The organism is Mucilaginibacter conchicola (assembly GCF_003432115.1).
GTDB classification, from domain to species: domain Bacteria; phylum Bacteroidota; class Bacteroidia; order Sphingobacteriales; family Sphingobacteriaceae; genus Mucilaginibacter; species Mucilaginibacter conchicola.
This window is the reverse complement of record NZ_QWDC01000003.1, coordinates 57,672-115,342: the sequence shown is the minus strand read 5'-3', so window position 1 is coordinate 115,342 and position 57,671 is coordinate 57,672. Positions and strand designations below refer to the sequence as shown.

Here is a 57,671-nt window from a genome sequence, read left to right as displayed (position 1 = left end):
ACCGGAAATCGCTGTTGATCATTTTCCAGGCGATGGATGCGGCGGGAAAGGATAGTGCCATTGCGCATACTATGTCGGGGTTAAACCCACAGGGTTGCCAGGTTTATAGCTTTAAACAGCCTACCAGTGAGGATTACGAGCACGATTTTCTGTGGCGGCATTACAAGGCCCTGCCTGAGCGTGGGCGAATAGGCATCCACAACCGGTCGCACTACGAGAATGTATTAGTAACCAGGATCCACCCGGAGTTTATCCTGAAGGAAAATATCCCCGGTATCACCAAAGTAAAAGATATCGACAAGAAATTCTGGAACCAACGCTTTGAGAGCATCCGCAATTTTGAGAAACACCAAAGTGCCAACGGAACGGTGATCGTTAAATTCTTTCTGCACCTGTCAAAAGACGAGCAGAAGAAACGTTTCCTGAAACGCATTGAAGACCCTGAAAAGAACTGGAAATTCTCTGCAGCCGACATTAAAGAACGCGCCCACTGGGACGATTATCAGAAAGCCTACGAGGCAGCGATAAAAGAAACCAGCACCAAAGACAGCCCATGGTATGTGCTGCCCGCCGATAAAAAATGGTTTACGCGGATAGCCATCTCCACCATTATCCTGCAAACTTTAAAAGATATGAAGCTGGAGTATCCGGTGCTGCCTAAGGATGAAAAGGAAAGGCTTGAGGAAGCGCGGAGATTACTGGAAGAAGAAAAATAAAAGGCAAATCAAAAACTATGTCATTGCGATCCGCCGACTGGCGGAGAAGCAATCTCATCGCTTGCATATAAACGCGATGAGATTGCCACGTCGCTACGCTCCTCGCAATGACATATTTGTTTTAATAACTTACCAGGGCGTTACGCCATAATCGCTAAAGTAGCCGCCGGTTGGGCCGTCTTTATCTATCAGGGCATATTTCACAATTGGTGCTGCGCCGTCTTCAACGGTTTTGTATCCCTGGTTATCATTGAAGTCAGTTTTGGTGTAGCCGGGGTTAACCGCATTTACTTTGAAGTTCTTTAGCTCGTAAGCCAAAGCCACGGTATAACCATTTAACGCACTTTTCAGCGGACCATAAGCAGCAGATTTAACGTCGTAATGTCTCCAGGTTGGATCGGTGTGCAAGCCAAGTGAACCCAAATCTGATGTTACGTTAACGATGCGTGGATTTGGAGCACCTTGCATCAACGGAACAAACACGCGCGTTACACGGGCAACACCTAAAAAGTTTACCTCAAATACGTTTCTGTACACTTCATCAGGCGTGTTGGTAGCCGGTTGGGGGAAGCCGCCGGGAATACCTGCATTGTTGATCAGCACATCCAGATAGCCTATTTTGCCGGATAATTCTTTGTAAGCCTGTTGTACCGAATCTTCGCTTACTACATCTATCAGCAATAATTCAACATTGGTTAAACCTTCGCTCTGCAGTTGTGCAACGGCTTCGTCGCCGCGGGCTTTATCGCGGCAGCCCAGGTAGATGTAGTAGCCAGCGGTAGCAAGCTGGCGGGCAGTTTCCAGGCCAATACCTTTATTGGCACCGGTTATTAAAACAGTTTGTTTTTCCATAATGCAAAGCTAATGCGGGCCGTTTAAACGGGCGCTGCACATTGCAGGGCATTAATTGTACATTTCGCGGATTTGGTGGCGGAACGCCATCGGTGTAAGATCGGTAAGGCGCTTAAAGAAGCGGTTAAAGTAAGCCGCATCCTCAAAACCTAACTCATCGGCAATTTGCTTAACGGATAGATCGGTATGGAGCATGCTGCGTTTGGCCTCAACAATCAACCTGTCATGGATATGGCTGATAGCTGTTTTGCCGCTGTGCTGTTTCACACTATCGTTGAGATGGCCGGGCGTGATGTTCAGCAGGTCGGCGTATGTAGCTACATCATGCGTGGTGGCATAGTGTTCGCCTATCAGTTCCTGAAATTTCTTGAACAGACACAGGCAGTAGTTCTGCGTTACTTTATGGTCGCCAAATTGCTCGTTATACAATCTGCTTAGGTAAATCAGCATTACCCGCAGCCACGAGGTCAGCATGTGGTTTTGCCAGTCGCCGCCTGCTGTGTACTCGGCAGCCATCTTGCTCATCACATCCTCAAGATATTTATAATCCTCGTCGGTTAAAGTTAACTCGTGTGTTGCAGATGGGTTACGAATGATGGGTAGGTTCCGTAATATGCGGTTCTCTTCCAGCATCAGAAATTCCGCAGTAAAACTGGCTACGTAACCTTTTATGGGTGTACTTTCTTCTTTAAGGTGCACCTGTTGCGGCACCGTAAAGTACATGTGTTTAGGCTTTACAGTATAGGGCAAAAAATCTATCCAGTGCCGGCTGCTCCCCTGCTCTACAAATGCGAAGAAATAATAATCCTTACGGTGAGGTTTCAGAAAAGCCGGATCGATCACAATATCAACACCATTGGCCTCATACACCACTATGGATGCAGGTTCGCCGGTTAAAGTAACCAGCGGGTAGCCAATAATTTTCTCAGGTGCTAATAAAGTGGGCATGCGGTAAAAGTAATTAACTCAGTTTAATCGCTTTGTCACAATTGGCTACATCAGCTCGCCGTCTTTTTTTACATGGTAGGTTTTATAAGCCATGTAATACAACAAAAGCGTTGGGATGATATAGAACAGCGCCCCGCCGTAACTTACCTCGGGGAACGTGCTGATGATGCTGTAGATCAATAAAGCCAGCGCAACCGTGCCACCTATCAGATACAGATAGAAGAATTTTCCGGGACCATCGCTCATTGCTTCTCTCCTATGCTTTTAGCAGGCTTGGCATCGCTGCGTTTAAATATCACGGCAGCCAGCGGCGGTATAGTAATGGTGATAGAATCCGGGCGACCGCTCCATTCCTCTTTTTCAGACGCGAGTGGTTCAAAGTTGCCAACGCCACCGCCCCAGTATTCTTTCTTATCAGAGTTAAATACCTCGCGCCAGGTACCTGCAGCAGGTACGCCTACACGGTAATTATGATGCGCGGCAGGGGTCATGTTCAATACCACAACCAGGTCATTAGCACGGTCTACACCTTTACGGGCGAAGATGAGGATTGATTGCTCGTAATTGCCGCCATCTATCCACTCAAAACCGGTCCAGTCGAAAGCTTTTTCGTACAGTGCAGGTTCTGTTTTATAAAGCTGATTAAGTGCTTTAACCGTTTCTTTTATACCGAAGTGGCTGTCGTGTTCCAGCAAATGCCAGTCTAACGAATGCTGGTAGTTCCACTCGCCGCTTTGGGCAAACTCGCCACCCATAAACAGCAGTTTGGTACCGGGGTGCGTAAACATAAAGCTGTACAGCACACGCAAGTTGGCAAAGCGCTGCCAGTCGTCGCCGGGCATTTTGCCGATCATAGAGCCTTTGCCGTAAACCACCTCATCATGCGAGAATGGCAGCATAAAGTTCTCGGTAAAGGCATACACCATGCTAAACGTAAGCTGATCCTGGTGATATTTGCGGTAGATAGGGTCGCGGGCAAAATACTTAAGCGTATCATGCATCCAGCCCATCATCCATTTCATACCAAAGCCCAGGCCACCGGTAAACACCGGGCGGCTCACCCCACTAAACGAGGTAGACTCTTCGGCGATGGTTTGTACATCAGGGAAGTTACTATAAACAGTTGAGTTAAATTCTTTCAGGAAGTCGATAGCCTCAAGGTTCTCGTTACCACCAAAAACGTTTGGTTCCCACTCGCCATGGTTGCGCGAGTAATCCAGGTAAAGCATAGATGCCACAGCATCCACACGCAAGCCGTCGATATGGTACCTGTCCAGCCAGAACAGCGCATTACTGATCAAAAATGCTTTAACCTCGTTACGGCCGTAGTTGAATATATATGATTTCCAGTCGGGATGGAAACCTTTGCGTACATCCTCATGCTCGTAAAGGTGTGTGCCATCAAAGCGGTAAAGGCCGTGTGCATCGCCCGGGAAATGCGAAGGCACCCAGTCGAATATCACACCGATGCCTGCTTTGTGCAGTTCCTCAACAAGATACATCAGATCCTGCGGCGTACCGTAGCGCGATGATGCGGCAAAGAAACCCGTGATCTGGTAACCCCAGCTTGGGTAATACGGATGTTCCATCAACGGCATAAACTCTACATGGGTAAAGCCCATCTCGGTAATGTAAGGCACCAGTTTATCTGCCACCTGGCGATAGTTCAGAAACTCATCGGGGCTCTCCGGACTGCGTGCCCATGAACCCAAATGCATCTCGTAGACAGAATATGGTTTATCAAGCGCGTTGTGCTTATAGCGATTAGCCATCCAGTCCTGATCTTTCCATTCGTAGAAAGTATCAGCAACAATAGAGGCCGTATGCGGCGGCACTTCCCAGCGCAGGGCAAACGGATCGCTTTTCTCCAAAGTTTCACCGCTTGATGATTTGATGAAGTATTTATAGGTTTCGCCAACGCCTACATTCGGGATAAAACCTTCCCAAATGCCTGATGCGTCCCAACGGGGGTTAAGTGAATGTGAGCCGGCGTTCCAGCCGTTAAAATTACCTATCACTGCAACATATTGCGCATTAGGTGCCCAAACAGCAAAGTAGGTACCTACTACACCATGGTGCTCCACCACGTGCGAACCAAACTTTTCGTAAAGCTTATAATGCTTACCGCCCTTAAACAGATCGATATCAAAATCGGTAAAGCGGCTGTATGGCTCAACAGCTTTTAATCCGCTGGTATTTTGTACCACCTCAAGCTTTTTTGCTTTAGCTTTTGCAGGCTTTTTCTCAGCAGATGGGGCTGCTTCGGCAGTTTTAGCTTTTGTTGCACGCTTAGCAGCCGGTTTTTTAACCGCTGCATCTTCGTTTGCAGAAGGCGTAGCTTCAACCGCTTTCGGGGCTGCCTTTTTGGTGGTTTTAACGGTTTTGCTTTCGGCTGGTTTGTCGGTTGCTTTTGTAGTTTGTTTTGCCATAGTGAGTACGGGCTATAAGCCCAAAGGTAAAATCGGTTACAGTAAATGTAACTAAATATATCACTATAGAACAGACTTTGGGTGGAGATGTTTATTTAAAAAGAAAAAGGCCTCTCACGAGGCCTTTCATATCTCATATTTTACTCACCCGGTCTTTGCTTCGCTCGCCCCCCCTCTCTTCGCTGCGCGAAAAGAGGGAAATTTATTCTCATCCTCTTTCCGCTTGCGGAGAGAGGGTCGCGCACGTAGTGCCGCGGGGTGAGTCTACCCAAATATCTCAATAAACTTAAAGTTCTTGGTAAACTTAAACTCGTAGGTTTTATCGGCGTTGGCGCTGATGCTGCCTATCTCTTTACCATCGGCTACAATTTTTGATGGCACAAAAGGCAAACCGTTTATCTTGAAATGGTAACCTTCATAGCGCGGGGTGTACAAGCCTTCCATACTTTGTTTAATGGTTAGTTTGTTGGCATCGCCGTTAACTACAAATTTTTTCTCCAGATAGATGTCCTGCTCGTAGGCAAAAGTTTCGCCGTAATCTTCAAACAGGAACGAGTTTACCTCGTAATTACTGTAGTAGATATTCAGTTTCACTTCCTCAATCTCCTTTTCGCCGGTGTATTGCATTACCGGATACTCTGGGATCACAGAGCCTGCTTTTACAAAGATAGGGATGATATCTAACGGAGTTGGCACGGTAACTTCTTTACCGCCTTCAACCTGTTCAAAAGTCCAGAAATTATACCAGGTGCCTTTTGGCAAGTAAACGGTACGGCTTTTCTGACCAGGCTCCAGTACCGGGCAGATCAGTATCTTATCGCCATAAGTAAACTCATCCTGGCGGAAGTGGTTTGATACTACTTCCTGCTCGTGCATAAGCACAGGCCTCAAAATAGGGAAACCATAACGGTGATGCTCCCAGAAAGTTGAGTACAGGTAAGGGATCAGTCGGTAACGTAACTCGATGAATTTACGGTTGATGGAAGTGAACGGCTCACCAAAGCTCCATGGTTCGCGTTCTTTGGTATCACCTGCAGAGTGCGCACGCATAAAGGGTGAGAAAGTTCCCATCTGGATCCAGCGGGTAAACAGTTCGCCATCAGGCTCGCCGCTAAAGCCGCCTATATCGGTACCGCAGAATGATATACCTGATACTGACAGGCGCTGCAACTGGATGTTACCCAGTTTCAGATGCTCCCATGATGCCACGTTATCACCCGTCCAAACAGATGAGTAGCGTTGCACGCCCGAGTAACCCGCGCGGGTAATGGTGAACGGGCGCTTGTTCTTCATTTGCTTGCGCAAACCTTCGTAAGTAGCGCGCACCATTTGCATACCGTAAACGTTGTGCGCCTTGCGGTGCGAACCACGGTAACCATCGTACTGGTGACGAACATCATCCGGGAAAGTACCCGAGCCGAACACCGCAGGTTCGTTCATATCGTTCCATACACCGGCTACGCCTGTTTCTACCAAACCTTCGAAAAGGTCGCCCCACCACGCACGAACCTCTGGGTGGGTAAAATCAGGGAACTGGCAACGGCCCGGCCATACGTGACCTTCCATAAAGTAATCATCGCAACGGCGACAGAAATATTTTTTCTCTTTACCTTCCTTAAACACCCAGTAGTTATCGTCCACACGGATGCCCGGGTCAATGATCACCACCGTTTTAAAGCCGCTTTCGGCCAGGTCGGCAATCATCTTTTTAGGGTTAGGGAAATATTTAGGGCTCCAGGTAAAGCAACGATAGCCATCCATATAATCGATATCCAGATAGATACCATCACAAGGGATGCGGTTTTGCCTGAAACCGTTTGCAATTACACGTACCTTATTTTCAGGATAGTAACTCCAGCGGCATTGGTGATAACCCAGCGCCCACAGCGGTGGCATTGGATGCGTGCCGGTAAGCAGATGGTAGTTTTTCACCACATCCATCATGTGCGGGCCGTGGATGTAATAGTATTGCATCTCGCCGCCATCAGCCCAGAAACTGGTTTTGGTGCGGTCTTCAGATCCAAAATCAAAGTGTGCCTTAAAAGTATTATCAAAGAAAATACCGTGAGCTATGCCATCATTTACGCTGATGTAGAACGGTATAGCGCGGTAAAGCGGGTCCTGGTTAAAACCGAACGAATAAGCATCGGTATTCCAGTTTTTTAAGCGCTTGCCGCGAAGGTTAAATTCCGTAGCCTTATCGCCTAAACCAAAGAAGCTTTCTTGTTCTTGTGTGGTTTTGGTGCAGAACACGTAGTAACCACCAAACTGGGTATTCTCTTCCCAGTGCATCGGCACTGCGTCGGCATCGGTAACGTGGTCGTTCTTGTCAGAGAATGAGATAAAGAAATCGGCCTTGCGGATGTGGCAGTTTATCTCGGGGGTTGATACGCGGTACTCCAGATCGTTCTCCAGCAGTGTAAACTCAACCGCGCGTTGCGGCAGCTTTTCAACTGCATAAGAAAACTCCTCCAGGAAAACGCTGTGAGGTGCTAAACGCACACGGATGATCTCGTTGGTAACCACCACGATCTCTACCTTGGCATCGCCGTCACTAAAAAATATTCTGTTACCCACTTGCTCGGCGTGGTTGGGCATGCCGAGATATTTTTTAACAATGGGTTTTATGCTATCTGCGGGGTTGTTGAGGTGGTGAAACTCTTCCTCATCAACAGCAATTTCTTCTACCTGTAGTAACTTGGCCGTTATCAATTCAGGATTTGGGTCAGGTACATTTTCTGCCATACTCTTTTCAAAAAAATCAATATGCCTGCGCTTAAACTTCTCACTGCGAGGCATGATATTACTATCAGTTTAGTTATTGGTAACAGCTAATATCTGTTTAATTATTGAAAATACGTGCCATAACTGAGCCAAAAACGTGGCTTTGTGCAAAGAATTATGATTTTATTAACAAACCGTTCATACCGCTTACATTAACCATAATACCGTTAGAGATATTATGTGTAAAAAAGACACTATCAGTTAACAAATCCGTAAAAGTAACGCTGCCTTCCATTCCCCATTTGTGAAGCAGATCTGCAGGGATATGCACATTGATGCTGCGTTCATCACGGTTAAAGTTTACTATTATCAGCACTTTCTCTGCATCCGTATATCGGGCGTATATATATAGTCTGGTATCAAATCCCGGTTGCTGCTCGTTGGCTATCATCAGTTCGTAAAACTCACCATTGCTCAACGCATCGCTCGCAGCCGTGACATTAAGCAGCTTGCCATAAAAATCGCGAAGTTGCTTTTGGGCGGATGATAAGCCCGCGCCGTCAAAAGCGCCTTGGTTTGTCCATTTCTGCAGTTCGGGCACGCCCCAATAATCAAATATGGTGGTGCGGCCATCATCGCCGCTAAATCCTTCGGGACCAAGAGCGGGTTCTCCTACTTCCTGCCCTGCGTAGATCATCACCGGGCCGGTGTTCAACGTAGCACTAACGATCATGCCCGGGATAGCCAATGCGGCGTCACCCGCAAAGAACCTGCTGGCAATCCTCTGCTCATCATGGTTTTCCATAAAGCGCAGCATGTGCTGGTGGATGCCTTCGGTGTGGTGGTTCCAAACGGAGTTGATCTCCCAGGTGCTGGCGTCGTAATCGTTACTTGTCAAACGTCGGATGGCATCGTACAGACCAACCTTATCGTACAGGTAATCGAACCTGCCGTTATGGATATAGTTGCCGTACTGGCCTTTATCGTACGCCTCGCCGATGAAGATGAGGCCGGGATAGGCCTGTTTCATTTGCGGGGTAAGCCATGCCCAAAACTCAACGGGCACCATCTCTATCATATCGCAGCGGAAGCCGTCAACACCCATATCGGCCCAGTAACTGAGAATATGGCGCATTTTATGCCACAGCGGCGGTATCTCGTTCAGGTTGTTCTTGTGGCCGTTTGGCTGATAAACGCCATAGTTAAGTTTGATGGTCTCGAACCAATCGTTTATAGACGGCGTAGCGCTAAAAACATCATTACCGGTTGCCTTAGCGGGATACTCATCAAATTTGCCATCCTTTAACGGCGAGGTAAATTCATCACCGCCCGGGTTGTAACCCTGCGGTACCTGGAAATGCTGACCGGGGATATAATAAAAATCGTTATTCTGGCTGTAGCCTGATGTGTCATCATCCGCACCAATATCGCGCACGCCATCGGGCTTTACATCAGAACCATAGGTGCGCGCCACATGATTAGGCACAAAATCGATGATCACCTTCATACCGGCCTTGTGCGTGCGACCAACCAGTTCTTTAAACTCTGAGATGCGAAACTCGGGGTCAACGGCCAGATCAGTAGCGATGTCGTAATAATCCTTAATGGCATACGGCGAACCTGCGCGGCCCTTCACCACATCAGGGTCATCGGGTGTAATGCCGATAGCCGAATGATCCGTCATGGTGGCGTGTTCTATAACGCCCGTGTACCAAACATGGGTAAAGCCCATGGTTTTGATCTCCGCAAGGGCCTTATCATTAATATCATTCAGCTTACCAACGCCGTTCTCCTCTACCGAACCGTAGAATTTGTTGGTGGTATTCTGGTTGCCGAACAGGCGCGGTAGCAGTTGGTATATGATGAGTTTGTTGGTTGACATTAGTGCTTGCATTTTTAATTTAATAATCGCTGCCTTTTACGTTTATGATGAGCCAGGATGCCCCCGCTAACGCCGGCTATTAATAGAAAGGGAAGCAGAAACGTCAATAAAAAAACCCAGATGGTAGAAACGAAAGCCCCCATCAACCACAGAAACAACACTGTTACAGTAGGAAATAAAACTGCCGTGAACGTGTTATATATCGTTTTCCGCTCGAGCCACCAAATGAGGTAAAACCCTGCAACAAAGGCCAGGCATATTAATACTATAGATAGGATTATCGCTATTATGTCCTTTTGCATTTAGAAGGCCTTATTCGGCGTTTGCCTTTATTAATACATCTTTTCCGTGCAGCTTTACCGTTATATCTTGCGACGATGCGTTTTTGATAGACACCCCCTCTCCAGTCACCTTAACGCTAAGCAGAGTACCCCTGAAACCTATCTGGAACTCCAAAGATTTCCATTCCACAGGCAGCAGCGGATCAAATGACAACATACCATCTTTCACCCTCATACCGCCGAAGCCCTGCACCACGCTCATCCAGGTGCCAGCCATTGATGTGATGTGGCAGCCGTCTTCGGTATCGTTATTGTAATCGTCAATATCCAATCGCGAGGTACGCAGATAGAACTGGTAGGCGCGCTCTATATCGCCCAGTTTGGCAGCGATTATCGAGTGCACACATGGCGATAATGACGACTCGTGCACCGTTCTTGGCTCGTAAAAGTCGTAATTCCTGCGGATGGTATCGGTATCATACTCATCCTCGAAGAAATACAATCCCTGTAACACATCCGCCTGTTTAATGAACGGTGAACGCAGTATCCTGTCCCAGCTCCATTTTTGCACCAGCGGGCGCTCGGTGGCGGGCAGGTCTTTTACCAGGGTTTGCTCTTTATCCAGGTAATTATCCTGCTGCAAATAGATCTGCAGGTTGGCATCATAAGGGAAATACATTTTGCTGATGATATCCTTAAAACGCGCGGTCTCAGTATCCTCGTTGAAATCTATACGATATTTTAATTCGCTGTATTTGGTGAGGTCTGAGGCTTTGACTTTTTCGATCACCTCGAGCGTATATTTCAAACACCAAACGGCAATGGTATTGGTGTACCAGTTGTTGTTAACGTTGTTCTCGTACTCGTTAGGGCCGGTTACGCCCAGCATCACATATTTCTCCCGCTCAGCCGACCAGTTAACCCGCTGCGACCAAAAACGCGAGATAGCAATAAGCACTTCCAAACCATAATCAGCAAGGTAATCCTCATCACCGGTGTACCGTATGTAGTTGAAAATGGCGTACGCAATGGCCCCGTTTCGGTGAATTTCCTCGAAGGTTATCTCCCACTCGTTATGGCATTCGGTGCCATCCATGGTCACCATAGGGTAAAGCGCTGCGCCATCTTTAAAGCCCAACAGTTTGGCATTCTCAATAGCCTTACCCAATTGCTTATAGCGGTACAGCAGCAAATTGCGCGATACTTTTTGTTCAGCCGTAGCCAGGTAAAAAGGCACACAGTAGGCCTCGGTATCCCAGTAGGTGGAGCCACCGTATTTTTCGCCGGTAAAACCTTTGGGGCCTATGTTCAGTCTATCATCCTCACCGGTATAGGTTTGGTTAAGTTGGAATATATTAAAGCGGATACCCTGTTGTGCGGCGGCATCGCCCTCTATGATAATATCGTTCTGTTTCCATTTCTCGGCCCAGGCAATTGCCTGCTCGGCCAGCATGGTGTCAAAACCTTTGTGGCAAACGCTATCTAACAGTGCCTGCGTTAAAGCCATCAATTCATCAGCAGGATGGTTCTGCGACGATAGGTTGGCGGCATATTTACAGATGGTAACACGTTGCCCCTGTTTTATCTCCATCCGTATCTCGGTACCGATATACTTTTCTCGAATGACAGGTTCGGCTTCTATGTGCTCAGGCTCGCCATCTATCGAGATATGGTATTTCATCCCCGTGGCTACCTCAAAACCAGTCTTTTTAGTGCGCATTTGCAGCACGCCGCCATCGCTCCAGGTATGCTTAGATACCTCATCCCAAAATTTTTCGTCGTAGTTGGCATCCTTGTTCACCACATCGCCATCGATAAATGGCGTTAGTTTGATGTAGCCGCCAAAGTTTATTGGCCTGATAGAGTAACTGATAGCACCGGTCTCATCATCAACCAAACTATTGAAACGGATACTCTCCACCTCAACCTCTTTACCCGATACGGTTACTGCCCTGAAGTTCCTTTTCAGGTAACCTTCTTTCATGTTCAGCTCGCGGCGAAAGTTGAGCACTTTGCATTTGGCCAGGTCAAGCTGTTCCCCGTTTAGAGAAATATCAATACCTATCCAGTTGGCAGCGTTAAGCACTTTGGCAAAATATTCGGGATAGCCGTTTTTCCACCAGCCAACGCGGGTTTTATCGGGATAATAAACACCGGCAACGTAGTTACCCTGCAAGGTTTCGCCACTGTAGGCTTCCTCAAAATTGGCGCGGCCACCCATGCGGCCATTGCCCAGGCTAAAAACGCTTTCGGCTACTTTATTAAAATGCGGATTGAAACCTTCTTCAATAATTCTCCACTCATCAACCTTAAAATACTGTTTCATTGGCGGCGGTAATGGTTTGGCCGCTAAATTAACAGAAATGGGGTATGGTTGGGTTAAGAAAGCGTTATTTTTAGGAAGCCTCTCCCCAACCCCTCTTCAAAGGAGAGGGGCTTTAGAAACCAATCATAGTGACGAAGTGAACTCACCCCGCGGCACTTCGTGCGCGACCCTCTCTGCTGCGCAAAGAGGGTGAGCTAAGCTTATATATCCTTTCTCTTACCCTCTTATCGCGCAGCGAAGAGAGGGTCGACCAGCGTAGCGTAGTCGGGGTGAGTCCACCTCTTGTATCTCCCAACTATTCGCTTTACCTTGCATTACCTATCTATGAAAAAAAACACAGTGCTTATCATCGGGGCCGGGGCTGCCGGTTTGATGGCCGCGCATTTATTGAGTAAAGCCGGCAAAAAAGTCACCGTTTTAGAGGCGCGCAACCGTACGGGCGGCCGCATCAATACCGTAAACAACGAATCGTTTTTTAAAGAGACCGAATTGGGTGCCGAGTTTATCCACGGCGACCTGCCCGTTACGCTCGACCTGTTAAAGGAAGCCCAGCTCCCCTACCGCAGCGCCAATGCCGAAATGTGGCGCTACAAGGATGGCCGGTTTGATGAGAACAGCATGGTGATAGATGATTGGGATATGCTGATGCAACGCCTTGACGAGTTGCAGGAAGATATCCCCGTATGGGATTTTATTGAGCGGTATTTCCCCGGAGAGCGGTACGAGGAACTGCACAATTCGGTATGGTCATACGTATCAGGTTATGACACTGCCGACCCGCGCAATGCCAGCACTTTTGCCCTGCGCAACGAGTGGGAACACGAGGAGATGGAAGCCCAGCATCGTGTGCAGGGTGGTTATTGTACCATGATCAACTATTTATCTAACTCATGCAAAAGCAACGGTGGCGAGGTATTCCTGAATGCGGTTGTAAAACAGGTAAATTGGCAACCCGGCCATGTTGTTGCTACGCTAACCGATAATACTACCTACGAAGCCGCGAAACTAATTATTGCCCTGCCTTTAGGTGTGCTGCAGGCTAAAGCCGGAGAAACAGGAGCTATTGATTTTGAGCCATCCATAGGGGCGCACACCACTGCTATACAGCAGATGGGATTTGGTGCGGTTATTAAGATACTTTTTGCTTTTGAAAATGCTTTTTGGCTGGATGCCCCCCACCCTAACATGGATAAAATGGGTTACCTGTTTAGCGAAGAAGAAATACCTACCTGGTGGACACAAGCACCCAACCACTCCAAAGTACTTACCGGCTGGGTTGGCGGCCCTGCAGCATGGGAAAAGGCCGGCAAAACAGATATTGAGCTTCGGGATGAGGGGCTGCAATCTCTTGCCAATATATTTAACGCAAATACTGAAGAACTAAAAGGCAAACTCATCGCGTACCGCATCATGAACTGGACGGCAGATCCGTTTACCCGTGGCTCGTACGCTTATGATAAGGTTGAAACACCGCAAGGCCGCGAAGTGCTTAGCAAACCGCTTGAGGACACCATTTATTTTGCCGGCGAATACCTGTACACCGGCACCGCCATGGGAACCGTTGAAGCAGCTTTAAGCAGCGGAAAAAAAACCGCAGAAATGATTCTCTAAATATCTATTGATGATCATACTTCTTTTTATTAAGGGTTAATTCACCCCTAAAACCGGGTTCAAAATAGGGTTATTTTAGCTTCAACAGTTAATTTACAGCTGGATATATTTGATTTGCTTATTAAATCCAAAACTAACACAACTACTCCTTATGCAACCATTTGTACAAAATGTACCAGATCATCATGCTCCTTCACCACCTGCAGGCTACAGACCCGGCTGGTTTTTAGGCCCCGAAACACTCGAATTGAGCAGAGAGGTGCCTGTTCTACATTGGGCTGACTGCACCTACTGGGCTTACAGCGACATACATAACGGCGACAGCCTGTGTATAGTAGCTTATGATCACGATCGTAATGTTGTAAAAAAGTGGGAAAAACATGGTGTCCGTTATGTTTGGGACACCGTATTAGACCTTGATAAAAAAATGGTGACCTTTTGGGGGCAGGCTAACGAACGAATTGAGGTAAGCCTTGATGAATTAAGTGTTAATCATTATCAGCGGAGAAGCATTTACCCGCCGCCCTATGTTACATCTTCGCCATTCTCACAAGCGCCGGAACCACCGGCGGGCTTTAAAAGCCAATGGAACAGATTTAATTCTGATGCTCATACGCCCGTACCGGTACTAAACTGGGAAGATCATACCTACCGCACCTATGACCATTTGGATAACCGTAATGCATTTTTAGTAGTAGCTTATGATAAAGCCGGTAAAATAATTGGCAATTGGGATGTAACGGGCGCGCGTTACATCAACCACATAAGTGTTGATGAGGATAATAAACAAGTTATTTTTCACGGACAGGCTGACGCTACGGGTTCACTATCATGGAACGACATCAAAATAGAAATGCCTGATCCTAAAAGCGCTTTGTTTGACAAATATATTCATCCGGTTCTAAAACAGGTATCGCAGAAAGCTATGCCTGCTGCGCCCGCCGGCTATTGTTATAAATGGCTGCAAGGGCCTGAATCAGGCAAACTTGCCAACGATGCCATCATGATACAATGGAAGGATTATTCATTTTACGCGTATGATAGCGCCAATAATGACATGTATATTGGCATTGTAGGGTATGACAAGGACGGTAAAATTGTTAAACAATTAACAAAGCACGGTACGCGTTACCTCTATTCAATTTTGTCTGATGCAGTAAGCAGGTCAATAATATTCAGGGGCCAGTCAGATACTAAAGCAGTAGTGAGTTGGGACGAGTTGTTTAAATTTTAATGTTAAATATACCTTAGTAAAGTCACAAAAAAACCAATCACAATATGGATCCAGTTGCATATTACAAGCCTGTTAAAGAAGCCCCGGTTGCGCCCGAAGGAATGAAAGTTGTAGAAAGGAGCAACTCATGGCGCACATTAGACGACAAGACTCCTGTTATTGTTTTCAGGGGCTTAACGTATTGGGTTTTCGCTTTTAAAGATAACCGCTTTTCTTACGGTGTTGGCGCCTATGACGACACCGGCCACCTGGTTTGCGAATGGCAAAGGCATGAAGATGTACGCTATGTAAGAGACATACTTATTGATCCGGCAAACCGTACTTTCACATTCGTAGGTAATAACGGCAAAGGTGATACTGTTACCTGGGACTTGTTTATATTAGATTGAGGGTAAATAAGGCTATTTATACCGCCTGCCCTGCCAGCAGGTAAAGCACCGCCATGCGGATGGCCACACCATTCTCTACCTGATCGAGGATGATGGATTGCTTGCTGTCGGCAACATCGCTGGTAATCTCTACACCGCGGTTTATCGGGCCGGGATGCATTACGGTGATCTCTTTATCAAGGCTGTCTAATATTTGTTTGTTGAGGCCAAACATCATGGTGTATTCGCGCAGGGATGGGAAGTATTTAATATCCTGGCGCTCTAACTGTATACGCAGCATGTTGGCCACATCGCACCAGTTAAGGGCTTTTCTAAGGTCGTGCTCAACTTTTACGCCAAGTGAGCCAATGTATTTTGGAATAAGCGTTGTAGGGCCGCAAACCATTACCTCGGCACCAAGCTGTTTCAAACAAAGAATGTTTGACAGCGCCACGCGCGAGTGCAGGATATCTCCTACTATTACTACTTTTTTACCTTCTACATCGCCATAACGTTCGCGGATAGAGAAAGCATCAAGCAGGGCCTGCGTAGGGTGCTCGTGCGCGCCGTCGCCCGCGTTTACTATCTGGGCGTTTACGTGTTTGGACAGGAAGATACCGGCACCTGCGTAAGGGTGGCGCATTACCACCATATCCACCTTCATGGCCAGGATGTTGTTAACAGTATCTATCAGGGTTTCGCCTTTGCTTACTGATGATGAGGATGCAGCAAAGTTCACCACATCGGCAGAAAGCCTTTTCTCGGCCAGTTCAAATGATAAACGGGTACGTGTCGAGTTCTCAAAGAAGATATTGGCAATGGTAACATCACGCAGCGAGGGCACCTTTTTTATCGGGCGGTTTAATACCGTTTTAAAATTATCAGCCGTTTCAAATATTTTCTCAATATCGTTACGGTTCAGATCCTTAATTCCTAAAAGGTGACGTGTGCTTAGTCCTGCCATGTTAATTTTTAAATATCGAACACTGAATGTTGAATTTTGAATGATGAAGTGCCACTTTTAGGCCTTTATCATCCTCAGCTTTTCAGGTTGTTCGCTTTAGCCGTTTCAATGCTTTTTACAAAAATTGCCACGAGTTGATTGCATTCATTTTTCGCGGCAGATACTTTTGCAAAATCGTACAAACTCTTTCGCTCTATTATTTTCAAAGAGATGAGCGATTCTCTTAATTCTTTCAGAATGACCTTCATTTTGTGAATGAAATCGTTTCTTGATTCTGCTGATTGAGCTTCCCCATAGTTCAACGCTGGAGAACATCCCGAACGAACCAATTGCCCTGCTAAGTAATTGCCAAGCCTTGTGGCAGGCAATCCTTCTACAACTTCTGATACGATAATTGCGAAGTCTATTAAGAGCTCCTCCAGATCGTATTTCGTTGTTGTCATTCTATTTTTTTAAAATTTCGACATTCTTAAATCGAAATTCGATGTTCGTTATTACTTATCAGCTTAGCTGCCACTCTCAGATACCAAAACAATCCGGTCTTCGCCGTCGGTTTCTTTCCAGCTAACTACCACTTTTTGCGATGCGATAGAATCAACCTCAATACCCACATAATCTGCAGAAACAGGGATGTGACGCGAGTAGCGGCGATCTACCAATGCAAGCAATTCAACCTTTTCGGGCCTGCCGAAAGCTTGCATAGCATCCATGGCGGCGCGCACGGTGCGGCCTGTCCACAGTACATCATCCATCATGATCACTTTTTTGCCCTCGATGATAAAATCTATTCGTGTTTGGTTGGGCACCAGCGGTGCGCCCTGCCTGCGGAAATCATCGCGGTAGAAAGTAATATCCAGGTCGCCCTGTTCAATAGTACTATCGGGTAAAATTTTGCGTAATTCTTCGGCAACACGTTTAGCCAGGTAAATACCACGTGGCTGTACGCCAATTAAAACTGAGTTTGAGAAATCGTTATGATTTTCAATTAACTGACGACATAAACGCTGAATAGTGATCTGAAATTTTTGTCCGTCGAGCAGCGTCAGGTTTTGCATCGTTTGGTTGGATTTGGGCAAAGTTAAAAAATTTGTTGATTGATTAGTGTAAAAATAGCGCGGTATGCTGTCTAAACCTGAAATAGCATAAACCTCAGCTTCCTTAAAATGCGCCAGCTGCGCGGCAGATCTGGCGGGTAATAAAACCTAAACGGTGTTAGTTTCAGGTATTTGTAATACAGTTGCCGTTCAGGATGCGTGTTTTTATAGAACCATGGCTTACACACTCCGCCGCCGGTATAATGCACAATTACAGGATGTTCAATAGCTGCCTTTAGCGCAGGCTCTTCTGCAGGCCTCTCGTAAAAACCGCTTTGCACGTTGTATTTATAATCTAAACGATAAAAATTTCCTTTAATGGTAGCATTAATAGCATCCTGATCCCAAAACTCGCACAGCCCGGGGTGTTCGGTAATAAACTGGGCTATTGTTTCGGTAAGGTGATGTTCTCTAAAGTATTGCAGGTTTATCAGCAGGATGCCTGCATTTATATAAAGTTTATCGCCGGTAATGCCCAGGCCTTGCTTCTTGGCATCAGACATACCAAGGTCTGGTATAGCTGCCACGGGGTAATCAGTAATATCCAGGTTTAGCATTTCGCTGATATCTCCATTGATCACAATATCGGTATCCATAAACAGTATCTGTTTAAGATCTTTAAACAGGTGCGGCAACCATATCCTGAAAAATGTGGCCGATGTAACATGATCATTCGCTTTTATAGGTAACTGCGGCAGCACACTGGTATCAAACCGTACAAAATGTAGTTTAACATGGCTATTGTTAAATACTTTCTTTAACAGGACTATGTTTTTATCGTTCAGGTCTTCAAAAACACAGTGAACATCTACAGGCTGTTTAACATTAGCTTCCAGCGACTTTAGCATTACGCAGGCGTGCTGTATGTAATTATTATCAATGGTAATAGCTATCGGATTTAGAAACATAGGGAGATCAAAAATATCTGCGCAGCAAACTTATGATTATATGGCCGTGGTAGAAAGTATTATGCAGCATTATTTGGTTTATACTACACCTGCTATTTTTCTGCCTTTACAAAGTCGGCAGGGATAGCATCGCAGAGCCAAACATTCTCGCTGGTATTGTAAAACTTGTGGCCGCCGTGGTGCAGTTGTTTAGCATCTATCAAAAACACAATGACCTTGCCGTGCCGCTGCCCTACTTCAACGGCCATATCGCGCGTGGCAGACAGGTGCAAAAAGCGGCGGCTCATTGATCGCAGGCCTTCGGCAAGGATAGCCTCTTTGTTTTCTTCTTTAGAGCCATGGTAAAGCACATCCGGCGGGGTAGTTGGTTCTTCAACTATCAATACCGGTACCGAGTGGCCATGCGTAGCTCGGATACGATCACCAGTCTCGTCAAACTGCCAACGGATCTTATCGAAAGATGCAGATAACTCAATCAGTTCGTCTTTAGTGGCTTGTTGCCCTTTTGCTGCAAGGGCGGCAATAACACTCTCAACACCCGTCCAACCGTAATCATCAAGAGTAAGGTTGCCATCCTCTGGCGCGTGGCGCAGCCAGTAGCTAATGAGTTTGCTTATTTGTTTATTATCTGTTTTCATAAGATATCTAAATATAACAAAAAAGCCCTTCCGATTACTCAGAAGGGCTTTGTATTTATTGAACTGTTAACTAAGCTTATGCTTCGTCTTCAGATTCTGTTGCTTCAGATTCAGCTTTTTTAGCAGCAGGTTTTTTAGCCGCTTTGCTTTCTGCGCCTTCCATTTGCTCTTTTAACTGAGCAAGAACGCTAAGATCGCCTAAAGTTGATTTCTCTACTGATTCTTTCACTTTCTTAACAGCATTGCTGGCAGTTTTTGCCTCTTTTTTGCGGTTTTCGAAATCTTGTACACGAGCATCAGCACGAGCTTCTTCCCATATACGTGAGTGTGAAATTACAATACGCTTGTTCTCTTTGTTGAACTCGATGATTTTGAACTCAGCAGTTTCTTCAGCTTTGATTGATTTACCATCTTCTTTAACCAGGTGTTTGGTTGGGCAGAAGCCTTCAACACCGTAAGGTAAAGCTACGATAGCACCTTTATCAGTTACTTTGATAACAGTACCTTCGTGGATCGAGTCGATAGTAAATACGGTCTCGAAAGTATCCCAAGGGTTTTCTTCAAGCTGTTTGTGGCCTAAGCTCAATTTACGGTTCTCGATATCAAGCTCTAATACTACTACGTCTAATTTTTCGCCAACCTTAGTAAACTCGTTAGGGTGGTTAATTTTCTTAGACCAAGATAGGTCAGAGATGTGGATCAAACCATCGATACCATCTTCAAGCTCAACAAACACACCAAAGTTGGTCATGTTTTTAACGGTAGCAACATGCTGAGTACCTACAGCATATTTCTCACCAGCGTTTTGCCATGGATCAGGAGTCAATTGTTTGATACCTAAGCTCATTTTGCGCTCTTCGCGGTCTAAAGTTAAAACTTGTGCTTCAACTTCGTCACCAACTTTCAAGAACTCTTGTGGGTTACGCAGGTTTTGAGACCATGACATTTCTGATACGTGGATCAAACCTTCAACACCAGGGATGATCTCTAAGAACGCACCGTAATCTGCAACGGTAACAATTTTACCTTTTACTTTTGAACCAACCTGGATGTTCTCATCAAGAGACTGCCAAGGGTGTGGAGTAAGTTGTTTTAAACCAAGGGCGATACGTTTTTTCTCGTCATCAAAGTCAAGAACAACCACGTTGATCTTTTGATCCAACGCAAGAACTTCGCGTGGATGCTCGATACGGCCCCAAGATATATCTGTAATGTGAAGTAAGCCGTCAACGCCACCAAGATCGATGAATACACCGAAATCAGTAATGTTTTTAACTGTACCTTCCAATACCTGGCCTTTTTCAAGTTTGGCCACGATCTCAGTTTTTTGGTTTTCCAAATCGTCTTCGATAAGCACTTTGTGCGATACCACAACGTTTTTAAACTCGTGGTTTATCTTAACAACTTTAAATTCCATTGTTTTACCAACGTACACATCGTAATCACGGATAGGTTTGATATCGATCTGTGAACCTGGTAAGAAGGCTTCAACGCCCATAATATCAACGATCAAACCACCTTTGGTACGGCTTTTTACAAAACCGGTGATGATCTCATCATTATCTAAAGCTGAATTAATGCGCTCCCATGATTTTTGTGTTTTAGCACGTTTGCGAGAAAGTACCAACTGACCGTTAGCATCTTCCTGCGACTCAACAAATACCTCAACAACATCGCCTACTTTAAGCTCAGGCATGTCACGGAATTCTGAAACTGATACTAAACCATCAGATTTGAAGCCAATGTTTAATACCACATCTTTATTATTGATGCTTACAACTGTACCAGAGATGATCTCACCTTTGTTGATTGAACTGAAAGTACCATCATACAAAGCTTCAAATTTCTCACGATCTGTATCGCTGTAGTTACCAAATTTTTTGTCGTCTGCATCCCAGTCAAAATCCTGGTCTGGAGCAACATTAAACTGAGACTTGATGTCTTCAATTGAGATTGAATCTGCTTCTGATTCAACAGTTTCTTTTTCAGCACCAGTTACTGTTTCCAGTTCTGCCTGCTTTGCTTTTAATTCTTTTTCTGCTTCTTGTTTTTTTGCCATTAAAAATTTATTCTCCTTTTTCCCAATACAATTGGGACTGCAAAGGTACAGATATATTTTTGGTATATAAAAGAAAAATAAATGTTAAATATTGGTTTTTAAGCACTTTTGATTTAAAAGTTATTCACAAAAGCTAAGAATGGCATCGTAAACATGCGGTATGGCTTAGCCATTTTTTAAAAACCGCCCTATTCTTATACCGATAAATTAGCCGCTACGCTATTAAATACATCCATAAAACTATTCATCAAACTAAGGCGATAATTGAGCAGGATACCGGTCATATCTTCTTCTTGCTGTGTGGTAAAGGGATTACGCCAAACCCGCATACAAATACGTTTAAGGGCGTATGTGATCTGCTCTACATTAATATAGGTATGCAGGTAGCGGCTCTGCCTAAAGTCGCGGTAAAAGCGCAGGAACTTATTGGGATCATTCATACCGGCAAAACTCAGGAACTCGGCAATGGTATCTTCCTGGCAACTGTCCAGGTGGTCGTAAAACTCGTTCACATTGATCTCGCCGGTGGTAATAAGCAGATTATCCAGTATCAGCTCAATGGCAATGTGCCCCAAAAAGAAAGGTTTAACCGGCGAGCCTTCGATAACCGGCGCCAAATCCTGCTTTAGGCGATGCGAGTGGGTAAGAAAGAAGTCATCAGAATGAAAATATCTGTCAACCTCGAGGTGTTTATTCCAGCCGGCAATGATGGAGTTTACGTTCTGGTCTGTATGTATAAGCTTCTCGGGGTGCAGGATAACGTTCTTATCCGCATTCTTTAAAAGATCGGGCAATACTGTTCCTAAAGTAAAGTAACAGTTGGTGGTATCACGGTCGAAATAATAATGCGAAAGGAAATTCATACAGCTATATAACGAAAAATAGGCAAAATTGTGAGAACGCCCAAATGTGCAGATATGCAAACGTGCAGATTTCAGATGTTTCGAATTTTAGCATCCAAACATCAATCTCCTGATAATGCTTTGTTTAATTTGCACATCTGCACATTTGAAATCTGCACATCTATAGAATATTTTTAGCTTTGCACCTCGCATATTTGCTCATTTTATTATAGTTATGAATTTTGTTGAAGAACTACGCTGGAGAGGCATGCTGCATGATATTATGCCCGGAACCGAGGAATTACTGAATAAAGGTATGGCATCGGGCTATATCGGCTTTGACCCTACTGCCGATTCGCTGCATGTTGGCCACCTTACCCAGATCATGACGCTGATACATTTTCAGCGCGCGGGCCACAAGCCTTATGCTTTGGTTGGCGGCGCTACCGGTATGGTTGGCGACCCATCAGGTAAATCTGACGAGCGTAACCTGCTATCAGAAGACGTATTGCAGCACAACCTTAACTGCGTTAGAGAACAGCTTAAAAGTTTCTTAGACTTTAACAGCGGCGCCAACAGCGCCGAAATGGTTAACAACTACGATTGGTTTAAGAACTTTACTTTCCTTGATTTTATACGCGATGTGGGTAAACACATCACCGTTAATTATATGATGGCGAAAGATTCGGTTAAGAAACGCCTTGAGGGCGATACCGGTATGTCTTTCACCGAGTTTACTTACCAGCTGGTACAGGGCTACGATTTTTACTACCTGTGGAAGAACAAGAATTGCGTACTTCAAATGGGCGGCAGCGACCAATGGGGTAACATTGTTACCGGTACCGAGTTTATCCGCCGTAAAGATGCGGGCGAGGCTTATGCCTTAACTACTCAGCTGATCAAAAAGGCAGATGGCACCAAATTTGGCAAAACCGAGAGCGGCGCAGTGTGGTTAGATCCGGCGCGTACATCGCCATACCAGTTTTACCAATTCTGGTTAAACACAACCGATGTTGACGCAAAGGCCTACATCAGGATATTTACCTTACATGAGCGTGCTACCATCGAAGCAATGGAAGTTGAGCATGATGCTGCCCCTCACTTGCGCGTGCTGCAAAAAGCCTTAGCTAAGGACATCACCATCCGCGTACACGGAGAGGCTGAATTTTTGAAAGCGATAAAATCGTCAGAGTTTTTATTCGGCAATGCGGGTATTGAGTTTTTAAATGAGCTGAATGATGGCGAAGTGTTAGACCTGTTCAACGGTGTACCAAACTTTACCGTTGCAAAAAGCGAATTTGAAGCAGGTATAAACGCAACAGAATTACTGGCGGGCCACTCATCGGTTTTCCCGTCAAAGGGCGAAGCCAAAAAGATGATACAAGGTGGCGGTGTATCCGTTAACCGCGTAAAGGTGAACACCCCTGAGGATGTTTACACCAGCAATCAACTGATAAACGGTAAATTTCTGGTAGTGCAAAAAGGTAAGAAGAACTATTTTTTAATAGTTGCTGAATAATTTGCAAATACGACATTTTGTACATATTTTTGGATAAATGTCGTACAAAATAAAACATAACACAAAAAACGAGGTTAATGAACCAATGGCAATGTATATTACCCAAAGTTCATCAACCCCGTTTTATGATTTGCTAAGCACCAAGCCTGCAAAATCATCTTCAGAGTTTGATATCATCAAATTGGCAAGGCAGGGTTTCCCTAAAAAAACCTTGTTAGTACTTGCCAAAAAAATATCACTAACCATACAAGAGCTATCAGGCATATTGCATATTTCTGAGCGTACTTTGCAACGCTATGAGGATGATGCTATCATTAAAACCGAGTATGCCGAGAAAGCCGTTGAGTTAGCGCGTTTATATGCCCGCGGTGAGGAAGTTTTCGGTTCAATGGATAAGTTTAAGCTTTGGATAAAAACGCCGGGCCTGGTATTTAATGGCGAGGCCCCGGTTAGTATCTTAGATACTTCTGCAGGTTTTGATATGGTTTTTAAAGAGCTTGGCCGTATTGAGTACGGTATATTTGCTTAATGGTACTGTACCGCATAGGCAATTGCAACTTTATTAACGACCTTACCGGTACCGGTGCGCGTTTGTACGGCGGCCGCTGGAACAGTGAGGGAAAATCAATGGTGTACACAGCATCGAGCAGGTCATTGGCAGTGCTTGAAGTTTTGGTACACCTGCAGCCTTTGTTTACGCCATCAAACTTTTGCATTGCAGAAATTGAAGCACCGGAGCACAGCATCCTTACGCTTGATGCAACCACCCTGCCCCACAACTGGCAGGACGCCTCATCACCTGCCGAACTAAAACAAATTGGGAATCAGTTTATACAGGAAACCAAATACCTGATGATGAAAGTACCATCGGCCATCGTTCCGCAGGAGTATAATTACCTGCTCAATCCCTGGCATCCCGACATAAAAAAGGTGAGCATTCTAAATACTCACCCTTTTAGTTTTGATGACAGATTAATTTAGTGATTAGAGATTGGTTAATTAGAGATTAGCCATTGGGTAGCACCCAATCCTTTATTAACTAATCTCTGGTTAACTAATCTCCGATCTCTAACACTAAAAATCACTCAGCAACTCTAATTTCTTTTGGTTATATTCTTCCTGAGAGATCAAACCGCTTTCGAACAAGGTTTTAAGGCGTTTTAGTTTCTCGGTCAGTTCGTCCTTTTTGGGCTCTTCTGCTACCGGTGTCGGAGCAGGCGGCGGTGTTGGTGCTGCAGGTGGCTGTTGTACAACCGGTGCCGATGGCTGGAACACTGCCTGCGCAGGATGATCTACCTGGATAGAACCTGATTCCGCACGCTTCTCTTCCAGATCGCGCAAGCGGCGGGCTTCGCGCTCGGCTTCTTTACGTTCCTGGGCGTATTGGTAAAGCTTGCGGGCCTGTACCTTTGGCAGGTAATCAACACCCATCTCGGTACCTATAGTGGTTTTGATGCTGAATACAGCACCAATAATTTCTTCTTTAGTGTGTACATCAACCACATCCTTCCATACAAAATCAACAAATTTTATAGAAAGGCCCAGGTTTGCAGGCGTAAAAAACAAAATACGCTTATTGGTAATGGCAATACAATCAGGGAACAGGTTTACCAGTGGTTTCTTTTGTACCGCTATATAAATGATCTCTTCGCCGGTGGTGAGCAGGTCAACCAGGCGCGAATAAACCTTCTCAACTGCTTTGGGATCTTGTTCTTCTCTTAAGAATTTGTCTATCATGATATTGATGTAATGATGGCGGCAAAAATAACAATATTTTTGCCTCACCCAAACCCTCTCCAAAGGAGAGGACTCTAATTAAACATTTATTTTCATCCTCTCCTTTGGAGAGGGCGGGGAGAGGCCTCTTAGCTCACCAGCAAATTACACCCACGGATGTCTGAGTTATCAAAGCGGCCCAATATCTCAAACGAACCATCAGGATAAATCTTGCCCAGATCTTGCGTGGCAATGAATGCGCAGGAATTGATATTAGCCAGATCTATAATATTTACGCCACCTGTTTTTCCTACACCTACCAAACTCAACGGATCATTGGTATCACGGGTTACAATGCGCATCCAGGGCGGGCAGTTAAATATCCCCTCTCCTTTTGAATAGGCTTGCGACAAAAGCTCCGTCATGCCGTATTCTGAGTGGATATACTTTACCCCAAAACCTGCGCAAAGCGTATCATGTAGCTCTTCGCGAATCATTTCCTTACGGCGGCCTTTCATACCACCGGTTTCCATTACGATGAGTTCAGGGAAGTTAAGTTGGTAGTTATCTGTGAAATCCAGCAGAGCAAAGGTCACACCTATTAATATGGTTGGTTTCCCGGCAGATTGTTGTTTGAGTAAGGTCTGGTAAAGATCTTCGTGATTATACAGGTAAAAACCGCTATCGACATTGCCGGATTGCTCTATCATATCCTGCGCCATATAGATAAGAGATGAACCCTCACGCTCCAGATAGGCCGGCAATAAGGCCAACACGGTGTATTGTTTAATATCGCCATAAAACAACTCAAACGCACGGCGGAAGCTTTCCTCGTACCAGCTTACATCACTTACATGATGGCTGCTGGTGATCATGCCCGTAGTGCCCGAACTGGTGAACGTGATTTGCGGTTCCGCATCTACAGAAATCACATTGTGCGCTTTAAAGAACTCTATCGGTAAAAACGGGATCTGCTCAACAGAGGTAACATTGGCGACATCTATACCCAGCCCAACAACAAACCGGCTGTAGATGGCATTATGCTCCGCCTGAAAGTGGAATACCTGCAAGGCAGCCTCGCCGAACTGCTGTTCGTTACTTATCGAAAATACCTGCTCTTTGTCCGGCTTTATCATATCGGGGCAAAGATAATGTAGATTTCAGATGTGCGGATTTTAAATGTGCAGATTTCAAATGTGCAGACATGCAGATGCCAACTCCCAATGCTTAGGCAGAGTTTTGACTTTTTAATTTTGACTTTTGACTTAAACATCGCAACAATTATCCATCAACAGAGTTATAATTGCACAAGAAATACAACAACATGAAACGTTTTAAATTTTTAGGCCTTCCATTATTGTTAAGCGCATTTATTGTGCTTACATCGGCCAAAGCAACGCAAGAAAAAGGAACTGAGAAAATAAACCAGGCTACTTCTGTTCTTAAAGATTTCAGTAAGATGAAAGAGACCATTCCTCACCAGTTAATTGAGGAGTACGAGGGCATTGTTATTATCCCGAAACTGATCAACGCAGGTTTTGGTATTGGCGGCAAACGCGGACAAGGCCTTGCCATGGTTAAACTGGCCGACGGCAAATGGAGCGATCCGGTTTTTGTTACCCTTACGGGCGGCAGCATCGGTTTCCAGATAGGTGTACAATCGGTTGATATGGTTTTGGTTTTCCACCACAAGGGCGTACTTACTGAAGTTAAAGACGGCGATTTCACCATTGGTGGCGACATTTCTGCAGCAGCAGGCCCGGTTGGCCGCAGCTCTACCGCCAGCACCGATTACAAGTTACAAGCCGAGGTTTACAGCTACTCGCGCAGTAAAGGTTTGTTTGCCGGTATCAGCGTAAATGGCTCAAACCTGGCCATCAACAAATCGGCTAACGCTGAGTTCTACGGCGATGATGCCGACTCGGGCGATATCTTTGGTCGTGCCACCAGCACCAACGCTGCTATCACAAAGTTGAAAGCTACTTTGGATGTTTTTAAATAAGATTTTCTGATTTATTATAAAAGGCCAGAAACGGATGTTTCTGGCCTTTTTGTTTTAATATTTTAACTGCTGGCGCACGCGTGTCGCGTGTGCTGCAGGTTTAAGGTAACGTTTAGAGAAGTAATATTATATGTCACACGCGGCACGCGTGCGCCAGCAAGGTGAGGAAGGCCTTTTTATTTACAACTTTACAAAAACATCCTTCGCAAAAAAATTGATCTCTTCTTGCACACCTTCAATATCTCGACCCTGAGGCCTATACCGAATTAGGTGTTTTCCATCTGTAGTTACATCTATCCAAAATTCTTTTGAATTGTTATAAACAGAAAAAACATCATCGGAAGTCCATTTTCCTGATGCTACTAATCGCTGATACGCAAATTGGTGTGCATCGGTTTTGAAAAGCGGTATTTTGTTTAGCTCAATCCCCTGTTTATCAGTGAATATCAAATAAACCATCGCATATTCTAAGAAATGCTCAGCTACCAACGATGCTTTAATTCTGCGCTGCTTATTAAATTTCCCACCTTTAAGTAATGGAACACTCAGTTTATAGTCCCTTTCTAAAATCTCTTTATACGCGTAGTTAACATCATTACAGTTAAGACCAAGGTGTTCATATAATTTTAGTAAACCATCTCGAACGGCGTTAAGCAATAACGCCTGTTTACCTGAAGGTGATGATTCATAAAATCTATCAAACGAAAATGATGTTCTAAGCGTGTAAATAGATTCTCCTGCTTCCTTCGGAAAAATAGACCAATCATCTTCTTCTTTAAAATCAATCAGTAATTTTCCTAATTTTTTTAAGTAAACAGGCGCTAAATAGTAAGTAAAAAGGCTTTCTATAAGCCTGCAGTGGTCAACATATATTTTGTCATCAACATAAGGTCTTCGGCTACAGATCTGAACCCAGAATTTCTTCGGTCTCATTATTTAAATAGTTTTGAATTGAATACACTCTAAAAGCATAAGCGGCGTCCTTATTTGTACGAAAAGAATCTATTTCTTGTTGTTGGTGTCCTCGCCAACAATCAACAGTTTACTAAACTAATTTTCGATTCCGTTCTCCGAAGCAACTGCCAGCCACATATCAGCCAGCTCTCTATCAACCTCAGTTCCTATTCCATAATAATAGCATCGCCCTACCTCGTATATGGATTGCTTATCGCCGAGAAGGGAAGCTTTTTGATAATTTTTGAAAGCTAACCGTAAATCCTTTTTGCTCCCTGTGCCTTCTTCATAACATTTAGCTAAATCAAAGCAAGCCTCAGGATGAAATTGAGCTGCTGCGATCGAGAGCATTTCAAATGCTTTTTTATCATCTTTAGATATGTGTTTACCAAACAAATACCATGTGCCTAATGCGTAAGTGGCTTTAGAATTATTTTGCTTTGATGCCCGGTCAAGTAAATCGAATACCAAGGCTAAATCTGGGTTTTCAGCATTTGCTTCGTTTAATGCTTTATGGTAAAGCTTATCCCCTTTCATTTCTGTACCTCAGCTTTCTCAAACACCTTCTTCACCAACAATCCCGAAAGCGCCGAAAAGCCGCCTACTATCCCGCCTATTAAAACCGTAACTGCCAGCATGGCCCACCAGTATTTAACGTGGAATACCTGTGCTACGCGGGTGGCTAATAAGTGATCATTAGGGATGCTTTTCATCAGTGCCAGTGCACCCCAGGCTATGGCCATGCCGCCAAAGCCCGACCAAAAAGCCTGTGTTGATGTTTTGCCTAAAATTAAGGCTGCAATAAAAGCCAGTGCGCAGGCTGCCCACCAAGGGATAAGGTAGCCGCAAACAAAGGCCAGTAAGAGTATCATTCCGAATAACATATCTTTTATTTGCTAATGGTTAAGGTTGTTTTAATGCGCGGCGATTTCTCTGCTGCCGAATGCAGATAAAGCAGCTGGTTAAGCTTGCCCTGCTGCCAGGTTTTCAGCATATCATCATAAAAGAAACTGCCCGGGTTGCCCGATTGCCCGCCCGGTAAAATGCCATAGCCCTTAGGCTCTGCTCCCAGTTGCACCACCATACGCCATGAAGGACCGTGACCATCTATCAGTGCGTTCACCGTAGAACCTGAGCCACCCGATTCAAAATTACCGGAGCCCAAGCCCGGCACATGGCCAAGGTGTGCTACCTCAAAGCTTTTCACTTTACCCCAGGCCCAGTCGGGGCCTATCTTGCCGTAGTTGCGCATCATTTCATCAACCGTGGCCGTGAAAGAGGCCATGACTACATCGTTAGCAGTTTCTAAAGCAGGCGTGCGTTTATTATCAAACCAGATGGATTTGGGTTCTTTCATCAGCAGGGCCTCGGTGCGGTCCATAGTTGGGTAATAGTACACCGTATCTTTACTGCCGAAGTTATCCCGCCAGGTAAATTCATAAAACTTGTGCCACCAGTTCTGGAAAATGCTCGCCCCTGCTGAGCTGGCCTTAAAAAACTTATTCCATTTTTTTACCGAATCCAATGCCGCCAGCTGGTAATCATCCAGTTTGGTAGCATCAAGATGTTTCAGCATAGTTGGCAATATATCCTGCGCGCGAATGCTATAATCGTCCATTTGCAGCAGGCGCAGGCTATCAACCGTCGCTTTCTGCATAGCGCCGAGCCTGTCGTTAATGCGTTTGCCGCGCTCATAGCCTTCAAACTTCCAGTTGATATAGTAAGGATAGGTTTGATCGGTTGACGATTGATTGGCCGAGCTTACAAAACCACGCGGCGGGTTCTTCACCGTAGGGTTTTGCTCTGCCGGGATCCAGCCTTGCCAGTCGTTAGCGGTATTGCTGCCATCCAAGATGAACTTACCCTGGCCTTTATACTTCAGCGGCAGTTTACCGTTTGGTGTTATGGCTATATCATTATCAACCGAGGCAAACACAAAGTTTTGCGCCGGGGCGGTGTAAAAAGTCAATGCTTTTCGATAATCGGCATAGTTAGCTGCGCGGTTAAGCAGGTAGAAAGTCTTAAACTCGTCGCTTTCATCATGGGCTATCCAGCGCAGGGCATTGCCAACGGGCACATTAGGGCGGCCTTTCTTCTGCATCTCGGCATTATCATAAACTACGGGACCATGATGGGTGTACAGTACTGTGTCGATAACGTCTGCCCCACCACGCACTTTTATCGTATCTATCTTACGTTCAACTTTGTTCCATTTATTGTTGTACCAATACTGGTTGCGGGTACTGTCCTTAAACTTCACCTGGTACCAGTCTAAAACATCGGCATCCACATTGGTTACGCCCCAGCTTACTTTTTGGTTATAGCCAATAACCACGCAAGGTGCGCCGGGCAGGGTTACGCCGTAAACGTTTACATCGGGGCCAACCATTTGCATCTGGTACCATATTGACGGGAACGTGAGGTTCAGATGCGGATCGTTCGCCAGCATGGGGAAACCCGTAGCTGTTTTTGAACCACTTACTGCCCAGTTATTACTGCCTATGCCTTCTACTTTCTCTTTGTTTTGCATGGCAGCCATCAGCTGTGCTTTAAAGGCCGCGGGTGGCTGCGGAATAGTAAGCGGTTTAAAATCCCATTTTGTACCTGCCGGGATAATAGGATCCTCGTGCATAGGGTAATCAGGAAACAGATCATTAGTGATCTTTGCACCGTATTTGTTTAGCACGTCGGTCAAACCTAATTCGTTTGAGCCGCCCGCCAAAGTTTCCGACATCAGCTTTAGCAGATAAGCCGAATTGATGGGCTTCCACTCCTCGGGCTTGTAGCCCAACAACTTAAACTCCAGCGGATAGCCGCCCGGTTTAAGGCGTTTGATGTAAGCGTTAACGCCATCGCTGTAGGCTTGTATCACTTTGCTCAACACGGGGTCTTTCATGATACCGGCAAGTGTATGTTCGGCGCCGTAGGTCATGCCCATTCGGCGATGGTAGCGGTCAAGCTCTAAAGCTTTAGGGCCGACTACCTCAGACAGCCTTCCTGCTGCGCTGCGGGTTTGGATATCCATTTGCCACAGGCGGGCCTGCGCGGTCAGATAGCCCTGCACATAGTACAGGTCGTGGTCGTTTTTGGCGAAGATATGGGGGATACGGTTATCATCAAACTGCACGGTCACTTCATCCTGCAGGTCTTTCAGTTTTAGTTTTTCTGTAGCGAGGATGTTCTTGCTTTCGGCATTTTGCCAGAAACCGGTTGATGGGTTCACAAAATCGCCCAGCGGCGGTATATCGCCGAATTTGGTTTGCAATGCCCAAATAAGCAGGCCGGTAAACGCAAGGCAGATGATAGCTTTAAATACTTTCATTTTTGAGTGTGAGGTATTTGGAAAGCAAGATAAGTATTGTGCGGCGTTTTAAAAAGCAACTGTATCGCGCTGTTTGCGGCGGCGTTTTTTGTAGGTGCGCTTTTTCTTTGGCTTATCCACCTTTTGTTCGGTGCGTTGTTCGCGCTCGCCTTTGCGGAAATTCCAGGGTGGCGTGGGGTTTTCGTCCTGCCATAAACCCAGGTGGTTTTGGCGGGCCTGCTGCTCCAGCATGGCCAGTTCCATACTTTTTGAATAGGCACGATACTGCCAGGCATAACCGTTCTTAATCAGTTGCTTGTTTACGCTGGTGCCATCTTCCAGTTCTATCCAGCCAACAGTACGGCCGTAACGATCCGTATTGTTGACAATGAGCTTTACCATTTTGCCGAAGCACAGATCTGACGCGAACTGCTTTGCTGCCTGCCCGAAAGCCTGACTTTTCTCAGGGCAATCTATCTCGGCCAGCCTAACGGTAACCTGCAAATTTTGCGGGGAGAGCAACACCATGGTATCGCCATCTTTAACACCTACAACTTTATAAAGATCGGTTTTCTTATTACAAGCTATCGCAAGAAGAACGAGGAAGAGGCAAATTACTAAAGACTTTTTAGGCATGTAACGAAGATAGAAAACTCGTTAATAATGCATGTTACTTAAAACATACAGCACAAAAGACGCAAAGCCGATAAGCGCTGTCGCTAAAACGCCCATTACATAATATTTCCATTTGGGCGCTTGCTGATACATCCATTTGCGTGTTAAAGCAAATGCGATCATCAAGACAATAACAACAAAAGTTGTGTACATGACCATCATGCACCTAATATACAAAAAGCAGTACCAACGGGTACTGCTTTTTGCTTTTGAATGCCGTAGAATGAGACCTAAACTTCATCATTCATGACCCGGCATTCGGTTTCCTCTATTCTAAAATTATATGCCTTCGGTGCCGGGCTCGTGGCCTAACATGCGGCCGGTGGTACGGCCCTGGTTACGGCTGGTAAAATCTGTTTTTGTTGCTACACCTTCAGCCGGGAACTCGCGTTTCTCTGGTGGGGTAACATCATTTTGCTCGCTATATGAGGTATCAGAACCTTCCTGTTGTTGCTCCTGCTCGGGGCGCTGGCTGTAGCCGCTGCCTTCCTGATGTGATTGTTGTTCTTCAGGATTTTCGTTAGGGTTATGGTTTGGAGTGTACTCCGGATTTCTTTCGTTACTTTCCATGGTATTAAGTTTTTTAATTTGTTATTAAATAACAATCAAAAACGAGGCCAATGTTATTTTAGGAAGAAAGAAATTAATCAATTTCAGGGTAGCTCATACGGAGCAAAAACCGATAGACGGATTTTGCTACAAAGCGGTAATCCCTAACGGGACATAAGCGTTAAATCTCTTTCCAAGATGGTTTGGGCTAAAGCCATTTGCACAGCCATCTGCAGACCGTTGGCTGAAGCCAACGGCAATGATAAGCCATTGTTTCGGCCGTTGTTAGTGTTGTCACCAACAACTTTTTTGAGTGCAAATGCATAACGGCTTGTTGGCGACAACACCAACAAGGGTGTGGCTAAAGCCATTTGCACAACAACCGCAAACCGTTGGCTGAAGCCAACGGCAACGATAAGGTACTATTTCTGCCGTTCTTGGTGACAACGCCAACAAGGGCGCGGTTGGCTTAAGCCAACGGCAATGATAAGCGATTTCTTTTTGTCACTTTATTCATTGCCGTCCCATTCATGGGACGGTTACATACAAAGCAGCCTTAGCCCAAATATTCGCTTAGATATGAAAATAAAATAGCGGCATCTAACAGATGCCGCTATATATTTTTGCCTCGTAGAGGCTACCGCTTTGTAGCGAAATTTTGTCAGATCTCTTTTGCTCCGTAGGAGCTACCCAATCAATTACGCGCTCACCAAACAAAGCTCTCTCAGCTTAGCTACGGTGTAGTCCACCTCATCTTTAGTGTTGTTTTTTGAGAACGAGAAACGCACTGATGGCCTATCAGGATTAGCGCCGATAGCCGTTAACACGTGCGAGCCGATATCTGTACCCGAGCTGCATGCGCTGCCGCCCGATGCAGAGATGCCCGCAATATCCAGGTTAAACAACAGCATATCCGCCATTTCCATTTCAGGAAATGATGCGTTTAATACCGTGTACAGGCTTTTTGCAGGATCGGTCTCCCCGTTAAATTTAACGCCGGCAACTTCCTGCTCCAGTCTGGCTTTCATGTACGATTTCAGATCCTGGATGTAGGCCTGGTGGCTATCCATCTCAGCGTAAGCTATCTCTAATGCTTTGGCTAAACCCGCAATACCGTAAACGTTCTCGGTACCGCCGCGCATATTACGCTCCTGCGATCCGCCGTATATCATCGGATTGATCTTTACTTTATGGTTGATATGCAAAAAGCCAACACCTTTAGGGCCGTGCAGCTTGTGGGCCGCGCATACCATAAATTGTAGTTTCAGTTTGCTAAGATCATGTTTATAGTGGCCAACGGTTTGTACCGTATCGCTATGAAACATAGCATTATGAGCTTCGCAAAGGTCACCTACGCGTTCAAGATCTGTCAACGTACCCAGCTCGTTGTTAGCATGCATCAGCGATACAAAGCTGCGCTCGTTGCTTTGCAACAGCTTCTCTAAATGGCCGTAATCAACGCTGCCTTTATCGTCAACATCAACAAAGCTCAGTTTAATAACGCCTGATTTTTCCATCGCCTGAAGCGTGTGCAGCACGGCATGATGCTCCAGTTTGGTGGTGATGGCGTGGGTGAGTTTATGATCGATGATACCGCAACGGATGGCAGTATTATCAGCCTCAGTACCGCCACTGGTAAAGAAGATCTCTGCAGGCGAGGTATGCAGCAGATTGGCGATGGTCTTGCGCGATTTCTCGATCAACGTTCGTACCTCGCGCCCATGGGCGTGGATAGAAGACGGATTACCAAACTGGTTTTCCATCACCTTGTACATCTCCTTTAAAACTTCAGGATCAAGCGCAGTAGTAGCGGCGTTGTCGAAATAAACTCGCATCGTTTCTTTTAATAATTATAAGTCAGTAAAAATAGCAGTAATGCCCGCCGGGTTCTCCAATCCGGCAGGCTTATCTGTTACTCGTTTAAGTTCAAAATTTCTTTTATATCCGTGATGATCTTGTTGGCCAAACCCTCGGCAACCACTTCTGATTCTGCCTCAGAGTAGATACGAATAATAGGCTCGGTGTTTGATCTGCGCAGGTGTACCCATTGCTTATCAAACTCTATTTTTAAACCATCAATAGTGCTGTGCGGCTGTGCTTTGTATTTCTCTTCTACCTTCAGCAAAAGGCCATCAATATCCATCTCGGGCGTTAAAGTGATCTTGTTTTTAGAGATAAAGTATCCCGGGTAAGATCTCCTCAATACCGATACCGGCTTGCCGTAGTTAGCCAGGTGCGTTAAGAACAAAGCAATACCTACCAAGGCATCGCGGCCGTAGTGCGACTCAGGGTAGATCACCCCGCCGTTACCTTCGCCGCCTATGATGGCGTTCACTTCTTTCATTTTGTTTACCACGTTCACCTCTCCTACTGCAGCTGCATGGTATTCGGCACCTGCGGCCTCGGTAACATCGCGCAGGGCGCGGGTTGATGAAAGGTTTGATACCGTGTTACCTTTTGTATGTCTCAAAACAAAATCGGCAACGGCAACCAGCGTATATTCTTCACCAAACATGCTGCCATCCTCGCATACAAAGCAAAGGCGATCAACATCGGGGTCAACAGCAATACCCAGGTCGGCATTTTTGCTCACTACCTCTTTTGATAGCGCTACCAGGTTCTCTGGCAGTGGTTCGGGGTTGTGCGGGAAATGGCCGTCAGGCTCACAGTATAATTCGTGGATGGTTTCTACACCCAAAGCTTTTAACAGCGCAGGGATAAAAATACCACCGGTAGAGTTAACACAGTCAATAGCCACTTTAAAGTTGGCTTTCTTTATCGCTTCAACATCAACCAAAGGCAATGCTAAAACTTTATCAATATGTTTTTGCAGATAGCTATCGTCATGGATGTGTTTACCCAGATCGTTAACATCGGCGTAAATAAAATCGCTTCTTTCGGCAATATCCAGCACCTCTTTACCATCAATATCGCTGATAAACTCACCTTTCTCGTTCAGCAATTTAAGGGCGTTCCATTGTTTTGGGTTGTGGCTGGCGGTAAGGATAATACCACCTGCAGCTTTCTCATCCGGTACGGCAACCTCAACGGTTGGCGTGGTTGAAAGGCCAAGATCTATCACATCAATACCCAGGCCTTGCAGGGTACCAATAACCAGGTTGTTCACCATACTGCCTGATAAGCGCGCATCGCGACCAACTACGATCTTTTTAATACCCGAGCGTTTTACCGCCCAACTGCCGTATGCAGAGGTAAATTTAACAACGTCTAATGGGGTAAGGCCATCGCCCGCAGCACCACCTATGGTGCCCCTGATTCCTGAAATTGATTTTATTAATGTCAAAGTGTTAGATGTTAAGCCGCAAAAATAGCAATTATTAAGCTATGGCAGCGTAAAATTCACATATATTTGGCAGCGTATCACCAACGCGTAAAGCATTCAAACAAACCACAATGCCCGATTTTCTGCTTAACCTCGACAGGCATTTATTTTACCTCGTTAACCACGATTTGGCTAACCCGTTTTTTGACATCGTAATGCCCCTGATGCGCAACCCTAAATTCTGGATTCCGCTGTATATTTTCATCATTGGTTTCAGCCTTTGGCGATACAAAAAAAAGGGCGCTTTGCTGATACTTTTTCTGGTGCTTGCTGTTGGCTTCGCCGATTTTACCAGTGCCAGTATTATTAAACCCGCAGTGCACCGCCTGCGCCCCTGCCGCGACCCATACACCAGCGCCGCTGATATTAACCGCGCACCCTGTGGTACGGGCTACAGCTTTCCATCCACCCATGCTACAGACCATTTTGCTATCGCGATATTCCTGGGCGTGGTGTTTTTTAAACGCCATAAATGGGTAATGCCCGTGCTGATATTATGGGCAGCAACTATCTGCTTTGCACAAGTTTATGTAGGTGTGCATTTCCCTGTTGATGTTATATCAGGGGCTATTTATGGCAGTTTGGTGGGATGGTTGTTTGCGTTTGGGTTTAAGCGTTTTGTGAAGGGGTTTAGGGCGTAGAAGCCTCACCTAAATCCTCTCCAAAGGAGAGGACTTTACTTTATTACTTTACTCACCCCGCGGCACTTCGTGCGCGATCCTCTCTGCTTCGCAAAGAGGGTGAGAGGAAGTTCACCTTGACGTATGCAACGTTGTCATTTCGAGCGAGCAGAAGCAGTTGCCTGTGCGTTGGCGCGACGAGAAATCTTCTGCACGCGAAACTTACGGCGGAGAAGATTTCTCCTCGCTATCGCTCGTTCGAAATGACAGGGTGGATTGAACGAGATGAGATTGCCACGTCGCTGTCGCTCCTCGCAATGACATGATTTCGATATGAGTCAAATAAAAAAAGCGCCTGTGGAAACAGGCGCTTTTTTTATTTCTTGATTCTTGTCTCTTGATTCCTGACTCTCTTAAAACTACCCTCTCATCTTATCCAGCAGGTCGCTTAGCTGGCCGGCTTCTTCTTCGGTGAGGTGTTGTTTGAAAAGGTCTTTTGTTCTGAAATCGGTATCCATTTTTTTGAGGATGGCGAGGCCTTCATCGCTGATGCGGATATCAACGGCGCGGCGATCGCGGGAGTTGGTGCAGCGGGATACGAGGCCTTTTTGCACCAGGCGGTCAACAATACGCGACGCATCAGACATTTTATCTATCATGCGCTCTTTAAGCGTATTTACAGTAGCCGGCTTGGGATGCTGGCCACGCAGAATGCGCAGGATGTTGAACTGTTGCTGGGTAAGGTTATGACGTTCAAAAGTGGGGCGCATATAGTTGTTTATCCAACCATAAGAGTAATTAAGGTTGATCACCATTTTATGGTAATTGTCCTCAAAATTAGTGCTTTTGATGTCTTCCTCTATTCCCATATTTATCAGAAAATGAACTGCAAATATAACCTATTTATCCTTAGTTTGTTCTGTTGGTTTTGGCCTGCCGTAATGCCATGGGCAATGCAGACATTTGTTTTTACAGCAATAACCGCGTTTTAAGTGGTATTCTTTGGTAAAAACAAAGTTGCCGTCCTCGTTAATATAGTAGTCTACATTTTCCTGCAGCATCAGCCTATGATCTTTACAAAAATATCGTTTTTAAAATATTCTTTCAGTTGGCGGCCATCGCCGTGCAGCGTCCAGATCTGTTGTGGGTTCACCTGTTTTACGGCCTCGAGGATGTCGTTCCAGTCTACATGATCTGATATAAACAGCGTATCCTGCTGATTAGCCTGCAGGTTTTTCCAGCCACTGGCGAACAGCCTTTTAACGCCCGTAGCCCTTATATAACTATCAAACGTAAACGGCGGAACAATGTATACGTACTCCCTCTGCTCTTTCATCAGCTTACGGTTATACACCTGGTGCGCGCCAAGATCATACCCCAGCTTTTTGTACACCGCGTTTATCGGCATAATACGGTGATGTACCAATACCGTTTTTTGCGGAGCATGCTGATTGATCATGCTGATGAGCCGCTGGCTTTTACCGAGGCTGTAGGCACCTAACAGGATGTTGATCTTTATATCGTTTAGCTTTTTGATCTCTTCAACCGGGTCGGGGTGTTGGGTGTTGGGATCGGCAAAGGTGCTTTCGGTTATCAGTACATCGGCCTGCACCCATTCAATGGGTTCGCAGGTGGCATCTGCTTGTAGTTTATAATCGCCGGTGTAGAGGTAGCGGGTGCCGCGGTATTCCATCAACACCTGTGCCGAGCCGGGCATGTGGCCTGCCGGAATGAAGGTGATCTGCACCTCGCCTATATTGAATGGCGTATGATAGGGCACCGTGTAGCTCACCTTGGCCTTTTTGTTGCCGTAGCGTAGTTCCATAAAAGCTAAAGTAGCCTCGGTAGCGTAAACATTCTGGTTGCCGGCAACAGCATGGTCGGCATGGGCGTGGGTGATAACGGCATTCTCTACCGGCTGCTGCGGGTCTAAATAAAAATCGGCGTAACGGCAGTAGAGGCCGTTTGTATTGTAAGCAATAAAATCGTCTAAGATCATTTGTTTGTAGCGAGCTGCAGGTACATTTCGTGCAGTTTAAGTACCTGGGGGATTACCAATTGGGTATCATCATTTACAATGATATCATTGGCCAGTTCCATTTTTTTCTCCTGCGGATATTGACGGGCCTCGCGGGCTTTCACCTCATCGGCAGTAACGCCATCGCGCTGCATTACGCGGGCTATGCGGGCATCAAGCGGGGCGGCAACCAAAATACTACGGTCGCATTTTTTGTAGGAGCCACTTTCAAATAAAATAGCGGCTTCTTTTAACACATAAGGTGCATGTGTTTGCTTCTCCACCCAAATATCAAAAGCACGGAAGGTAGCGGGATGCACCAGGGCATTCAGTTTCTCCAGCTGCTGTTTATCATTAAAAACAATACCGCCTATGTGTTTACGGTTAAGGTTGCCATCAGCAAAATAAGACTCATCACCAAAAGCTTCTTTGATACCGGCAATGAGTCCCGTATCTTCGATCATTACCTTTTTGGCAGCTTCATCAGCATAAAAAACCGGGATGCCTAATACCTCAAATACTTTGCAAACCGTGGTTTTGCCGCTGCCTATGTTGCCCGTTATCCCTACCTTCAGCATTATCTTTTTATAATAAAATCTATCACCTGCGGCTCAATTTTGGTGACCTTACTATAGGTTGGCAGGCGTGTAACCTTAACCGGCAGTGTGCTGTAACCGTTGTGGCGCCACAGATCAAGGTCGGCAACGGCTTCAAAATCATCCTCGTTCATTTCGGGATAATCCGTCAGCGAGGTGGTAAATGTCACCTTCACCTTTTGCGGAAAAACGCGCACATCATAATACCGTTGGTTATTGATCACCTTAACGGGTATTTCCAGCGTTTTCTCGGTATATTCATCAACCGGGATAGTTACGTTTACCCCTCTCGGGATAATGGCCAGGTTACCTTCCTTTGGTTTCTGCAAAGCCACCCTACCGCTAAAATCATCATTAACGTTCTTTAGCTTCACCGAATCTGTCTTCCAGGTTTTGATGCGGGCCAGTACCTCGGCCGGGCCGCTAATAGTAACATAGCCAGGCTTAATGGCCATATCGTTTGATTGCGAATACTGCTTCTGATACTGTATATCGCTCACTACCTCAACCGGCACGCGTTTAATAATGCGATTACTAAAATCAAAGAAAAGCGTATCGGGATTAACTGTAATGATCTCGTGACTCAGATCTTTCTTGGCGTTGATCTGCTTCAATTGCTGGCTGATAACGATAAAGTTCTTGGTCTCCAGCGTATGTATATCAACGTTAATAGGCTTGTTGTTATAATCAACTTTAGAAAACAGCATTTGCCAGCCCGTACCTTGTACAATAGCACTTACGGTATCGCCCTGCAGGGGATAGAAAGCCCGTTTCTGCGGCAGATTTTTGTAACTGATGATCTGCTTTACGGTAAACTTGTAGGTGTTGGATAGCGCGGTGAACAGCCATGCAAACGCAGCAAAAACCAGGCAGGTTACAAAAACCGATAACCGCCGCCGTTCTATTGCCGATAGTTTGATAATGGCCATTTTTTGAAGTTATTGAGGTAAAAGGCGAAAGGTCAAAGGTACGTTTTGTAGGTGAAAGGTAAAAGGCGAAAGGTCAAAGGGACGTTTTAGAGGTGAAGGGTAAAAGGCGAAAGGTTAAAGGGACTCTCTGCTCTTCCAAAAAAAACAAAAAAGGCGAAAGAAAAAACCTTTCGCCTTTTACCTTTATGCCTTCAACCTTACTTAGCCGGTGTATTCAACGCTTTTGATGCATCAAGCGAGATTGCTGATTTATCGAAACGGATACGTGCACCGTTTTCTACCTCGATAATAAAAGTAGTATCGGCAACTTCGTAAATACGGCCGTGGATACCTGCAGAGGTAATTACGCGGTCGCCTTTTTTAAGTTCTTCGGTATATTTTTTCTGGTCTTTTTGTTTCTTAACCTGCGGGCGTATCATGAAGAAATAAAACACTACGGCAATTAAACCGAACATGATCAATTGCTGCGTGCCCATACCGCCACCGGCTTGTAATAAAATTGTACTTATCATTAGTTTAAATTATAGAATTAATGAGTGAGGGATGGAATGAGTGAATGAGTGATTCATCCCGCCCCCTCACTGATAGTGTATTATTTTTATTTTGCAGTTACCTCACCAATAAGGTGCATCATGGTTTGTGCAGGGTTTGTATTTGCAGTAACAGTTATTTGTTTATCCTGTAAGCCCATTTTATTGGCGCTATCAAAAGTTACTTTTATTTCGCCTGCAGCGCCTGGTTGTACAGGTGCTTTTGGCCACTCGGGTGTGGTACAGCCACAAGTTGCCACCGCATCTTTAATAATTAAAGGCGTTTTACCGCTATTAGTAAATTTAAAAGCGTAAGTAACTTTATCGCCTTCTTTAATTTTACCAAAATCGTGGGTTTCATTCTCCAGTTTAATAACCGGGGCATTGGTGGCATCTACTGCAGGTGCTGCAGCAGCTGTTTCACCGGCTGTTGCAGGCGCTTCGGCACTTGCTGCTTGTTTACTTCCCTGGTTGCAAGCAGTGAACAACAAACCTGCTACTGCTACTGATAAAAAAAGCTTCTTCATATTGTGATATAATGATTATTCAATTAATCCCCTGCCCGATTTACGCACCTTGTTATCGGCTTTCAATTCGGCCAGAATCTTGTCCAAGATACCGTTTATAAACGAATTACTTTTAGGTGTGCTAAATTCTTTCGAGATCTCCAGGTACTCATTAATGGTAACCTTAACCGGGATAGATGTAAAGTTGATGAACTCCACTATTGCCATCTTCATCAGCAAGGTATCCATCTGGGCAATACGATCAGGTTCCCAGTTCTGCGTTTTTTCAGCAATCAGCACCTGATACTCAGCATCATGGCGGATGGTTTGCTCAAACAGGTTCACCACAAACTCGCGGTCTTCTGTCCAGTTACCGCTAATTTCTGCCAATTGATTCTCAGCAAAGTTCTCTGATGCAAAGTTTTTAAAGGTTTTAGCTATCAAAGCCTGCAACACCTCTTTATCGGTAGGCCAGTAAATAAATTTATCCTCAAAAACCTGCTCGGCTAATGATGATTTAAGGATCACCTTCTTAAAAATGAACTTAATGATGTCTTTATCTGTCTGGATAGTATCGTCAGTCTTTGCCAGATACTCGGCATACTCGGTTGAGTTTTTTAAAGTGGTGAAAAGCGATTTGGCCAGCTCAGGGTCAAACGTCCAGTCTACCTTATACTTGCGGATACCGTTAAGGTATTCCTTGTTATCTAATACCGATAGGTAAAAGCGGTTGGTTAGGATCTTCTGGTTAACATTAAGGTCCTCGGCAGTTGGGCGGTGTTTGTTGGCCCTTTCTTCGGCATCGCGCGATACGTACTCTATCGTCTCGTTTATTAGCGAGAGCATCCAGATGTACATTTCAAAAACCTGGTCAATTCCGTTCAGCAGGTTTTTCTCAGATAGTTTAATGTCTTTGGTGTCCGATTGATGGTACGCGTAAAGTGACTGTAGCACTTTTACCCTAAGGTGTCTTCTGTTTAGCATTTTTGTAAGAACGATTATGGCCTGTTTCGTCTATTTTAACGGCCCTATGATAACTCTAATAGGTTGATTTTACTTTTCTAATATCTGCAATACGTTTTTCGGCAATTTTGTTTGCCGCTTCAATGGTCGAGATATTTTCGGCCTTTGAAAGTTTTAAAACGTTGCGGGTTGCTTCATAAATATTTTCGGTAAGCTGCATGGTGCGGCGTTTGCTAAAACCCTGCAACTCCGAGTAACAATTGATAATACCACCTGCGTTAATAACGTAATCAGGCGCAAATAGTATACCCTTGTCCAATAACATTTTTCCGTGCTCGTCTTCGTCCTGCAACTGGTTGTTAGCGCTGCCCGCAATAATACCCACTTTAAGCTTTTTAATGGTTTCTGTATTAATGGTTGCGCCCAGCGCACAAGGCGAATAAATATCGGCATCAATATCAAATATCGAGTTGTTTGATACCGCCTCGGCACCATATTTTTTTGATACCAGCCTAAGCCTGTCATCGTTAATATCGCTCACGTAAACTTTGGCATTCTCTTCTCTCAGCAGTTTTACCAAAGTTTCGCCAACGTGGCCAATGCCCTGCACAATTACCGATCTGCCGGCAATGGTATCATTACCATACGACTCTTTAACGGCTGCTTTAATGCCCATTAAAACACCTCTTGCAGCTACCGGTGCAGGGTCGCCGCTACCACCCAAACTTTCGGGGATACCGGTTACGTGCTCCGTTTCCATACGGATATATTCCATATCGCGCGGCGTGGTGCCCACATCTTCTGATGTAATAAACTCGCCGTTAAGGTTTTTTATGTATCGGCCAAACTTGCGCATAAGGGCCTCGGTCTTATCACGGCGCGAATCGCCGATAATTACCGAGTAAGCGCCACCCATATTTAAACCGGCAACGGCGCATTTATAGGTCATGCTTTTTGACAGGCGCAAAACATCATATAAAGCCTCAGCCTCGGTACGGTAGGCCCACATGCGGGTACTACCAAAGGCAGGGCCCAAAGTAGTGTCATGAATGGCAATGATGGCTTTTAGGCCCGTATCGGGATCACTGCAAAACACAACCTTTTTGTGGCCGTAAGCATCAAGCTGACTAAAAATACTATCGCTTTGTTGTTGCGCAGACATCTATTATCTCCCAAATATTATTAAGCCCTGCAAAAGTAGCGGTTTTTTTGGTTTGTCTGAACCCGAATTAGAAGAATTTGAGAATTAGGGGAATATTGCCCCTATTGTAACGCTGAGGAACGAAGCATCTTTCCGCATTCTTTCTCGAACCTTGATCAGCCTGATTGAAAGATTTGCCAGATTTTATTACGACCGTTATTACGACACACGCAGCACGCGTACGCCAGCAAGGCCTTACCGAATGTCATTTCGAACGAGGAACGAGGAGAAATCTTGTTACTCTGCAAGTTTTACCTTTCAGGAATAACAGGATTTCTCCTCGCTATCGCTCGTTCGAAATGACAAAGCTTGTTATAATCCAAAATCATGACATTCCTTTAATCCTTCTAATCATCCTCAAAACAAAAAAAGTATCTACTTTTGATTCATTCTCATGAAAGACCTCGCTTACCTCAATAAGTTCTTCTATAAATATCGCTGGCGTTTAGTGCCGGGCGTTTTGTTTGTGGTTATCTCAAACATATTCGGCGTGCTGCCCGCCCAGGTTATCCGCGTAGCTTTTGATCTGGTTACAGAGAACATCGGCGTTTACCAGCTATTCTCGGGCTTTAACCGCCAGGAGATGATCTATGATATCTTCGGCTCAAGCCTGTTACTGTTCGGCATTTTGGTATTGATACTGGCGCTGCTAAGAGGATTATTCCTCTTCTTTATGCGGCAAACCATCATCCTCATGTCGCGGCATATTGAGTATGATCTTAAGAACGAGATCTACGCGCATTACCAGGTATTATCTCTGGCCTTTTACCGCCGCCACAATACCGGCGACCTGATGAACCGCGTTACCGAAGATGTGAGCCGTGTGCGCATGTACCTTGGCCCGGGCATTATGTATACTATTAATACCGTGGTACTTTTTGTGCTGGTGATATACGCCATGCTTACGGTAAACGTAAGGTTGGCCATATTCTCGGTATTGCCGCTGCCCGTGCTTGCTGTGATCATATTTTACGTAAATACGGTTATTGAAACCCGCAGCGAAAAGATCCAGCAGCGCTTGTCGGCTTTATCAAGCTTTGTGCAGGAGAATTTCTCGGGCATAAGGGTTATCCGTTCTTATGTTCGTGAAAGTTTTGTACGGGACCGATTTGCTGCCGAAAGCGAAGATTACAAAGAGCAAAGTATGGCACTGGCTAAAGTGCAGGCGGTGTTTTTCCCGTCAATGCTGCTACTCATAGGCCTCAGTAACGTGATCACCATGTACATTGGTGGTGTTGAGGTAATGAAGGGGAACATCACTCCCGGCAACATTGCCGAGTTTATTGTTTACCTCAACATGCTGGCTTTCCCGGTAATATCATTAGGTTGGGTTACATCTCTTATACAGCGTGCTGCGGCATCGCAGAAACGCATTAACGAGTTTCTGCATCAAGAGCCGGAGATCATATCCCCTATTGCACCGCTGCATACGGTTGCGGGTAAAATAGCTTTTAACAACGTTACTTTTAACTATCCTGACACGGGCATCACTGCACTTAAAGATGTATCCTTTACGGTAAACCCCGGCGAAATGCTGGCAGTTATCGGGCGTACAGGTTCGGGCAAATCAACCATTGCCAACCTCATTATGCGGATGTATGATGTAACAGAGGGGCAGATAGCTATTGATGACAAAGCCATTGATGGGTTGAACCTGAACAACTACCGCTCGCAAATTGGCTTTGTACCACAGGAAGTATTTTTATTTTCTGATAAAATATCACATAATATTGCCTTTAGTGCCGATGTATTAGATATGCCGGCGGTTGAGCAGGCAGCTAAAGATGCCGCTGTGTATGGTAATATTATGGAGCTTGAGCAAGGTTTTGATACCCTGATTGGCGAACGCGGTGTAACCCTATCAGGCGGGCAAAAACAGCGCGTGAGCATTGCAAGGGCTATTGTTAAACAACCGCAGGTGTTGATATTTGACGATTGCTTATCCGCCGTTGATACGCGTACCGAAGAAGAGATACTGAGCAACCTTGGCCGCATTATGCATGGCAAAACAAGTATTATTATTGCCCATCGCATATCAACTATTAAAAACGCCGATAATATTTTAGTGCTTGATGATGGCCGTATTATTGAGCAAGGCACACATGCCAACCTGATGGAGTTAAAAGGCGCTTATTTTGAATTGTACGAGAAACAATTGCTTGAGGAGCAAGAAGAAGCGTAACCTAATACAACCCAAACGCGTAAAAGTTTTTATAAATATTCAATATTTGTGAATTAATACTTGCAATTGAAACACTTTTATATATATTTATAGCACCAAACTATTACACTAAGCAGATTTTATGGGAGATTTTGACAACAGAGAGCGCGAAGAAGTTTACTCAAAAAAGGTAAGAGCCGGTAAAAGGACCTATTTTTTTGATGTTAAGGCAACAAGATCTAATGATTATTATGTAACCATTACCGAGAGTAAAAAACGCCTTGAGGATGGTGTATTCATCAAACATAAGATCTTTCTTTATAAAGAAGACTTTGAGAAATTTGCCGAAGGTTTAAAAGATACTGTTGATTACATCAAAGCGCACCAGGATGTAACCGAGAAACGTTACGAGTTTAGCGAAAGCACCGAAGCTGCCCCTGCTGATGAAGATTTCTCTTTCTAATAAGCTCCAATAAAAAAGATTTTCAACCCTTAATTAATACAAAACCCCGCCCTTTATAAGGTGCGGGGTTTTTCTTTTTTTATTTATTGATACTTATCCTCTCATTGCAGAAGCAGCACCGATACCGGCTACAATACTTCCGATAAATACAAGTATCATTAATGCTATGTAAATTATGGTAAAGATACCCCATAATTTAAAAAACGACTTTAATTTACCTAACGCATTGGTTAACTCGTCAGTATTGTAATTTAAAACTGCACTTTTTACGCGCGTACCAAACTGGTAAAGGTATAATGCAAAAAAGAAGCTAACTAATGCTAAAAGCAAATAAACAATGGTTACTAAGCTACCCATACCGGCAGCTGCACCCATCATTGGGTTCATGGTGGCCATGGTGGTGAAAATAGTACCCATAAAAAGTGCGGCAATAGCAATTACTGCAGTACCAACAAAGCCTACTATACCCAGAAAGTAAGCCCAGTCGCCTGCTTTTTTAAGGTAATAAAGTGAATTTTCTGTTAGTGTTAATTGTGGCTGTGATTTTGACTCCAGAGGAGGAAGGTTTTCGTTAAATTCCATTGTGTTTAAGGTGTGTTTATTTCTTTTAAAGATATAGAAATTAGCCCTTATTCAATAAAATTATTCTCAACATCAATATATATAATATCTGATAAACACAACAAACCCCGCCTTTTTAGGGCGGGGTTTGCTTTATGGGGCTACTTTTAGTTTATAATAACACACCTTTCATAAACAACAGCGCTACGCTGAAGTAAATAATGAGGCCGGTAACATCTACCAGCGTTGCCACAAATGGCGCTGATGATGTAGCAGGGTCGGCGCCAAGTTTTTTGAGTAATAACGGCAGCATAGAACCCGCAAGCGAACCCCATAAAACCACGCCTACAAGCGAGAAACATATAGTTAAGCCCACCAGCACCCAGTGAGGGCCATACATATCGCTAAACAGGCTAAAGGCACCTATCCTTAAAAAGCCGATAATACCCAACGTTATACCCAGCATCAGCCCTGAAATAATTTCGCGGCGCATAACACGCCACCAGTCGGCCATGGTAACCTCGCCAAGGGCCATGGCTTGTATGATCAAAGTTGATGCCTGCGAACCACTGTTGCCACCGCTTGATATAATGAGCGGGATAAACAATGCCAGTACTACGGCTTTTTCTATCGAATGCTCAAAAAAGCCCATGGCAGTTGCGGTAAGCATCTCTCCCAAAAACAATATCACCAGCCACCCTACCCGTTTCTTTACCAGGCGAAAGAGGTTTATATCCAGGTAAGGTTCATCCAAGGCTTCGGTACCACCAATTTTCTGGATATCTTCGGTATACTCTTCGTTAGCTACCCAAAGGATGTCATCAACAGTTACGATACCTAAAAGGATGTTTTCGCTATCCACCACCGGCAACGCCGTGCGGTTGTTCATCCTGAATATGTTAATGGCTTCTTCCTGCGGATCGTTTGCACTTAGTGAAATGGAACGGCCGTCCATCAATTCGCTTACTTTGGTCTCAGGGTCAACCAATAAAATATCGCGGATACGGATATCATCAAGCAAGGCGCCGCTGCTATCTATCACGTAGATCACATCAATGGTCTCGGAGTTTTTACCATAACGGCGAATGTGCGATAAAACGCGATTTACATCCCAACTACGCCTAACAGCAACATAATCGGGCGTCATCAAACGGCCAACACTATCCTCTTCGTAACCAAGTAATACAAGAGCTTCTTTACGATCTGCAGGTGAAAGGTGCAGAATAAGAGTTTTAACCGCATCGCCATGCAGTTCGGCAAAAAGGGCCGTACGGTCATCGGGCGGCAACTCATTTATCAGCTCGCCTATTTTTTTACCCGGAAGTTTTTTGATGATACGTTCCTGCGTAGGGAAATCCAATATGCGGAACACATTTACAGCACGGTTAATATTGAGAGTTTCAATAAATTTGGCACCATGCTCAGGTAATTCATCTATCAGGCTTTCAACGTCAGAGATATTCAGATTGTTCAAATATTCCTGTAACTGATTTTTGTCGTCTTGTTCCAGTAACAATTCTACTTGTTCAACCATCTCTTCCATAAGCCTAAAAATTTTACATGTTAATACTTGATTTGCCTTCGGTTTTACCGCCCGCAAAAGTCGTTTATTTTTTCAAATTTCAAGGCATTTTTTCTATTATCTTTGCGGCTTTAAAAGCAGTTCATGGCAACTGGTTCATAGTTAATGGTAAAATAGTATTGCCATGATCCATGAACTATGATCTATGAACCCAAATACAAAACAACAAATGGGTTTACAATGTGGTATAGTAGGTTTGCCAAATGTGGGTAAGTCTACACTTTTTAACTGTTTATCAAATGCAAAAGCACAGGCGGCTAATTTCCCGTTCTGTACTATTGAGCCAAACGTGGGTGTTATCACCGTTCCTGATGAGCGCCTTACAAAGCTTGTTGAGATCGTAAATCCGAAGAGCATTGTGCCTAACGTTATCGAAATTGTTGACATTGCCGGCCTGGTTAAAGGTGCCAGCAAAGGCGAGGGTTTGGGTAACCAGTTCCTGGGCAATATCCGTGCTACAAACGCTATTATCCACGTTTTGCGTTGCTTTGATAACGATAACGTGATACACGTTGATGGTTCTGTTGATCCTATCCGCGATAAAGAGATCATTGATACCGAGCTGCAGCTGAAAGACCTGGAATCTATCGATAAGAAGATCCAGAAGGTGGAGAAAATGGCTAAAACCGGCGGCGATAAAGACGCTAAAAAAGCTTACGAGGTTGCTTTGGTTTACCGCGAGCACCTGTTGGCAGGTAAATCTGCCCGTACCGCCCCTGTTACCGAAGAAGATAAAGAATACATTGAAGACCTGCACCTGCTTACCGCCAAACCGGTATTGTACGTTTGTAACGTTGACGAAACCGCTGTAAACACCGGTAACGCCTATGTTGACAAAGTACGCGAAGCTGTTAAAGACGAAAATGCCGAGGTTTTAATTATCTCTGCACAGATAGAGTCTGAAATTTCTCAGCTGGATACTTTTGAAGAGCGCCAGATGTTTTTAGATGACCTGGGCCTAACCGAATCGGGCGTTAACAAGCTGATAAAAGCGGCCTACAAATTGCTTAACCTTGCCACCTACTTTACCGCAGGTGTACAAGAAGTACGCGCATGGACCATCACCCAGGGCTTTACTGCACCGCAGGCCGCAGGCGTTATCCACACCGACTTTGAGAAAGGTTTTATCCGCGCCGAGGTAATTAAATACGAAGACTTTGTAAAACACAACGGATCGGAAGCCGCCATTAAAGAGGCCGGCAAAATGGGCGTTGAGGGTAAAACCTACATTGTGCAGGATGGCGACATTATGCACTTTAGGTTTAACGTGTAAACAAAGCCCCCCAGCCCCCTGAAGGGGGAGCAGAATAGAAAGAAAATATCGAACATCGAATTTTGAATGATGAATTTAGAAGTAAGGATTCCTTTAATACTTCATCATTCGATATTCAGCATTCAGTGTTCGATATTATTATAAAAGAGGAAAAGCCCCGATCGGGGCTTTTCCTCTTTTATTTCTCACCACGCGTCATTGCGAGGAACGAAGCAATCTCTACACAGGCAGGTCGGCTCTGTATAGTTCGGAGATTGCTTCGTTCCTCGCAATGACGCGTGTGTTTACCTTTCGTTTTCAGGAAAATCCGAGCCCAGCGTCAGTTCCTTATACGCCTCAAAGTTTTCTTTCAGTATATCCAACTTCTCATTAGCCATATCGTAAGCCATTTTGCCTAATAACAGTCGTAGTTTGGTGTCACCATCTTCAACAGCATCAATAATAGCTTGCGAACCGCGTACAGGGTCGCCGGCTTGTTTGCCACTGCCCTCAAGGCTGGCTGCCATACGTTTGCCAACGGTGTCCTTGTAATCGTCTAATTTAGTTTCGGTGCGGGCGGTTGAGCGGCCTGCCCAGTCGGTACGGAACGGGCCGGGTTCAACCAGCAGTACTTTTATGCCCAACGATGCAACTTCTTGTGATAGCGACTCAGATAAACCTTCTACCGCAAATTTAGTAGCATGGTAGTAGCCGGTAGCCATGTAAGCCCTTAAGCCGCCTATTGACGAGAAGTTAACGATATGGCCTTTACGTTTCTCGCGCATGTGCGGTAATACTGCCTGCGTCATGCTGATCAGACCGAAAACGTTGGTCTCAAACTGATCGCGGATCTTATCTTCTTCCCCCTCTTCAATACTTGTAAAATAACCGTAACCGGCATTGTTCACCAGTACATCTATCTTACCAAATTTATCAAGCGTTTGCTTAACGGCGTCGGTTATCTGGCTTTTATCGGTAACATCCAGTTTCACAACCAGGCTGTTGTCTTCGTGCCCTTCGGCAAGGTCTTTAATTTTTTCAGGATCGCGGGCAGTGATCACAACATTGTAATCCTTATCTAAAAGTAGTTTTACCAGTTCGCGGCCAAAACCGGTAGAACAACCGGTAACAAACCAAACGGGTGCATTTTTATTTTCCATAGTTTTATAGTAGTTGATTATTACAACCCCAGGATACGGGCAGCGGTTTGGCCTAAGTATAAATGTTTTGTCAGCGCGGTATCATAAATAGGATATTTTGTAAACTTAGAAATTCGTATCCGTCTAAATGTCGTTTATAGTATAAAACCGATTAAGACACGCTATCATGTTAAAAAAATCAGCATTATTTATTTTGACCATATTGTTTGCAGCCTCAGCTTTCGCTGGCAACAAACCTAACGCACCTGTGGCTGCAGCTAAGCTGGATACGGCTACTTTTGCTACCGGATGCTTCTGGTGTACCGAAGCTAAATTTCAGCAGCTTAAAGGCGTTAAAAGCGTCACCTCGGGCTTTAGCGGTGGTAAGGTTGCGCACCCAACTTATGAGCAGGTTTGCACCGGCACCACCGGCCATGCCGAAGCCTGTAACATTGTTTATGATCCGGCTGTGATCAGTTACGATGAATTGCTTGAGGCCTTTTTTGTAGCCCACGACCCTACCCAGCTTAACCGCCAGGGTAATGATGTGGGTACACAGTACCGCTCGGCCATATTTTATCACAACGCAGCACAAAAGCAAAAAGCCGATTATTACATTGCTAAGCTGAATGCTGCAAAGGCTTATAAAAGCAATATTGTTACCCAGGTAGCGCCTTTCAAAGTATTTTACAAGGCTGAGGATTATCACCAGAACTACTTTAACCAAAATGGCAGCCAGCCGTATTGTAAGTATGTGATACAGCCCGAACTGGAGAAATTTAAAAAAGTATTTAAAAACAAGTTGAAAAGCTAATGAAGCATTTATTTATAGCCCTGGCCATGTGCCTGGGCGTTACTGCCGCATCGGCACAAAACTTAAAGAGCAATAAAGGGCACGCCAACAACCCTTATTACTCTAACACCGATACCAAACATTTAAACGTTACCAATGCCGAGTGGAAAAAGATATTGCCGCCCGCATTATACGCCACCGCCCGCGAGGCCGATACCGAACGCGCTTTTACCGGCAAGTTTTGGAACGCTACTGCAAAAGGTACTTATTACTGCGCGGTTTGCGGCAACAAGCTTTTCCGTTCTGATGCCAAGTTTGCCAGCGACTGTGGTTGGCCAAGCTTTTTTGAGCCATCGCGCAAGGATGCGGTGAGGTACAAAACAGACCGTTCTTATGGCATGGACCGTACCGAAGTACTTTGCGCCCGTTGCGATTCGCACCTTGGCCACATCTTCGATGACGGCCCAAAACCTACCGGCAAGCGCTACTGCATGAACTCGGTATCGTTGGATTTTGAACCGGATGGATTAGGGAAGTAAAGCCCCACCCAACCCTCCCCTGAAGGGGAGGGCTTTAGAATACAAAAAGTCCTCGCCGGTTTGGAGAGGACTTTTTTTGTTTGGATAGTTTACTTACCCCACGGTACTTCGTGCGCTACCCTCTTTGTTTCGCAAAGAGGGTGAGCTTCTCCCCTTTACACATCATTGCGAGGAAGCGTAGCGACGTGGCAATCTTCGGTATACAGAGCCGATCTGTAGATTGGGGATTGCCACGCTACGCTCGCAATGACGCGGTGTTGTATAAATTCCCTTAGCTGGCGCACGCGTGCCGCATGTGTCGTTTGCAGCGAAAAGAAAATTCTGTCAATTCTGATCCGGACGACTTGCGTTAGTGATAGCAGCGGATACCGGCCTTGCGCCTAAAGCCTGTGCGCGTATGAGCGGATAGCACGAGCCCCGATATATATCGGGGCAACGCCAAAAGCCTTTCACCGATATTCCCAAAGCGTAATTGCAAGGCACGAAGCAATCTCTTTAAGCAATTCCATCATACACGGCGTTAACTTGTCCTGAAGAGATTGCTTCGTAACTCGCAATGACGCGCTTTTATAAGTTGGGTGGGGCTTAAACGCAAAAAGCCCGCAATTTGCATCGCGGGCGTTTTGATTAAATTAAATTATAAAGAACGCGTGAAAAAGAATTTCCATTAGAATGCGTAGCGTAAGCCAAACTGCATCTGCCAGCGTGAAGCGAACAGATCAACAGAGTAAGGCAGTCCCGGATCTGCGAACGTATATTTCGGATACGTTGTTGCAGCATTCGCGAAACTTGGTGTACCCGCTTTTACAGGGGTTAAACCAACGCTTGATGTTGAGTTATAAGTGTTAGCAGAGAAATAGTATTGACCCCATTTCTTGTTTAACAGGTTGGTAAGGTTAACAATGTCATACGTAAAGGTGATAACTTGTTTACGTTTACCGCTACCAATTTTGAAATCCTGCGCAAAGCGGAAGTCTAACTGGTTGTTCCATGGTGTAAAGGCCTCATTACGTTGGGTGAAGTTACCACGGCGCGATGAAAGGTATTTGCTGTTATCAATAAATGCATCAAAAGCTGCTGCCTGTTGCACTGCAGATTGTGCAGGTGATGTACCGGTAGCCGGGATATCACTGAAGAAGTTAACAGTTTCGCCTTTTTTAGGGATGTAAGCTAAGCTAACTTGCTGGCCGGTACCGTCAATTGCGTTAGGGTAAAAACCATAAGTGTATGGGTTACCAGATTGCGAGCTAAAGAAGAAGCTGAAGTTAGCAGTCATGTTTTGCGCAGCATCCCAATCATGTTTAAAGTTAAGGGTTGATACGATGCGGTTGCGAATATCAAAGTTTGAGTTAGCCAGGCCGGGGTTGTTAGGGTTTAAAGCCTGGTTTAGCTGCCAGTTTGATTCCATTGAGTTACGTATACCATTGGTAACATCTTTTGAGTGACCGTAAGTGTACGCTACCGTAAAGTTTAACGCGTTATTTGGGTTAAACTGGGTATTTTTAGCAACCTGCGCTGTTACGCTGTAACGGTAACCCTGGTTAGTGTTTGATAACAGGTAAGCGTTGGTGTACGATGAATTTACCTTTTGGTTGATAAATATTGGCTGTTGGTGCTGGGTATCATACGGGTAGTAAGTTACCTGGTCAACAGTGTTTACCTGCTGGAACTTTAAGTCGTGGATAACTTTGGTGTAGATACCTTCAACAGTAAATCTCCATTGGTTGGCAGTAGTGTAATCTAACGCTAAGCTGCTTCTCCATACCTGTGGCATTTTAAAGTTGTTATCAATCAGATCGACCTGAGTTGGGCCAGTCGCTGAAGTGTTAACGGCAGGAACTTGTTTGTTAACATAGTTCAACTCGCCGTTTGGTGCAGTTTGTACCGGGTTTGTACCGGGGCTGCCTGCAGCTTTCACGTCATAAGCACAGTAGGTTTTACCGTTGTTGTAGAAGGCGTAACCAAACCATGCAAACGGAACACGACCGGTAAACAAGCCACTACCACCACGTAAAATAACGCTCTGGTCGCCGTTGATATCATAGTTAAATGATACGCGCGGGTTAAACTCATAGTTATTTAAGTAGTTCTGCTTAATGTCTTTAGGTTTTGTGTAGTTGAAAGTTGTACCGTAGTGCGAATCAACCGGGGCGTTAGTGGTTTTATCACTTAGTGGTTGTTTGTTTGGCACATTAGCATAATCAACACGTAAAGCTGCAGTTACTTTAAAGTTATCAGTTACCTGTATCTCGTCCTGGCCATATAAGCTAAGCAGGTTAACTTTAAACTGTGCTGATGGGTTATTTAATATATAGTCGCGGGTATTATTAATGTAGTTAAAGTTTGTACGCACACGGCTTGGGTTGTTAGCCACAAAATCTTCAATGCTGTTGTAAGCTACACGGCCGTTCCATGCATTTACAAAGTTGTAAGTGATGTTGTAAAACTCGTTGTGTGTACCAAAAGTGAAGTTATGACGGCCCTTAGTCCAGGTAAGGTTATCAGTAAATTCAGCAGTTTTTTGGTGCATGTCAAATATCGCAGCCTCGCGGTCGGTACCCATAAATATGGTTGTACCCGGTTTACGGCCCGTGATCTCAATCTGTGGTAATGACGGATCAGAGTTAGGGTCACGGAAATCGTGTACGTTTGAGTAACCTAATACCAAACTGTTATTAACCGTGTTTGACAGTCTTGATTTTAACTCGGCAACGGTTGACGTTGAGTTGTTATGAGATGTATAATCAATACCGCTGAAACGGAAGTTCTGCTGATCGCGCTCAAGGTTAGTAGCCGTTGAGGTGATGGTATTGTTACGGATAGTTAACTGGTTAAAATCGCTAATGTTCCAATCTAAACGGTTAAAGAACTTGTTTGATTTAGAGTAAATATAAGTATCCCTGTAAGTACCCGGATCAATACCGTTTGTAAATGCTTTGAAAGCCGCTGTAAGTTTATCACCATCAGCCTGGCTCAGGATGTTTGCCGCACCATTATGGTCAAGTCCTCTTACTACAGGATCCTGACGACGGGCTAACTCCTCATTGGTAAAGAAGAATAATTTGTTTTTGATGATAGGTAAACCTAAACGGATACCGGTTTGATAATCATGGAAAGTGCTTGGCAGTTTTGAGCCATCGCCGCCTGCAGCTGCTGCAGCATTGTTAGGGCCTACTAAAAAAGCACCACGGCCGTAACCATAAATAGCACCGGTAACATCATTTGTACCGCTGCGGGTTACTGCGTTTATACTACCACCCAATACGTTACCAATTTTAATATCATAAGGAGCAACCAAAACTTGTATATCCTGGATAGCATCTAACGAAATTGGGCTTGTGCGGGTACTGCTACCAACCTGTCCTGATGCGTTGTTTTGGCCACCTAATGACGGGCTGAAACCGATAGCATCGTTATTGATGGCACCATCAAGTGTTACGTTGTTGTAACGGTAGTTGGTACCCTGGAACGAGTTGTTATTGCTTTGCGGAGTAGTACGGGTAAGATCCTGCAGGCTACGGTTAATAGTAGGCATGTTGCGGATCTGGTTTTGGCCAATGCGGGTACTTGCTCCGGTTTTTGAAGCGCCGGCAACCACACGCACCTCTTTAAGGGCTGTAGTTTCGTCTGCTAACTGGAAGTTGTAAGTAGCGCTACCAAGTGATAGGGTAACATCATTGCGCTCATCTTTTTTAGAGCCTACAAATGTAGCCGAAATGGTGTAAGGGCCACCCGGGTTAATGTTTGGGATGGTGTAACGGCCATCGGCATTGGTTTGCGAGCCGTAACGGGTGCCGGTGCTGTTATTTAAAACAGATACCGTAACACCAGGCATTGATTGGCCGCGTTGGTCAACCACTTTACCGCTAATGGTAGCAGTGGTGATCTGTGCGTTAGCCGCTGCTGCCAGGAACAGTGTAACAATGATCAGGTAAAACTTCTTCATTTTGGGGTATGTTATTTGACCACAAAACTCCGCCCATAAGATTACCCTTTTGTTAAGTGCTTATTAGAAGGACATTAGAATTTTATTAGAGATAATATTCAAGTATTTAATAATCAATTACTTATATTCTAATAATACATTAAGCCAATGTTAACAAAGCGCCTAAAACACAAAAGCCGCGCTTAATAAGCACGGCTTTTGTTAAAAATTGTTAATTATTTAGAGGCCGAAACCTGCATAGGGTTTAACCCGCTTGACTGCCCGCGAACAGGGCCGCCTTGTTTTTGCTTAAACAACTGAAACTTAGTTTTCTCAGGTGCTTTACCCCAGTAATTGTTGGTCTCGTCAATATCGGCAGTTTCGCGCATTGGGTCCAGCTTAATCGAGGTTACTTCTTTATCGAGGATGTAGAATTTAGAAGCATGTTTCTCGTTCAGTCTCCAGATCTGCACCGGGATACGGTCAACCCATTTGGTACCATCCTTATAGGTAAACTCAACAATAACCGGCATCACCAAACCACCTTTGTTGCTAAAGTTAAGCTCATAGAAGTATTTGTTCTCATACTTAGCTTTATCAGCATCATTCAGGTTCTCTACAAAAGGCTCAGGAGCAGGCTGCGCTTTCACCATTTTTTCAAACTTAGCGGTATCAACTTTTACCAGGCCACGGTCGTATTTCCAGTAGAAATCATGTGTAGCAGTATCAAGGTCTGTTTGGAATTTGATGTTCTTGTTGGTACGGTTACGCACTTTAGATATATCTTCAAACTCGTTTACAGCTGGTGGCGTAACTTTTGGTGTACCACGCTGGCGCATTGCAGGCAGCTTTGCATCCAGATCGGCCTTGGCGTATTTAACTGAATCCAGGGAGATATCTACCGGATCGGTACCATAGAACCACCCTCTCCAGAACCAGTCAAGGTCCTCACCGCTGGCATCTTCCATCGTACGGAACAAGTCGGCAGGTGTTGGGTGTTTAAATGCCCAGCGGCGTGCGTATTCTTTAAATGCATAATCAAAAAGCTTGCGGCCCATAATGGTCTCGCGAAGGATGTTCAACGCTGTCGCAGGTTTTGAGTAAGCGTTAGGGCCAAAACGAACAATGTTCTCGGAGTTGGTCATGGTTGGCTCCAACTCATCTTTAGGCAGCTTCATGTAATCAACAATGGTATAAGCCGCACCTTTTTTGCTCGGGAATTTGTTATCCCAAAGTTCTTCGGTCAAATACTCAACAAATGAGTTTAAACCTTCGTCCATCCAGGTCCACTGACGCTCGTCGCTATTCACGATCATCGGGAAAAAGTTGTGACCAACCTCGTGGATGATAACGCCTATCATACCGTTCTTGGTGCTTTCGCTATAGGTACCATCTTTTTCCGTACGGCCATAGTTAAAGCATATCATCGGGTATTCCATACCGTTTGATGCCTCTACAGATTGCGCTACAGGGTATGGGTAAGGGATAGAAAAATCAGAATAAGTTTTGATAGTGTGTGCTACCAAACGGGTTGAGTATTTGCTGTAAAGATTATAAGCTTCTTTACCATAATAGCTCATAGCCATCACATTACGGCCACCAACTTTGGTACCCATTGCATCCCATACAAACTTACGTGATGATCCCCAGGCAAAATCGCGAACGTTGTTAGCCTGGAAAACCCAGGTTTTTTTTGCAGTTGATGGTGCTTTTTCAGCCGCTTTTGCTTCAGCCAAAGTTACTACCTCAACAGGGGTGGCAGATGTTTTTGCTTTGTTGTAGCGTGCCAGTTTTGCAGGGCTTAATACAGCGGCATAGTTGATACATTCGCCTGTACCACCAATTACGTGATCGGCAGGAACGGTCATCTGTACACGGAAGTTACCAAAGGTTAGCGCAAACTCGCCGCGACCGGTAAACTGATGGTTTTGCCATCCCTGGAAATCGCTGTACACACAA

53 protein-coding genes (2 of these 53 cut by a window edge) are annotated in these 57,671 nt (G+C 45.0%); 14 read left to right on the top strand and 39 right to left on the bottom strand.

Translation table 11 applies throughout. The features are described 5' to 3' along the window. Positions 1-716, top strand: the 3' portion of a protein-coding gene (locus D0C36_RS17115) for a polyphosphate kinase 2 family protein (protein ID WP_117392890.1). The gene continues 166 nt to the left of window position 1, outside the view; only the last 716 of its 882 coding nucleotides appear in the window; its start codon lies off the left edge, out of view; it ends in the stop codon at positions 714-716. 129 nt (positions 717-845) lie between these two features. Here the strand turns inward: D0C36_RS17115 and D0C36_RS17110 are convergent, their stop codons facing one another. The 7 genes from D0C36_RS17110 to D0C36_RS17075 form a co-directional block, all read right to left on the bottom strand. Continuing rightward, entirely contained in the window at positions 846-1,568 is a 723-nt protein-coding gene (locus tag D0C36_RS17110; protein WP_117392889.1) for an SDR family oxidoreductase, read from the bottom strand. 51 nt (positions 1,569-1,619) lie between these two features. Continuing rightward, the gene (locus tag D0C36_RS17105; RefSeq protein ID WP_117392888.1) at positions 1,620-2,516 is read right to left on the bottom strand and encodes a helix-turn-helix domain-containing protein; all 897 of its coding nucleotides are present in this window, start codon (positions 2,514-2,516) and stop codon (positions 1,620-1,622) included. Positions 2,517-2,561: 45 nt separating this feature from the next. Continuing rightward, positions 2,562-2,762: a hypothetical protein gene (locus D0C36_RS17100; protein ID WP_117392887.1), complete on the bottom strand. Its 201-nt coding sequence runs from the start codon at positions 2,760-2,762 to the stop codon at positions 2,562-2,564. Then, positions 2,759-4,945 carry a 1,4-alpha-glucan branching protein GlgB gene (glgB, locus tag D0C36_RS17095; RefSeq protein WP_117392886.1) on the bottom strand — a complete coding sequence of 729 codons (2,187 nt, stop codon included), beginning with the start codon at positions 4,943-4,945 and terminating at the stop codon, positions 2,759-2,761. Before glgB ends, D0C36_RS17100 begins: the two co-directional genes overlap by 4 nt. Before the next feature lie 264 nt (positions 4,946-5,209). Further along, positions 5,210-7,744 carry a glycoside hydrolase family 31 protein gene (locus D0C36_RS17090; RefSeq protein WP_394339848.1) on the bottom strand — a complete coding sequence of 845 codons (2,535 nt, stop codon included), beginning with the start codon at positions 7,742-7,744 and terminating at the stop codon, positions 5,210-5,212. A gap of 100 nt (positions 7,745-7,844) precedes the next feature. Further along, on the bottom strand, positions 7,845-9,563 hold the full coding sequence (locus D0C36_RS17085; protein ID WP_117392885.1) for an alpha-amylase family glycosyl hydrolase: 1,719 nt from the start codon (positions 9,561-9,563) through the stop codon (positions 7,845-7,847). Positions 9,564-9,863: 300 nt separating this feature from the next. Further along, positions 9,864-12,158: a glycoside hydrolase family 65 protein gene (locus D0C36_RS17075; protein ID WP_117392883.1), complete on the bottom strand. Its 2,295-nt coding sequence runs from the start codon at positions 12,156-12,158 to the stop codon at positions 9,864-9,866. A gap of 324 nt (positions 12,159-12,482) precedes the next feature. On the opposite strand from D0C36_RS17075, the gene D0C36_RS17070 reads away from it, so the two are divergent. The 3 genes from D0C36_RS17070 (at position 12,483) to D0C36_RS17060 (ending at position 15,392) form a co-directional block, all read left to right on the top strand. Continuing rightward, the gene (locus tag D0C36_RS17070) at positions 12,483-13,769 is read left to right on the top strand and encodes a flavin monoamine oxidase family protein (RefSeq protein ID WP_117392882.1); all 1,287 of its coding nucleotides are present in this window, start codon (positions 12,483-12,485) and stop codon (positions 13,767-13,769) included. Between the two features lie 151 nt (positions 13,770-13,920). Then, positions 13,921-15,003 carry a hypothetical protein gene (locus D0C36_RS17065; RefSeq protein ID WP_117392881.1) on the top strand — a complete coding sequence of 361 codons (1,083 nt, stop codon included), beginning with the start codon at positions 13,921-13,923 and terminating at the stop codon, positions 15,001-15,003. Positions 15,004-15,047: 44 nt separating this feature from the next. Beyond that, complete coding sequence (locus D0C36_RS17060; protein ID WP_117392880.1) at positions 15,048-15,392, top strand: hypothetical protein; 345 nt, start codon at positions 15,048-15,050, stop codon at positions 15,390-15,392. A gap of 16 nt (positions 15,393-15,408) precedes the next feature. On the opposite strand, the gene D0C36_RS17055 is transcribed toward D0C36_RS17060, so the two are convergent. From D0C36_RS17055 to D0C36_RS17025, 7 genes are all read right to left on the bottom strand, one after another. Next, entirely contained in the window at positions 15,409-16,335 is a 927-nt protein-coding gene (locus tag D0C36_RS17055; RefSeq protein ID WP_117392879.1) for an aspartate carbamoyltransferase catalytic subunit, read from the bottom strand. Positions 16,336-16,409: 74 nt separating this feature from the next. Continuing rightward, positions 16,410-16,778 (bottom strand): four helix bundle protein, encoded by a 369-nt coding sequence (locus D0C36_RS17050; protein ID WP_117392878.1) that lies wholly within the window; start codon positions 16,776-16,778, stop codon positions 16,410-16,412. Positions 16,779-16,841: 63 nt separating this feature from the next. Beyond that, positions 16,842-17,390, bottom strand: coding sequence for a bifunctional pyr operon transcriptional regulator/uracil phosphoribosyltransferase PyrR (gene pyrR, locus D0C36_RS17045; RefSeq protein WP_117392877.1), 549 nt, complete (start codon positions 17,388-17,390; stop codon positions 16,842-16,844). Positions 17,391-17,461: 71 nt separating this feature from the next. Next, positions 17,462-18,337: a glycosyltransferase family 8 protein gene (locus tag D0C36_RS17040; RefSeq protein WP_117392876.1), complete on the bottom strand. Its 876-nt coding sequence runs from the start codon at positions 18,335-18,337 to the stop codon at positions 17,462-17,464. A 92-nt stretch (positions 18,338-18,429) separates the two neighbouring features. Continuing rightward, positions 18,430-18,975 (bottom strand): RNA 2'-phosphotransferase, encoded by a 546-nt coding sequence (locus D0C36_RS17035; protein ID WP_117392875.1) that lies wholly within the window; start codon positions 18,973-18,975, stop codon positions 18,430-18,432. Between the two features lie 76 nt (positions 18,976-19,051). Next, on the bottom strand, positions 19,052-21,034 hold the full coding sequence (rpsA, locus tag D0C36_RS17030) for a 30S ribosomal protein S1 (protein ID WP_117392874.1): 1,983 nt from the start codon (positions 21,032-21,034) through the stop codon (positions 19,052-19,054). 194 nt (positions 21,035-21,228) lie between these two features. Continuing rightward, the gene (locus tag D0C36_RS17025) at positions 21,229-21,897 is read right to left on the bottom strand and encodes a hypothetical protein (RefSeq protein WP_117392873.1); all 669 of its coding nucleotides are present in this window, start codon (positions 21,895-21,897) and stop codon (positions 21,229-21,231) included. 214 nt (positions 21,898-22,111) lie between these two features. Here D0C36_RS17025 and tyrS point away from each other — a divergent pair, with 214 nt between their 5' ends. The 3 genes from tyrS to D0C36_RS17010 are packed head-to-tail and all read left to right on the top strand — an operon-like array spanning position 22,112 to position 24,376. Then, positions 22,112-23,395 (top strand): tyrosine--tRNA ligase, encoded by a 1,284-nt coding sequence (gene tyrS / locus D0C36_RS17020; RefSeq protein WP_117392872.1) that lies wholly within the window; start codon positions 22,112-22,114, stop codon positions 23,393-23,395. A gap of 37 nt (positions 23,396-23,432) precedes the next feature. Further along, positions 23,433-23,924, top strand: a complete 492-nt coding sequence (parS, locus tag D0C36_RS17015) for a type II RES/Xre toxin-antitoxin system antitoxin (RefSeq protein ID WP_117392871.1) — start codon at positions 23,433-23,435, stop codon at positions 23,922-23,924. After that, positions 23,924-24,376 carry an RES family NAD+ phosphorylase gene (locus D0C36_RS17010; RefSeq protein ID WP_117392870.1) on the top strand — a complete coding sequence of 151 codons (453 nt, stop codon included), beginning with the start codon at positions 23,924-23,926 and terminating at the stop codon, positions 24,374-24,376. Before parS ends, D0C36_RS17010 begins: the two co-directional genes overlap by 1 nt. A gap of 93 nt (positions 24,377-24,469) precedes the next feature. Here the strand turns inward: D0C36_RS17010 and D0C36_RS17005 are convergent, their stop codons facing one another. Together D0C36_RS17005 and D0C36_RS17000 are read right to left on the bottom strand one after the other, a co-directional pair. Next, positions 24,470-25,132, bottom strand: a complete 663-nt coding sequence (locus D0C36_RS17005) for a PH domain-containing protein (RefSeq protein WP_117392869.1) — start codon at positions 25,130-25,132, stop codon at positions 24,470-24,472. 128 nt (positions 25,133-25,260) lie between these two features. Next, entirely contained in the window at positions 25,261-26,247 is a 987-nt protein-coding gene (locus tag D0C36_RS17000) for a long-chain-fatty-acid--protein ligase (RefSeq protein ID WP_117392868.1), read from the bottom strand. A 188-nt stretch (positions 26,248-26,435) separates the two neighbouring features. On the opposite strand from D0C36_RS17000, the gene D0C36_RS16995 reads away from it, so the two are divergent. Beyond that, entirely contained in the window at positions 26,436-27,113 is a 678-nt protein-coding gene (locus tag D0C36_RS16995; protein ID WP_117392867.1) for a lipid-binding SYLF domain-containing protein, read from the top strand. A 180-nt stretch (positions 27,114-27,293) separates the two neighbouring features. Here D0C36_RS16995 and D0C36_RS16990 read toward each other — a convergent pair whose 3' ends face one another. The 9 genes from D0C36_RS16990 to glmM form a co-directional block, all read right to left on the bottom strand. Beyond that, positions 27,294-28,046, bottom strand: coding sequence for a hypothetical protein (locus tag D0C36_RS16990; protein WP_117392866.1), 753 nt, complete (start codon positions 28,044-28,046; stop codon positions 27,294-27,296). Positions 28,047-28,163: 117 nt separating this feature from the next. Beyond that, on the bottom strand, positions 28,164-28,604 hold the full coding sequence (locus D0C36_RS16985; RefSeq protein WP_117392865.1) for a tetratricopeptide repeat protein: 441 nt from the start codon (positions 28,602-28,604) through the stop codon (positions 28,164-28,166). Further along, positions 28,601-28,951, bottom strand: a complete 351-nt coding sequence (locus D0C36_RS16980; RefSeq protein WP_147322028.1) for a hypothetical protein — start codon at positions 28,949-28,951, stop codon at positions 28,601-28,603. Before D0C36_RS16980 ends, D0C36_RS16985 begins: the two co-directional genes overlap by 4 nt. Before the next feature lie 5 nt (positions 28,952-28,956). Further along, a complete protein-coding gene (locus tag D0C36_RS16975; protein ID WP_117392863.1) occupies positions 28,957-31,389 on the bottom strand; it encodes a penicillin acylase family protein in 2,433 nt (810 codons plus the stop codon). A 48-nt stretch (positions 31,390-31,437) separates the two neighbouring features. After that, complete coding sequence (locus tag D0C36_RS16970) at positions 31,438-32,004, bottom strand: thermonuclease family protein (RefSeq protein ID WP_117392862.1); 567 nt, start codon at positions 32,002-32,004, stop codon at positions 31,438-31,440. Positions 32,005-32,322: 318 nt separating this feature from the next. Further along, positions 32,323-32,613, bottom strand: coding sequence for a hypothetical protein (locus tag D0C36_RS16965; RefSeq protein WP_117392861.1), 291 nt, complete (start codon positions 32,611-32,613; stop codon positions 32,323-32,325). A 143-nt stretch (positions 32,614-32,756) separates the two neighbouring features. Continuing rightward, a complete protein-coding gene (locus D0C36_RS24575) occupies positions 32,757-32,963 on the bottom strand; it encodes a hypothetical protein (RefSeq protein ID WP_117392860.1) in 207 nt (68 codons plus the stop codon). 327 nt (positions 32,964-33,290) lie between these two features. Continuing rightward, positions 33,291-34,427: a cysteine desulfurase family protein gene (locus tag D0C36_RS16955; protein ID WP_117392859.1), complete on the bottom strand. Its 1,137-nt coding sequence runs from the start codon at positions 34,425-34,427 to the stop codon at positions 33,291-33,293. Positions 34,428-34,504: 77 nt separating this feature from the next. Continuing rightward, entirely contained in the window at positions 34,505-35,896 is a 1,392-nt protein-coding gene (glmM, locus tag D0C36_RS16950; protein WP_117392858.1) for a phosphoglucosamine mutase, read from the bottom strand. A 110-nt stretch (positions 35,897-36,006) separates the two neighbouring features. Here glmM and D0C36_RS16945 point away from each other — a divergent pair, with 110 nt between their 5' ends. Beyond that, positions 36,007-36,576: a phosphatase PAP2 family protein gene (locus tag D0C36_RS16945; protein ID WP_117392857.1), complete on the top strand. Its 570-nt coding sequence runs from the start codon at positions 36,007-36,009 to the stop codon at positions 36,574-36,576. A gap of 398 nt (positions 36,577-36,974) precedes the next feature. On the opposite strand, the gene D0C36_RS16940 is transcribed toward D0C36_RS16945, so the two are convergent. The 9 genes from D0C36_RS16940 to D0C36_RS16905 form a co-directional block, all read right to left on the bottom strand. Then, positions 36,975-37,424 (bottom strand): MarR family winged helix-turn-helix transcriptional regulator, encoded by a 450-nt coding sequence (locus D0C36_RS16940; protein ID WP_117392856.1) that lies wholly within the window; start codon positions 37,422-37,424, stop codon positions 36,975-36,977. Positions 37,425-37,454: 30 nt separating this feature from the next. Then, positions 37,455-37,616, bottom strand: a complete 162-nt coding sequence (locus tag D0C36_RS24570; protein WP_158557138.1) for a DUF5522 domain-containing protein — start codon at positions 37,614-37,616, stop codon at positions 37,455-37,457. Further along, a complete protein-coding gene (locus D0C36_RS16935; RefSeq protein WP_117392855.1) occupies positions 37,616-38,554 on the bottom strand; it encodes an MBL fold metallo-hydrolase in 939 nt (312 codons plus the stop codon). The genes D0C36_RS24570 and D0C36_RS16935 overlap by 1 nt, the downstream gene beginning before the upstream one ends. Further along, complete coding sequence (coaE, locus tag D0C36_RS16930; RefSeq protein WP_117392854.1) at positions 38,551-39,150, bottom strand: dephospho-CoA kinase; 600 nt, start codon at positions 39,148-39,150, stop codon at positions 38,551-38,553. The genes D0C36_RS16935 and coaE overlap by 4 nt, the downstream gene beginning before the upstream one ends. Next, positions 39,150-40,097 (bottom strand): CdaR family protein, encoded by a 948-nt coding sequence (locus D0C36_RS16925; RefSeq protein ID WP_117392853.1) that lies wholly within the window; start codon positions 40,095-40,097, stop codon positions 39,150-39,152. Before D0C36_RS16925 ends, coaE begins: the two co-directional genes overlap by 1 nt. A 197-nt stretch (positions 40,098-40,294) precedes the next feature. After that, the gene (gene yajC, locus D0C36_RS16920; protein ID WP_117392852.1) at positions 40,295-40,609 is read right to left on the bottom strand and encodes a preprotein translocase subunit YajC; all 315 of its coding nucleotides are present in this window, start codon (positions 40,607-40,609) and stop codon (positions 40,295-40,297) included. Between the two features lie 86 nt (positions 40,610-40,695). After that, positions 40,696-41,154 carry a DUF1573 domain-containing protein gene (locus tag D0C36_RS16915; protein WP_117392851.1) on the bottom strand — a complete coding sequence of 153 codons (459 nt, stop codon included), beginning with the start codon at positions 41,152-41,154 and terminating at the stop codon, positions 40,696-40,698. A gap of 15 nt (positions 41,155-41,169) precedes the next feature. Next, entirely contained in the window at positions 41,170-42,117 is a 948-nt protein-coding gene (gene nusB, locus D0C36_RS16910; protein ID WP_117392850.1) for a transcription antitermination factor NusB, read from the bottom strand. A 55-nt stretch (positions 42,118-42,172) separates the two neighbouring features. Continuing rightward, positions 42,173-43,258 (bottom strand): Glu/Leu/Phe/Val family dehydrogenase, encoded by a 1,086-nt coding sequence (locus tag D0C36_RS16905; protein WP_117392849.1) that lies wholly within the window; start codon positions 43,256-43,258, stop codon positions 42,173-42,175. 433 nt (positions 43,259-43,691) lie between these two features. Between D0C36_RS16905 and D0C36_RS16900 the strand changes: the two genes are divergently transcribed. Together D0C36_RS16900 and D0C36_RS16895 are read left to right on the top strand one after the other, a co-directional pair. Next, entirely contained in the window at positions 43,692-45,479 is a 1,788-nt protein-coding gene (locus tag D0C36_RS16900) for an ABC transporter ATP-binding protein (protein ID WP_117392848.1), read from the top strand. Positions 45,480-45,600: 121 nt separating this feature from the next. After that, positions 45,601-45,921, top strand: coding sequence for a DUF3276 family protein (locus tag D0C36_RS16895; protein WP_117392847.1), 321 nt, complete (start codon positions 45,601-45,603; stop codon positions 45,919-45,921). Positions 45,922-46,014: 93 nt separating this feature from the next. Here D0C36_RS16895 and D0C36_RS16890 read toward each other — a convergent pair whose 3' ends face one another. Together D0C36_RS16890 and mgtE are read right to left on the bottom strand one after the other, a co-directional pair. After that, on the bottom strand, positions 46,015-46,503 hold the full coding sequence (locus D0C36_RS16890; RefSeq protein ID WP_117392846.1) for a DUF5362 family protein: 489 nt from the start codon (positions 46,501-46,503) through the stop codon (positions 46,015-46,017). A 151-nt stretch (positions 46,504-46,654) separates the two neighbouring features. Further along, entirely contained in the window at positions 46,655-48,025 is a 1,371-nt protein-coding gene (mgtE, locus tag D0C36_RS16885) for a magnesium transporter (RefSeq protein WP_117392845.1), read from the bottom strand. A 208-nt stretch (positions 48,026-48,233) separates the two neighbouring features. Here mgtE and ychF point away from each other — a divergent pair, with 208 nt between their 5' ends. Beyond that, positions 48,234-49,337 carry a redox-regulated ATPase YchF gene (gene ychF, locus D0C36_RS16880; RefSeq protein ID WP_117393595.1) on the top strand — a complete coding sequence of 368 codons (1,104 nt, stop codon included), beginning with the start codon at positions 48,234-48,236 and terminating at the stop codon, positions 49,335-49,337. A gap of 284 nt (positions 49,338-49,621) precedes the next feature. Here the strand turns inward: ychF and D0C36_RS16875 are convergent, their stop codons facing one another. Beyond that, positions 49,622-50,476, bottom strand: a complete 855-nt coding sequence (locus D0C36_RS16875) for an oxidoreductase (protein ID WP_117392844.1) — start codon at positions 50,474-50,476, stop codon at positions 49,622-49,624. A gap of 166 nt (positions 50,477-50,642) precedes the next feature. Between D0C36_RS16875 and msrA the strand changes: the two genes are divergently transcribed. Both msrA and msrB read left to right on the top strand, forming a co-directional pair. Next, positions 50,643-51,269 carry a peptide-methionine (S)-S-oxide reductase MsrA gene (gene msrA, locus D0C36_RS16870; RefSeq protein WP_117392843.1) on the top strand — a complete coding sequence of 209 codons (627 nt, stop codon included), beginning with the start codon at positions 50,643-50,645 and terminating at the stop codon, positions 51,267-51,269. After that, positions 51,269-51,787 carry a peptide-methionine (R)-S-oxide reductase MsrB gene (msrB, locus tag D0C36_RS16865; RefSeq protein WP_117392842.1) on the top strand — a complete coding sequence of 173 codons (519 nt, stop codon included), beginning with the start codon at positions 51,269-51,271 and terminating at the stop codon, positions 51,785-51,787. The genes msrA and msrB overlap by 1 nt, the downstream gene beginning before the upstream one ends. A 667-nt stretch (positions 51,788-52,454) precedes the next feature. On the opposite strand, the gene D0C36_RS16860 is transcribed toward msrB, so the two are convergent. After that, positions 52,455-55,733, bottom strand: coding sequence for a TonB-dependent receptor (locus D0C36_RS16860; protein ID WP_117392841.1), 3,279 nt, complete (start codon positions 55,731-55,733; stop codon positions 52,455-52,457). 215 nt (positions 55,734-55,948) lie between these two features. Then, a protein-coding gene (locus tag D0C36_RS16855) for a M1 family metallopeptidase (RefSeq protein ID WP_117392839.1) crosses the window boundary here: on the bottom strand, positions 55,949-57,671 show its 3' portion. 671 nt of this gene lie beyond the right edge of the window; the window shows 1,723 of its 2,394 coding nt (coding positions 672-2,394); the start codon falls outside the window, past its right edge; it ends in the stop codon at positions 55,949-55,951.

Excerpts from the sequence above, each read along its gene's own strand:
- D0C36_RS16890 (WP_117392846.1), bottom strand. The coding sequence starts at position 46,503 with ATGGAATTTAACGAAAACCTTCCTCCTCTGGAGTCAAAATCACAGCCA.
- D0C36_RS16955 (WP_117392859.1), bottom strand. The coding sequence starts at position 34,427 with ATGCGAGTTTATTTCGACAACGCCGCTACTACTGCGCTTGATCCTGAA.
- D0C36_RS24570 (WP_158557138.1), bottom strand. The coding sequence starts at position 37,616 with ATGCTGCAGGAAAATGTAGACTACTATATTAACGAGGACGGCAACTTT.
- D0C36_RS17075 (WP_117392883.1), bottom strand. The coding sequence starts at position 12,158 with ATGAAACAGTATTTTAAGGTTGATGAGTGGAGAATTATTGAAGAAGGT.
- D0C36_RS17000 (WP_117392868.1), bottom strand. The coding sequence starts at position 26,247 with ATGATAAAGCCGGACAAAGAGCAGGTATTTTCGATAAGTAACGAACAG.
- D0C36_RS16925 (WP_117392853.1), bottom strand. The coding sequence starts at position 40,097 with ATGGCCATTATCAAACTATCGGCAATAGAACGGCGGCGGTTATCGGTT.
- msrB (WP_117392842.1), top strand. The coding sequence starts at position 51,269 with ATGAAGCATTTATTTATAGCCCTGGCCATGTGCCTGGGCGTTACTGCC.
- tyrS (WP_117392872.1), top strand. The coding sequence starts at position 22,112 with ATGAATTTTGTTGAAGAACTACGCTGGAGAGGCATGCTGCATGATATT.
- D0C36_RS16905 (WP_117392849.1), bottom strand. The coding sequence starts at position 43,258 with ATGTCTGCGCAACAACAAAGCGATAGTATTTTTAGTCAGCTTGATGCT.
- D0C36_RS16985 (WP_117392865.1), bottom strand. The coding sequence starts at position 28,604 with ATGAAAGGGGATAAGCTTTACCATAAAGCATTAAACGAAGCAAATGCT.
- D0C36_RS17035 (WP_117392875.1), bottom strand. The coding sequence starts at position 18,975 with ATGAAAACAGATAATAAACAAATAAGCAAACTCATTAGCTACTGGCTG.
- D0C36_RS16995 (WP_117392867.1), top strand. The coding sequence starts at position 26,436 with ATGAAACGTTTTAAATTTTTAGGCCTTCCATTATTGTTAAGCGCATTT.
- D0C36_RS17005 (WP_117392869.1), bottom strand. The coding sequence starts at position 25,132 with ATGATAGACAAATTCTTAAGAGAAGAACAAGATCCCAAAGCAGTTGAG.
- D0C36_RS16945 (WP_117392857.1), top strand. The coding sequence starts at position 36,007 with ATGCCCGATTTTCTGCTTAACCTCGACAGGCATTTATTTTACCTCGTT.
- msrA (WP_117392843.1), top strand. The coding sequence starts at position 50,643 with ATGTTAAAAAAATCAGCATTATTTATTTTGACCATATTGTTTGCAGCC.
- coaE (WP_117392854.1), bottom strand. The coding sequence starts at position 39,150 with ATGCTGAAGGTAGGGATAACGGGCAACATAGGCAGCGGCAAAACCACG.
- D0C36_RS16980 (WP_147322028.1), bottom strand. The coding sequence starts at position 28,951 with ATGTTATTCGGAATGATACTCTTACTGGCCTTTGTTTGCGGCTACCTT.
- D0C36_RS17065 (WP_117392881.1), top strand. The coding sequence starts at position 13,921 with ATGCAACCATTTGTACAAAATGTACCAGATCATCATGCTCCTTCACCA.
- D0C36_RS17055 (WP_117392879.1), bottom strand. The coding sequence starts at position 16,335 with ATGGCAGGACTAAGCACACGTCACCTTTTAGGAATTAAGGATCTGAAC.
- D0C36_RS17010 (WP_117392870.1), top strand. The coding sequence starts at position 23,924 with ATGGTACTGTACCGCATAGGCAATTGCAACTTTATTAACGACCTTACC.
- D0C36_RS17025 (WP_117392873.1), bottom strand. The coding sequence starts at position 21,897 with ATGAATTTCCTTTCGCATTATTATTTCGACCGTGATACCACCAACTGT.
- D0C36_RS16860 (WP_117392841.1), bottom strand. The coding sequence starts at position 55,733 with ATGAAGAAGTTTTACCTGATCATTGTTACACTGTTCCTGGCAGCAGCG.
- parS (WP_117392871.1), top strand. The coding sequence starts at position 23,433 with ATGTCGTACAAAATAAAACATAACACAAAAAACGAGGTTAATGAACCA.
- glgB (WP_117392886.1), bottom strand. The coding sequence starts at position 4,945 with ATGGCAAAACAAACTACAAAAGCAACCGACAAACCAGCCGAAAGCAAA.
- pyrR (WP_117392877.1), bottom strand. The coding sequence starts at position 17,390 with ATGCAAAACCTGACGCTGCTCGACGGACAAAAATTTCAGATCACTATT.
- rpsA (WP_117392874.1), bottom strand. The coding sequence starts at position 21,034 with ATGGCAAAAAAACAAGAAGCAGAAAAAGAATTAAAAGCAAAGCAGGCA.
- D0C36_RS17105 (WP_117392888.1), bottom strand. The coding sequence starts at position 2,516 with ATGCCCACTTTATTAGCACCTGAGAAAATTATTGGCTACCCGCTGGTT.
- D0C36_RS17100 (WP_117392887.1), bottom strand. The coding sequence starts at position 2,762 with ATGAGCGATGGTCCCGGAAAATTCTTCTATCTGTATCTGATAGGTGGC.
- ychF (WP_117393595.1), top strand. The coding sequence starts at position 48,234 with ATGGGTTTACAATGTGGTATAGTAGGTTTGCCAAATGTGGGTAAGTCT.
- D0C36_RS16975 (WP_117392863.1), bottom strand. The coding sequence starts at position 31,389 with ATGAAAGTATTTAAAGCTATCATCTGCCTTGCGTTTACCGGCCTGCTT.
- D0C36_RS16940 (WP_117392856.1), bottom strand. The coding sequence starts at position 37,424 with ATGGGAATAGAGGAAGACATCAAAAGCACTAATTTTGAGGACAATTAC.
- D0C36_RS16900 (WP_117392848.1), top strand. The coding sequence starts at position 43,692 with ATGAAAGACCTCGCTTACCTCAATAAGTTCTTCTATAAATATCGCTGG.
- D0C36_RS17050 (WP_117392878.1), bottom strand. The coding sequence starts at position 16,778 with ATGACAACAACGAAATACGATCTGGAGGAGCTCTTAATAGACTTCGCA.
- D0C36_RS16875 (WP_117392844.1), bottom strand. The coding sequence starts at position 50,476 with ATGGAAAATAAAAATGCACCCGTTTGGTTTGTTACCGGTTGTTCTACC.
- D0C36_RS24575 (WP_117392860.1), bottom strand. The coding sequence starts at position 32,963 with ATGGCTTTAGCCACACCCTTGTTGGTGTTGTCGCCAACAAGCCGTTAT.
- D0C36_RS16965 (WP_117392861.1), bottom strand. The coding sequence starts at position 32,613 with ATGGAAAGTAACGAAAGAAATCCGGAGTACACTCCAAACCATAACCCT.
- D0C36_RS17060 (WP_117392880.1), top strand. The coding sequence starts at position 15,048 with ATGGATCCAGTTGCATATTACAAGCCTGTTAAAGAAGCCCCGGTTGCG.
- D0C36_RS17070 (WP_117392882.1), top strand. The coding sequence starts at position 12,483 with ATGAAAAAAAACACAGTGCTTATCATCGGGGCCGGGGCTGCCGGTTTG.
- mgtE (WP_117392845.1), bottom strand. The coding sequence starts at position 48,025 with ATGGAAGAGATGGTTGAACAAGTAGAATTGTTACTGGAACAAGACGAC.
- D0C36_RS16935 (WP_117392855.1), bottom strand. The coding sequence starts at position 38,554 with ATGATCTTAGACGATTTTATTGCTTACAATACAAACGGCCTCTACTGC.
- yajC (WP_117392852.1), bottom strand. The coding sequence starts at position 40,609 with ATGATAAGTACAATTTTATTACAAGCCGGTGGCGGTATGGGCACGCAG.
- D0C36_RS16990 (WP_117392866.1), bottom strand. The coding sequence starts at position 28,046 with ATGAGACCGAAGAAATTCTGGGTTCAGATCTGTAGCCGAAGACCTTAT.
- D0C36_RS16895 (WP_117392847.1), top strand. The coding sequence starts at position 45,601 with ATGGGAGATTTTGACAACAGAGAGCGCGAAGAAGTTTACTCAAAAAAG.
- D0C36_RS16915 (WP_117392851.1), bottom strand. The coding sequence starts at position 41,154 with ATGAAGAAGCTTTTTTTATCAGTAGCAGTAGCAGGTTTGTTGTTCACT.
- D0C36_RS17090 (WP_394339848.1), bottom strand. The coding sequence starts at position 7,744 with ATGCCTCGCAGTGAGAAGTTTAAGCGCAGGCATATTGATTTTTTTGAA.
- nusB (WP_117392850.1), bottom strand. The coding sequence starts at position 42,117 with ATGCTAAACAGAAGACACCTTAGGGTAAAAGTGCTACAGTCACTTTAC.
- D0C36_RS17040 (WP_117392876.1), bottom strand. The coding sequence starts at position 18,337 with ATGTTTCTAAATCCGATAGCTATTACCATTGATAATAATTACATACAG.
- D0C36_RS17085 (WP_117392885.1), bottom strand. The coding sequence starts at position 9,563 with ATGCAAGCACTAATGTCAACCAACAAACTCATCATATACCAACTGCTA.
- D0C36_RS16970 (WP_117392862.1), bottom strand. The coding sequence starts at position 32,004 with ATGCCTAAAAAGTCTTTAGTAATTTGCCTCTTCCTCGTTCTTCTTGCG.
- D0C36_RS17110 (WP_117392889.1), bottom strand. The coding sequence starts at position 1,568 with ATGGAAAAACAAACTGTTTTAATAACCGGTGCCAATAAAGGTATTGGC.